Origin of the sequence: Pseudomonas sp. NFACC10-1 (assembly GCF_900119195.1) — a bacterium.
Lineage (GTDB): Bacteria > Pseudomonadota > Gammaproteobacteria > Pseudomonadales > Pseudomonadaceae > Aquipseudomonas > Aquipseudomonas cerasi.
In genome coordinates this window covers 396,297-453,967 of record NZ_FPJB01000004.1, presented here as the reverse complement: position 1 = coordinate 453,967, position 57,671 = coordinate 396,297, and the positions used below count along the sequence as shown (strand labels likewise).

At 56.8% G+C, this 57,671-nt stretch carries 39 protein-coding genes and 2 pseudogenes (2 of these 41 cut by a window edge); 31 read left to right on the top strand and 10 right to left on the bottom strand.

What is annotated here, in order from left to right; genetic code table 11:
* From BT119_RS14330 to BT119_RS27220, 8 genes and pseudogenes are all read left to right on the top strand, one after another.
* A protein-coding gene (locus BT119_RS14330; RefSeq protein ID WP_256573020.1) for a two-partner secretion domain-containing protein crosses the window boundary here: on the top strand, positions 1-15,142 show its 3' portion. The gene continues 2,018 nt to the left of window position 1, outside the view; the window shows 15,142 of its 17,160 coding nt (coding positions 2,019-17,160); its start codon lies beyond the left edge, outside the window; the stop codon is at positions 15,140-15,142.
* Positions 15,139-15,747 (top strand): hypothetical protein, encoded by a 609-nt coding sequence (locus BT119_RS14325; protein WP_072366139.1) that lies wholly within the window; start codon positions 15,139-15,141, stop codon positions 15,745-15,747. Before BT119_RS14330 ends, BT119_RS14325 begins: the two co-directional genes overlap by 4 nt.
* Positions 15,748-16,906: 1,159 nt before the next feature.
* Entirely contained in the window at positions 16,907-17,209 is a 303-nt protein-coding gene (locus tag BT119_RS14310) for an immunity protein YezG family protein (RefSeq protein ID WP_072366135.1), read from the top strand.
* Between the two features lie 98 nt (positions 17,210-17,307).
* Positions 17,308-17,943 (top strand): annotated as a pseudogene (locus BT119_RS14305) (filamentous hemagglutinin); the annotation flags it as partial.
* 2,147 nt (positions 17,944-20,090) lie between these two features.
* Positions 20,091-20,378, top strand: a complete 288-nt coding sequence (locus BT119_RS14290; RefSeq protein ID WP_065349632.1) for a hypothetical protein — start codon at positions 20,091-20,093, stop codon at positions 20,376-20,378.
* A gap of 54 nt (positions 20,379-20,432) precedes the next feature.
* On the top strand, positions 20,433-23,714 hold the full coding sequence (locus BT119_RS26820; RefSeq protein ID WP_371857173.1) for a DUF637 domain-containing protein: 3,282 nt from the start codon (positions 20,433-20,435) through the stop codon (positions 23,712-23,714).
* 9 nt (positions 23,715-23,723) lie between these two features.
* Positions 23,724-24,365 (top strand): hypothetical protein, encoded by a 642-nt coding sequence (locus BT119_RS14275; RefSeq protein ID WP_058396293.1) that lies wholly within the window; start codon positions 23,724-23,726, stop codon positions 24,363-24,365.
* Between the two features lie 174 nt (positions 24,366-24,539).
* Positions 24,540-24,788 carry a hypothetical protein gene (locus tag BT119_RS27220; protein WP_154219791.1) on the top strand — a complete coding sequence of 83 codons (249 nt, stop codon included), beginning with the start codon at positions 24,540-24,542 and terminating at the stop codon, positions 24,786-24,788.
* 116 nt (positions 24,789-24,904) lie between these two features.
* Here BT119_RS27220 and BT119_RS14265 read toward each other — a convergent pair whose 3' ends face one another.
* Positions 24,905-25,888: an IS5 family transposase gene (locus tag BT119_RS14265; protein ID WP_072366129.1), complete on the bottom strand. Its 984-nt coding sequence runs from the start codon at positions 25,886-25,888 to the stop codon at positions 24,905-24,907.
* Between the two features lie 90 nt (positions 25,889-25,978).
* Between BT119_RS14265 and BT119_RS27215 the strand changes: the two genes are divergently transcribed.
* The 12 genes from BT119_RS27215 to BT119_RS14200 all read left to right on the top strand — a co-directional run bounded on the left by BT119_RS27215 (position 25,979) and on the right by BT119_RS14200 (position 36,046).
* Positions 25,979-26,509 carry a hypothetical protein gene (locus BT119_RS27215; RefSeq protein ID WP_175550579.1) on the top strand — a complete coding sequence of 177 codons (531 nt, stop codon included), beginning with the start codon at positions 25,979-25,981 and terminating at the stop codon, positions 26,507-26,509.
* A 274-nt stretch (positions 26,510-26,783) separates the two neighbouring features.
* A complete protein-coding gene (locus BT119_RS14255; protein WP_229636585.1) occupies positions 26,784-27,083 on the top strand; it encodes a hypothetical protein in 300 nt (99 codons plus the stop codon).
* Positions 27,084-27,111: 28 nt separating this feature from the next.
* Positions 27,112-27,522: a hypothetical protein gene (locus BT119_RS27210; RefSeq protein ID WP_162492605.1), complete on the top strand. Its 411-nt coding sequence runs from the start codon at positions 27,112-27,114 to the stop codon at positions 27,520-27,522.
* Between the two features lie 73 nt (positions 27,523-27,595).
* Entirely contained in the window at positions 27,596-28,228 is a 633-nt protein-coding gene (locus BT119_RS14240; RefSeq protein ID WP_072366125.1) for a hypothetical protein, read from the top strand.
* 563 nt (positions 28,229-28,791) lie between these two features.
* The gene (locus BT119_RS14235) at positions 28,792-29,703 is read left to right on the top strand and encodes a LysR family transcriptional regulator (RefSeq protein ID WP_072366123.1); all 912 of its coding nucleotides are present in this window, start codon (positions 28,792-28,794) and stop codon (positions 29,701-29,703) included.
* Positions 29,704-29,981: 278 nt separating this feature from the next.
* On the top strand, positions 29,982-31,010 hold the full coding sequence (locus BT119_RS14230; RefSeq protein ID WP_004413872.1) for an aldolase catalytic domain-containing protein: 1,029 nt from the start codon (positions 29,982-29,984) through the stop codon (positions 31,008-31,010).
* Positions 31,007-32,197, top strand: coding sequence for an isocitrate/isopropylmalate dehydrogenase family protein (locus BT119_RS14225; protein ID WP_072366121.1), 1,191 nt, complete (start codon positions 31,007-31,009; stop codon positions 32,195-32,197). The genes BT119_RS14230 and BT119_RS14225 overlap by 4 nt, the downstream gene beginning before the upstream one ends.
* The gene (locus BT119_RS14220) at positions 32,181-32,900 is read left to right on the top strand and encodes an RraA family protein (protein WP_003364642.1); all 720 of its coding nucleotides are present in this window, start codon (positions 32,181-32,183) and stop codon (positions 32,898-32,900) included. The genes BT119_RS14225 and BT119_RS14220 overlap by 17 nt, the downstream gene beginning before the upstream one ends.
* 34 nt (positions 32,901-32,934) lie before the next feature.
* Positions 32,935-33,297 (top strand): antibiotic biosynthesis monooxygenase, encoded by a 363-nt coding sequence (locus BT119_RS14215; protein ID WP_175550578.1) that lies wholly within the window; start codon positions 32,935-32,937, stop codon positions 33,295-33,297.
* A 77-nt stretch (positions 33,298-33,374) separates the two neighbouring features.
* A complete protein-coding gene (locus BT119_RS14210) occupies positions 33,375-34,346 on the top strand; it encodes an NAD(P)H-dependent flavin oxidoreductase (RefSeq protein ID WP_046719278.1) in 972 nt (323 codons plus the stop codon).
* A gap of 72 nt (positions 34,347-34,418) precedes the next feature.
* A complete protein-coding gene (locus tag BT119_RS14205) occupies positions 34,419-35,192 on the top strand; it encodes a hypothetical protein (RefSeq protein WP_003364638.1) in 774 nt (257 codons plus the stop codon).
* Positions 35,189-36,046, top strand: coding sequence for a DUF6282 family protein (locus BT119_RS14200; RefSeq protein WP_003364636.1), 858 nt, complete (start codon positions 35,189-35,191; stop codon positions 36,044-36,046). Before BT119_RS14205 ends, BT119_RS14200 begins: the two co-directional genes overlap by 4 nt.
* Positions 36,047-36,096: 50 nt before the next feature.
* On the opposite strand, the gene BT119_RS14195 is transcribed toward BT119_RS14200, so the two are convergent.
* The 3 genes from BT119_RS14195 to BT119_RS14185 all read right to left on the bottom strand — a co-directional run bounded on the left by BT119_RS14195 (position 36,097) and on the right by BT119_RS14185 (position 39,897).
* Positions 36,097-37,275: an LLM class flavin-dependent oxidoreductase gene (locus tag BT119_RS14195; RefSeq protein WP_024662331.1), complete on the bottom strand. Its 1,179-nt coding sequence runs from the start codon at positions 37,273-37,275 to the stop codon at positions 36,097-36,099.
* Between the two features lie 82 nt (positions 37,276-37,357).
* The gene (locus tag BT119_RS14190; protein ID WP_003364632.1) at positions 37,358-38,335 is read right to left on the bottom strand and encodes an LLM class oxidoreductase; all 978 of its coding nucleotides are present in this window, start codon (positions 38,333-38,335) and stop codon (positions 37,358-37,360) included.
* The gene (locus BT119_RS14185) at positions 38,332-39,897 is read right to left on the bottom strand and encodes an MFS transporter (RefSeq protein ID WP_072366116.1); all 1,566 of its coding nucleotides are present in this window, start codon (positions 39,895-39,897) and stop codon (positions 38,332-38,334) included. Before BT119_RS14185 ends, BT119_RS14190 begins: the two co-directional genes overlap by 4 nt.
* Positions 39,898-40,055: 158 nt before the next feature.
* Here BT119_RS14185 and BT119_RS14180 point away from each other — a divergent pair, with 158 nt between their 5' ends.
* Entirely contained in the window at positions 40,056-40,952 is an 897-nt protein-coding gene (locus tag BT119_RS14180) for a LysR family transcriptional regulator (RefSeq protein WP_058396283.1), read from the top strand.
* A gap of 42 nt (positions 40,953-40,994) precedes the next feature.
* Positions 40,995-41,621, top strand: a complete 627-nt coding sequence (locus tag BT119_RS14175) for a glutathione S-transferase N-terminal domain-containing protein (protein ID WP_072366113.1) — start codon at positions 40,995-40,997, stop codon at positions 41,619-41,621.
* A 120-nt stretch (positions 41,622-41,741) separates the two neighbouring features.
* Here the strand turns inward: BT119_RS14175 and BT119_RS14170 are convergent, their stop codons facing one another.
* Positions 41,742-43,070 (bottom strand): sensor histidine kinase, encoded by a 1,329-nt coding sequence (locus BT119_RS14170; protein ID WP_058417390.1) that lies wholly within the window; start codon positions 43,068-43,070, stop codon positions 41,742-41,744.
* Positions 43,071-43,534: 464 nt separating this feature from the next.
* Between BT119_RS14170 and BT119_RS14165 the strand changes: the two genes are divergently transcribed.
* The 8 genes from BT119_RS14165 (at position 43,535) to BT119_RS14130 (ending at position 52,782) form a co-directional block, all read left to right on the top strand.
* Positions 43,535-45,142, top strand: a complete 1,608-nt coding sequence (locus BT119_RS14165) for a M10 family metallopeptidase (protein WP_058396282.1) — start codon at positions 43,535-43,537, stop codon at positions 45,140-45,142.
* A gap of 310 nt (positions 45,143-45,452) precedes the next feature.
* Positions 45,453-46,856 (top strand): amidase, encoded by a 1,404-nt coding sequence (locus tag BT119_RS14160; protein ID WP_072366111.1) that lies wholly within the window; start codon positions 45,453-45,455, stop codon positions 46,854-46,856.
* Between the two features lie 80 nt (positions 46,857-46,936).
* Positions 46,937-47,695 (top strand): DeoR/GlpR family DNA-binding transcription regulator, encoded by a 759-nt coding sequence (locus tag BT119_RS14155; protein ID WP_003364616.1) that lies wholly within the window; start codon positions 46,937-46,939, stop codon positions 47,693-47,695.
* The gene (locus BT119_RS14150; RefSeq protein WP_072366109.1) at positions 47,673-48,953 is read left to right on the top strand and encodes a Zn-dependent hydrolase; all 1,281 of its coding nucleotides are present in this window, start codon (positions 47,673-47,675) and stop codon (positions 48,951-48,953) included. The genes BT119_RS14155 and BT119_RS14150 overlap by 23 nt, the downstream gene beginning before the upstream one ends.
* A 10-nt stretch (positions 48,954-48,963) precedes the next feature.
* On the top strand, positions 48,964-49,917 hold the full coding sequence (locus BT119_RS14145; protein ID WP_004413853.1) for a phosphotransferase family protein: 954 nt from the start codon (positions 48,964-48,966) through the stop codon (positions 49,915-49,917).
* Positions 49,914-50,849 (top strand): choline kinase family protein, encoded by a 936-nt coding sequence (locus tag BT119_RS14140; RefSeq protein WP_003364609.1) that lies wholly within the window; start codon positions 49,914-49,916, stop codon positions 50,847-50,849. The genes BT119_RS14145 and BT119_RS14140 overlap by 4 nt, the downstream gene beginning before the upstream one ends.
* A gap of 146 nt (positions 50,850-50,995) precedes the next feature.
* Positions 50,996-51,256, top strand: coding sequence for a hypothetical protein (locus tag BT119_RS14135; RefSeq protein ID WP_003364607.1), 261 nt, complete (start codon positions 50,996-50,998; stop codon positions 51,254-51,256).
* Positions 51,253-52,782 (top strand): sodium:solute symporter family protein, encoded by a 1,530-nt coding sequence (locus BT119_RS14130; protein WP_072366107.1) that lies wholly within the window; start codon positions 51,253-51,255, stop codon positions 52,780-52,782. The genes BT119_RS14135 and BT119_RS14130 overlap by 4 nt, the downstream gene beginning before the upstream one ends.
* Positions 52,783-52,795: 13 nt before the next feature.
* Here BT119_RS14130 and BT119_RS14125 read toward each other — a convergent pair.
* Both BT119_RS14125 and BT119_RS14120 read right to left on the bottom strand, forming a co-directional pair.
* A pseudogene (locus BT119_RS14125) lies at positions 52,796-52,906 on the bottom strand (LysR family transcriptional regulator); the annotation flags it as partial.
* 12 nt (positions 52,907-52,918) lie between these two features.
* Positions 52,919-53,755 carry a pirin family protein gene (locus tag BT119_RS14120; RefSeq protein ID WP_003364601.1) on the bottom strand — a complete coding sequence of 279 codons (837 nt, stop codon included), beginning with the start codon at positions 53,753-53,755 and terminating at the stop codon, positions 52,919-52,921.
* Positions 53,756-53,867: 112 nt separating this feature from the next.
* Between BT119_RS14120 and BT119_RS14115 the strand changes: the two genes are divergently transcribed.
* Entirely contained in the window at positions 53,868-54,779 is a 912-nt protein-coding gene (locus BT119_RS14115; protein ID WP_004413849.1) for a LysR family transcriptional regulator, read from the top strand.
* 30 nt (positions 54,780-54,809) lie between these two features.
* Here BT119_RS14115 and BT119_RS14110 read toward each other — a convergent pair whose 3' ends face one another.
* The 3 genes from BT119_RS14110 to BT119_RS14100 form a co-directional block, all read right to left on the bottom strand.
* Positions 54,810-55,259, bottom strand: a complete 450-nt coding sequence (locus BT119_RS14110) for a helix-turn-helix domain-containing protein (RefSeq protein ID WP_054081032.1) — start codon at positions 55,257-55,259, stop codon at positions 54,810-54,812.
* A 284-nt stretch (positions 55,260-55,543) separates the two neighbouring features.
* Positions 55,544-56,167, bottom strand: a complete 624-nt coding sequence (locus BT119_RS14105; RefSeq protein ID WP_044309353.1) for a PqiC family protein — start codon at positions 56,165-56,167, stop codon at positions 55,544-55,546.
* Positions 56,164-57,671, bottom strand: partial view of a PqiB family protein gene (locus BT119_RS14100; RefSeq protein ID WP_072366105.1) — the 3' portion only. The gene runs 172 nt beyond the window's last position; only the last 1,508 of its 1,680 coding nucleotides appear in the window; the start codon falls outside the window, past its right edge; its stop codon occupies positions 56,164-56,166. The genes BT119_RS14105 and BT119_RS14100 overlap by 4 nt, the downstream gene beginning before the upstream one ends.

Here is a 57,671-nt window from a genome sequence, read left to right as displayed (position 1 = left end):
CAATGGCGTGGTGCTCACCACTGGCGCTTTTGACAACCATCAGGACGGCCGCCTGACCAGTACCGGCGCGCTTCAACTGAACGCCGGGCTGGTCAACAACAGCGACGCCGGTCGCATCGCCAGCGCCATGGCGCTGACTGCCGTGGTTACCGGCCTTGATCAGACCAACGATGGCCGACTGTACAGCAACAGCGATGTCAGCCTGGACCTGAGCAATGGCCTGTTGACCAACCAGGGCGGCCAGATCACTGCGCCTGGTCAGTTGCTGCTGAAAAACCTCACGGCGGTCAATAATCAGAGCGGCAAGATTTCCAGCGCCAACAGCTTCACGCTGGCAGCCACTTCGCTGGACAACACCGACGGTTCGATACTCAGCGATAAAGCGCTCGTTGTGCGCATCGATCAGTTGCTGACCAACCTTCGCGGTCTGGTTTCTGCGACCGGTCTTGATCTGACAGCGGGCTCACTGAACAACCGCAATGGCGAAATATCCAGCCTTGGCAGTCTGACGGCCAACGTTGGCCAGTTCGATAACCGTGAAAAAGGCCGCCTGCTGGCCAGTGGCGCGCTGCTGTTGACTGCGGACGGCTTGAACAACCTGAACGGGATCGTTTCCGGTCAGCAGGGCGTGCAACTGAACCTGGGGCAATTGAACAATACCGGTGGGGGCAGCGTTTACGCTAAGGATGCGCTGAACCTGACGCTGGGCGGTGTGTTGCAAAACGATCAGGGCGTATTGCGCAGTGATGGCGCAATGGACCTCAAGGCAGCCGGTCTGGCCAACACCAACGGCAGTGTGACCAGTGCCGGCACAGGTGTGCTCAATTTCAATGGCACGATGGTCAATCAGGGTGGGCAGATAGTCAGCGATGCACAACTGACACTCACCAGTGGCAGCCTTGATAACAGCCGGAGCGGTCGTATTTCCGGTAAAGGTCTGGTGCTCGGTACTGGAGTCTTCGACAACCATCAGGACGGCCGCCTGACCAGTACCGGCGCACTCCAGCTCAATGCCGGGCTGGTCGACAACAGTGACGCCGGTCGTATTGCCAGCGCCATGGCTCTGACTGCCGTGGTTACGGGCCTGAATCAGACCAATGACGGGCGCTTGTACAGCAACAGCGATGTCAGCCTGGACATGAGCAATGGCCTGCTGAACAACCAGAGCGGGCAAATAACCGCTCCTGGTCAGCTGCTGCTGAGAAATCTGAACGTCGTCAATAACCAGAGCGGCAAGATCTCCAGCGCCAACGATTTCACGCTGGCAGCGACTTCGTTGGACAACACTGACGGCTCGCTGGTCAGCGACAAAGCGTTGATCGTGCGTATCGCTCAGCTGCTGACCAACCTGCGCGGGCAGATCTCCGCCAACGGCGTCACCCTGAGCGCCGCAGCGTTGGATAACCGCAACGCCGAACTGTCCAGTCTGGGCAGCCTGACGGCAACCATAGGCCAGTTCGATAATCGCGAAAAAGGTCGCCTGCTGGCCAATGGCGCGCTGCTATTGACCGCGGGCGGCTTGAATAACCTGAACGGGATCGTTTCCGGGCAGCAGGGCGTGCAACTGAACCTGGGCCAACTGAACAATACCGGTGGGGGCAGCGTTTTTGCCAAAAGCAGTCTTGGCCTGACCGTCAGCGGGGCACTGAAGAATGATCAGGGTGTGCTGCGCAGCGACGGTTCACTGACCGGGAGTGCAGCCTCGCTGGCCAACAGCGCGGGCAGCGTCAGCAGCGCCGGTGTTGCGTCGATCATTATCAATGACGGCGTTGTCAACCGGGGCGGGCAGATACTCAGCGACGCGCAACTGACACTCACCAGCGCCAGCCTCGATAACAGCCAGAGCGGGCGCATTGCCGGTAAAGGTCTGGTTCTCAGTACCGGAGCCTTCGACAACCATCAGGACGGCCGCCTGACCAGTACCGGTGCACTTCAGTTGAATGCCGGGCTGGTCAACAACAGCGACGCCGGGCGCATCGCCAGCGCCATGGCCCTGACTGCCGTGGTCACCGGCCTTGATCAGACCAACGACGGCCGGCTGTACAGCAACAGCGATGTCAGCCTGGACCTGAGCAATGGCCTGTTGACCAACCAAGGTGGCCTGATCAATGCGCCTGGCCAGTTGCTGCTGAAAAACCTGAACGTGGTCAACAACCAAGGCGGTGAAATCTCCAGTGCCAACGGTTTCACGCTGGCGGCCACTTCGTTGGACAACACCGAGGGTTCGCTGCTCAGCGACAAAGCGCTGATCGTGCGTGTCGATCAGTTGCTGACCAACCTGCGCGGCAAGATTTCCGCCAATGGCCTCAATCTGAGTGCTGCAACGCTGGACAACCGCAGCGCGGAAATTTCTAGTCTGAGCACCCTGACTGCCAACATCGGCCAGTTCGACAACAGCGCGAAAGGGCGCCTGCTGGCCAACGGCACAATGCTGCTGACAGCCGATAACCTGAATAACCAGAACGGCGTGGTTTCCGGACAGCAGGGCGTCCAGTTGAATCTGGGGCAACTGACCAACTCCGGCGGCAGCGTTTATGCAAAAAACACGCTCGGTCTGACGCTCACCGGTGCATCGAATAACGATCAGGGCGTACTGCGCAGTGACGGCACGCTGGACCTGAAAGCAGCTTCTCTGGCCAACACCGGCGGTCGAGTCACCAGCGCCGGTGCTGCCACATTGAAAGTCGATGCTGCCGTCGTCAACCAGGGCGGGCAGATCATCAGTGATGCAGGTCTGACGCTTTCCAGCGGCAGCCTGGATAACAGCCAGAGTGGTCGCATTGCGGGCAATGGCGTGGTGCTTACCACTGGCGCTTTCGACAACCATCAGGACGGCCGCCTGACCAGTACCGGCGCACTCCAGCTGAATGCCGGGCTGGTCAACAACAGTGACGCCGGTCGTATTGCCAGCGCCATGGCCCTGACCGCAGTGGTCACCGGCCTGAACCAGACCAACGATGGCCGGTTGTACGGCAACGGTGATGTCAGCCTGGACCTGAGCAACGGCCTGCTGACTAACCAAGGCGGCCTGATCAACGCGCCGGGCCAGTTACTGCTGAAAAACCTGAGCGTGGTCAACAACCAGAGCGGTGAAATCTCCAGTGCCAATGGCTTCACGCTGGCCGCGACCACGCTGGATAACACCGAAGGTTCGGTGATCAGCGACAAAGCCTTGATCGTGCGTGTCGCCCAGTTGCTGACCAACCTGCGCGGCCTGATTTCCGCCACCGGTGTCGAGCTGAGTGCCGCGACGCTGGACAACCGCAACGCGGAGCTCTCCAGCCTTGGAGAGCTGACCGCAACCGTCGGCCAGTTCGATAACAGTGGCAAGGGCCGTTTACTGGCCAATGGTGCGTTGCTGCTCAATGCCGACAGCCTGAACAACCAGAGCGCTGGTGCCGTTTCCGGCCAGCAGAGCGTGCAGTTGAACGTCGGGCAACTGATCAACACGGGCGGTGGCAGCGTCTACGCCAAAAACAGTCTGGGTCTGAAAGACACGGGCGTCCTCAGCAACGATCAAGGGACATTGCGCAGCGATGGCACGCTGGTGTTGAGCGCCACTTCTCTGGGCAATACTGCCGGTAGTATCACCAGCTCCGGCAACTCGTCCCTGACGGTCGATGGTGCCGTGGTGAACCGTGGCGGGCAGATTCTAAGTGATGCAACCCTGACGCTGACCAGCGCCAGCCTGGACAACAGCCAGAACGGTCGTATCGCCGGCAAGGGCGTGAAGCTCGTCACCGGTGCTTTTGACAACCAGCAAGGCGGCCGCCTGACCAGTACCGGAATCCTTCAGCTCGATGCCGGGTTGGTCAATAACAGTGACGCCGGTCGTATCGCCAGCGCCATGGCCCTGACTGCCGTGATCACCGGCCTGAACCAGACCAACGATGGCCGTCTGTACAGCAACAGCGATGTCAGCCTCGATTTAAGCAAAGGCATGCTGAACAACGACGGCGGTCTGATTACCGCACCGGGCCAGTTGCTGCTGAAAAATCTCAATGCAGTCAGCAACCGCAGCGGTGAAATTTCCAGCGCCAACGGCTTCACCCTGGCTGCGACGTCGCTGGACAACACCGCTGGCTCGGTGCTCAGCGACAAAGCGCTGATCGTGCGTGTTGACCAACTGCTGACCAACCTACGCGGTCTGGTATCTGGCAACGGCATCGATCTGACGGCCAATGAGCTGAATAACAACAGTGGCAGCCTGAGCAGCGATGCCGACCTGCTGGTAAACGTCACTGGCCAGCTGTCGAGCCGCAGCGGCGAGCTGACCAGCGCCGGTAACACGACCCTGAATGCGCTGAGCCTCGATAACGCCGCTGGCCAGGTCATGGCTGACCGGTTCCTGAAACTGGTGATCACTGAAACCATCGACAATCAGGCCGGAACGCTGGGCGCAGGGCAGGGTATCGACATCGGTGCCGCGAGTCTGGACAACCGCCAGTCCGGTGTACTGGTCACAGATGGCCAACTGACTCTGAAACTGAGCGGAGCGCTGGACAATCGCGCGGGTGGCAGCCTGCAAGCCAAAGGCTTGATGGACCTGTCGAGCAAGACGCTGGACAACCGCGGCGGCCGTATTGCCGCGCAGAACCTGTTGATCGTGCATAGCGACAGCGTCGATAACCGTGGCGGTGCGATTCGTGCCGAGAAAGGCCTGCAGCTGTTCGTCGATGCCCTCGACAATAGCCAGACGGGTCTGAGCTCCACGCAAAAAGGCCTGATCAACAGCAATGCCGGTCTTGAACTGGTCGGCACGCGTCTGGACAACCAGAACGGTCTGCTCAACGCCGCTGGCCTGATGCAGTTGCAGGTCGACAGCGTTGTCAACGGCAACGGTCGTATCGCCAGTCAGGCAGATATGGTCGCCAATATCGGCAGTCTGACCCAGCAGGGCGGCGAGCTGGTTGCGCAGGGCAATCTGACCCTGACCGGCAAAACCCTCGACAACCGGTCGGGCGGCCTGGTGGGCTCTACAAAAGCGCTGAAAATCGATGTTGCCGACATCGACAACAAGGCCGGTGAACTGTCCAGCCAGATCGGTGTGGACATCATTGGTCAGACGCTCGACAACAGCAACGGCGGCAAGGTCCTCGCCGGTACGGCGCTGGGGCTGAAAGTGGCGCGTGTGATCAACCTCAACAAAGGCCTATTGTTCGGTAACACCCTGCGTCTCGACGGTGCACGGCTGGATAACGCAGGCGGTACGCTGGCCAGCCAGAAGGACATGAACATTGATGTGTCCGGTGCGCTGGACAACAGCGCTGGTCTGCTCAGCAGTGAAGCGGCGTTGACGATCAATGCCGCCTCGCTGCAAAACGCAGCAGGCAGCCTGTCCAGTGCCGATGCCTTGAGCGTCACCACCACCGGCGCTCTGGAGAACCAGGCGGGCTCCGTTACTACCGACGCCACGCTGACACTGACCAGCGCCAGCCTGGACAACAGTCAGGCGGGCAAACTGGCTGGCAAGGGCGCCACGCAGGTCACCACCGGCACGTTCGACAACAGCCAGGGCGGTCGCCTGACCAGCAGCGATACCCTGCGATTGACGGCAGGCAAGGTCATCAACCAGAGCGCCGGACGTATTGCCAGTGCGCTGGCGTTGACGGCCAGCGTGACCAGCCTCGACCAGCAGGGTGGTGAGCTGTTCAGCAACACCTCGCTGAGCCTCGACCTGAACAACGGCCAGTTGAACAATCAGGGCGGTCTGATCAACGCCCCGGGCATGTTGCTGCTGAAGAATCTCAACGGCGTGGCCAACCAGAACGGCGAAATTTCCAGTACACAGGCCTTCACCCTGAACGTCGACAGCCTCGATAACAGTGGCGGCAAACTGCTCAGCAGTCAGGCCCTGACGCTGATCGTCAACAAGGCGCTGAGCAACGTCAAAGGTACGATTTCCGCTGCGGCCCTTAATACTCGCAGCGACAGCCTGGACAACACCGAAGGCTTGATAAGCAGCCGCGCAGCTCTGGACTTGATGGTCAATACCGCCCTGACCAACGTCAAGGGCACGCTGGTCGGCGACGCTGACATGACGCTGAACGCCGCGACCGTGGACAACCGCCTCGGCCAGATCGCCGGCAAACAGAACCTCAACGCACGGATCGGCAGCCTTCTACAGCAGAACGGCCAGATGCTTGCCCAAGGCACATTGACCTTGCGTGGCGACGCGCTGGACAACCGTCAGAACGGTTTCATCGGCGCAACCCAAGCCCTCGGTATCAATTTCACCAGCATCGATAACCGTGGCGGTGAACTGTCCAGTCAGGATGAGATAACCCTGACCGGCCAGCAACTGAACAACAGCGACAGCGGTCAGGTGCTGGCGCAGAAAGCCTTGAATCTGAACGTTGCGCAGATCACCAACCGAACCAACGGTCTGCTCTCCAGCCAAGGCGGCTTGACGCTGGTCGGTAGCACCCTGGACAACACCGGTGGTGCGCTCAGTGCCCTCAAAGCCTTGGGTATCGACCTGTCTGCAGCACTCGATAACACTCAAGGCCTGATCAGCAACGAAGATGCTTTGACGGTAAGGACCAGCAGTCTGACCAATACCGCAGGCAGCATTTCCAGCGCTGGAAAACTGACCCTCGACAGCACCGGGGCAATCAGCAACCAGGGCGGCAAGCTTTTGACCGACGGCGCACTGGACCTGAAAAGTGCCAGTCTTGATAACAGCCAGAAAGGCAACATCAGCGGCAAAGGCCTGCTGACCCTGAAGACCGGGGATTTCGACAACAGCCATAACGGTCGCGTCAGCAGTAGCAATCGCCTGGACTTGACGACCGCACGACTGACCAACAGCGATGGCGGCAGCATCGGCAGCAGCCAGGCACTGACCGCCAGTGTCAGCCGCCTGAGTCAGCAGGGCGGTAGCCTGTTCAGCAACACCTCCTTGAGCCTGGACCTGAACAACGGCCAGCTCGACAACCAGGGCGGTTTGATCAACGCGCCGGGCGCACTGCTGCTGAAAAACGTCAACGAGGTTCTGAACCAGAACGGCGAAATATCCAGCGCTCAGGCGTTCACCGTCAACGCGCAACAACTGGATAACAGCGGCGGCAAACTGCTCAGCAACCAATTGCTGACCCTGCGCATCGCCCGTGCGCTGACCAACGTCAAAGGCATGATCGCCGCAGCCGGTGTCGATGCCACCGCCAATACCCTCGATAACACAGGCGGTACACTGACCAGCCGCAACAACCTGGACCTGACGGTTACCGGCCTGCTCACCAACCGTGACAAAGGCCTGATCAACGCTGCTCAGGCGCTCAAGGTGGGCGCGGCCAGCCTCGATAACCAGAATGGCCAAGTGCTGGGCGGCACCAGCCTGATCCTCAACGCAACATCGATCAACAACACCGCCAAAGGCCTGATCAACAGTACCGGCACCCTGAACCTGACGGCGGGCAGCCTGGATGCCGGCAACAGCGGCGAAGTGTCGGCCACGCGTGACATGACTCTGGTCCTCAATGCACTGTCGCTCAATGGCGGACGCGTGATGGGCGACGCCGGGTTGTCCATCGACATGCAAGGCAACGACCTCAACAACCTCGGCGGCCTGATTACCGCTGATGGGACTTTGACCCTTAACCGCATTCGCGACCTGAATAACCAGTCTGGCGAGGTCTCCAGCGCACAGAGTTTCAGGTTCGATGGCCGCACCCTCAACAACAGTAGCGGCAAGCTGATCAGCAGCAACGTGCTGACAGTCAACGCGACCAACCTGCTCAACCAGAACGGCCTGATATCCGGCTGGCAGGGCCTGAACGTTTCCGGCAACCGCCTCGATAACCGTACCAACGGCACTTTGTCCAGCCGCAACGGCAACCTTGTTACAACCCTGACCGGTGAATTGCTCAACGGCAGCAACGGTGCGTTGGTCAGCCAGAACACACTGAGCGTAACCGCTGACAGCCTCGACAACAGCGGCGGCATCCTCTCCAGCGGAACCGGCCAGACCCTGACCGTCGCGGGCCTGCTGAACAACAGCCAGAACGGCCTGATCGACAGTGGTGCAGGGCTGACCATCAAAGCCAATGCCCTGAACAACGCGGCCGGTAACCTGACGGCGCAGCAGGGTTTCAGCTTCGAAGGCAGCAGCCTCGACAACAGCGCCGGTAACCTGAGCAGCAAGGCCGATATGACACTCGACCTGCTGGGCAGCCTGACCAACACCAGCGGCAAGCTGGCCAGCGGCGGTAACCTGCTGTTGCGGCGCAGCGCGGCGATCAATAACCAGGCCGGGCAACTGATCAGCCAAAGCCTGATGACCCTCAACACATCCGGGCAACTGGATAACCGCAACCGCGGCACTGTTGCTGCCAACAACACACTGACAGTCGTCGCGGGTGGCAGTGTCCTCAACGATGCTGATGGCTTGATCTATAGCCAGAACGCCGATGCGCATTTGAATGCAGCGAGCCTCTCCAACGTTCGTGGCGCGGTCCAGAGCGTCGGCGCACTGGTTGTCGATGTCGCTGATACCGTCGACAACCAGAACGGCCGGATCATCGCGCAGAACGGCGACCTGAACCTGACCGGTGCCAACCTCTACAGTCAGGGCGGAGTGCTGTCCAGCCTGCAAGGTCTGTTCACCGCGAAACTGGCCGGCGTGCTGAAAAATGGCTATGACGCCAATCGCCAGGGCGGTGTCATTCAGGCGCAACGCCTCAACCTGACCGCGCTGGGCGGCTTCGACAACTACGGCGGGCGAGTCTCCGCACGCACCGGCGAAGCGCTGATCACCACCCCGGGTTTCGACAACCGCAACGGCGGCCTGTACGCCAAAGGCCTGGTGCGGGTCAACGGTGGCAACTTCGACAACAGCGGCGACAACGACGGCCAGATCGCCGGTGGCCAGGTCGAGCTGAACCTGAGCGGCGCACTGAACAACCGCCTTGGCATCATCGAAAGCGACAGCACCCTGGCCGTGACCGCTGCCAGTCTGGACAACCAGACCGGACAACTGCGTGCGCTGGGCGGTGGCGGCGCCACAAACTTCCAGATCGGCAACCTGTTCGACAACCGCAACGGCACCCTGGAAAGCGCCAACAGCGACCTGACTCTCAACGCTGGCAACTTCCTCAATGGTGGCGGTTCGCTGCTGCATACGGGTAATGGCACGTTTGATATTTCTACGGCCAACGTCACCAATGCTGGCGGCAGCGTCGTTACCCGTGGTGGTTTGACACTGAGTGCCGATAGCTGGACCAACAGCAACGTCATCCAGGCCGGGCGTCTGAACGTCAACGTCAATAACTTCAGCCAGACCGCCAGCGGCCAACTTCTGGCTTCCACCAGCTTCGTCGGTAGCGGCGGTAACTGGAACAATGACGGACTGATTGCCAGTGACGGCTCGCTAAGCCTCAATATCGGCGGTACATACGGCGGCAATGGCCGTCTCAGCAGCCTCGGGACGCTCGGACTGAGTGCCGCGCAAGTGAACCTCAACGCCGCTTCGACCATCGCTGGCGGCGGGGACACCACGGTTTCGGTTGGGGGGCAATTGAGCAATGTCGGCCGCCTGACCTCGGCGAGTAACCTGACCGTCAATGCAGGGAGCATCAACAACCAGGGCACGCTAGGCAGTGGTCAAGCACTGACCGTGACCACCGGCTCGCTGGTCAATGACCGCGGGCTGATCTTCAGTGGCAACAACATGAGCCTGCGGGTCAGTTCGCTGAACAACAGCTACGCCAACATCTACAGCCTGGGTAATCTCACGATTGACCGTAACGGGCAAGGCGCCCTTGCCGACAGCATCGTCAACAGTTCGGCGTCGATGCAAAGCGACGGCAGCATGAGTCTGGCGGCGAGCACGATACAAAATATCCGTGCGTTGTTGACCACCAGCAATGGCGGTATCTACACCGCCAGGATTGATGAGGGGGCATGTAACCGGGAGTTTTATAACAATGACTGCGGCGGCGGCAAGGCAACTCATACCTGGGAAATCACCCAGCGTGAAAAGCTGGAAGTAACCGCAGCCAGTGCTGCGTCCGGCATCACCGCTGGCGGTAATCTGAACATCAACGGCGGTGATCTGTACAACCAGAGCAGCACCATCGTCACTAGCGGCAACTTCACCGCTACGCTGAACAACCTGACCAACACCGGCATAGAAGCCAGCGATACCGAAACAGTGCGTGTTTACCGCAGTGCTCGCACCACCAACGCCGGTTCCTGGACCAATGCCGCCAGCGACTTTACTGAAAAGTACTGGCTTACCAGCAGCGGTTATAACGCCAACAACCTCAGCGGCCTGGAACCGGCAATGGCCGACTTTATCGCCACCACTGAAACCGAGATGCCCGAGTTCCGCAAGGTTACTCAGTTATCGAACGGCGATCAGAGCTATGCCGCCATTATTCAGGCCGGCGGTGCGGTCAACGTCAACGCCAGTAAAAACATCGGCAACAACGTCGTACGCGCTGGCTACAGCTACGTGAGCGGCGGTTCGCGCACTGATACCAATGCGCCAGGCAGCCAATTCTCCACGCGCATTACCGTCAACCAGCAACTGCCGCCAGACCTGGCCCAGCAACAAGTCAACCCGTTAAGTCTGCCAGGCTTTAGCCTGCCCACCGGCCAGAACGGTCTGTTCCGCCTGAGCGGCCAGACGGGCACCGCAGCCACTGTCGCTCAACCTGTAGGCCTGCCGCAAAGCTGGACGATGGGCAGCGCAGCGGTCTCCGTCGCGCAACGCCAGCAAACCGTTTCTGATGCCCAGGCAAGCACCATCCAGATCGGCTCGGTAGGCCAGATAGCCAGCGCCACTCGCCAGCTTGCTTCGGTTACACGGCAAAGCGCAGGCGTGAGCGCCAATGCATCTGCTTTCGACACCAGCGCCCCAGGTGCCGCACCTGTCGGCGGGCTTGTACTCCCTGGGCATACCTCTGATTCCGCAGGTGTCACCAGCGTCGACGGCGTGACCGGCGTTGCGACGGGCAATCAGGGCAGCGGCGTATTGTTGCCTGTCCAGAATGCAGGATCGACGGCAGGTGTTGCGGCTATCACCGCCATTTCTTCCGGTAACTCGGCCGCGGAAAACGCTGGAATGGTGCAGGGCACCCAGGTCAACAAGGCCGGTCAGATTGTAAATGGTACGCAAGGTAGCTTGGTCAGCTTTGTCAATCAGGCTACGACCGGTGCCCAGTCAGGCGCGACTGCTGCAGTCACCCAGGTGGTTGTAAGTGCTCAAGGCGGAACGGTCATTGCACCGGTTCGCAGCGCTGTGGCTGCTCCGGTCAGTCCTGTCACTGCTGCTGTTCTAAACCCTGTCACGACCACGCCTGCTTCAACCGCTATCACTCAGCCCGCCACAGTGGCACAGGCCAGCGCTATTACGCCGCTCGTTTCGGCGGCAGCGCAAACGGTGACCCGAGTAGAAGGCTTGCCAAGCAGCAATTTCGTCTCTAAACCGCAAAAATACCTGATCGAAACCAACCCGGTCCTCACTGAACTCAAGCAGTTCATGAGTTCGGATTACCTGCTCGCAGGCCTAGGCTACGACCCCGAAGTCAGTGCCAAGCGCCTGGGCGATGGCTTGTATGAGCAACGCCTCGTCCAGCAAGCAGTCGTGGCCCGCACCGGTCAGGCGTTCATCGATGGACAAACCTCCAACGAGGCCCAGTTCAAGTACCTGATGAACAACGCAATCGCCAGCAAGCAGCAGCTGAATCTGGCGGTCGGCGTATCGCTGAACTCACAACAAGTCGCAGCGCTGACCCATGACATCGTCTGGCTCGAAGAGCATGAAGTGAATGGCGAAAAAGTGCTGGTGCCGGTGCTGTATATGGCTCAGGCCGACAATCGCCTTGGCCCGACCGGTGCATTGATTGCCGGTAACGACGTCTCTCTGATCGCGGGGCAAAACCTCGACAACGTCGGCACCTTGCGAGCGGCCAATAACCTGTCGGCTGCTGCTGGAAATGATCTGGTCAACAGCGGCCTGATAGAAGCTGGCAACCGTCTGGACCTGCTGGCGGGTAACGACCTGGTCAACAAGTCCGGGGGCATTATCGCCGGACGTGATGTGACACTGACCGCCCTGCGCGGCGATGTCATCAACGAACGCACGGTGACCAGCCATCAGAGCGCTGCGGATGATGCGACCTGGCGTCAGGACTTTGCTGACAGCGCGGCACGCATCGAAGCGGCCAACGACATGTCCTTGCAAGCGGGTCGTGATGTGAAAAACACCGGCAGCGTATTGCAGGCTGGTCGTGATTTGAGCATCTCTGCGGGCCGTGACGTCGCTATCGATTCGGCCCAGACCGAAAACGGCCAGACACGCGGCGCGAACTCCAGTAATTCCAGCATTACGCAACTGGGCTCCACAGTCAGCGCCGGACGCGACCTGACGGCCCAGGCCGGCCGCGACATCAACGTGATCGCCAGCAGCATCGACGCCAAACGCGACATCGCGATGGCCGCAACGGAAAACCTGACCCTGTCCTCGGCGGCTGATGAACAGCATTCCTACGGCAAGAGCAAGAAGGTGACCGAGCAGGAAGATCATGTCAGCCAGGTGTCTGCGGACCTGAAAGCGGGCGGCAGTGTGGCTTTGCAGGCTGGGCAGAATCTGGCCGTGATCTCCAGCCGTATTACCGCTGGGAAAGAGGCGTATCTGGTTGCGGGTGAGAATCTGGACATTCTTGCTGCGCAGGACAGTGATTATTCGCTGTACGACATGAAGAAAAAAGGCAGCTTCGGCGCGAAGAAAACCCAGCGTGACGAAGTGACCGATGTGAAAAACGTCGGTAGCGAAATTACTACCGGTGGCGACCTGTTGCTGTCAAGCGGCGGCGATCAGAAGTATCAGGCTGCGAAGCTGAAGAGTGGCAAGGACCTGACGATTGAAAGTGGTGGTGCGGTTACGTTTGAGGGCGTGAAGGATCTGCATCAGGAGAGTCATGAGAAGAGTGACAACAACGCCTTTTGGGTTTCCTCCAAAGGTAAAGGTAATACCGACGAGACCTTACGCCAGAGCGAACTGGTTGCCGCCGGTGAAGTAACCATTAAAGCCGTCAATGGATTGCAGATCGATATCAGGCAGGTTGATCAGCAAACGGTCACCCAGAGCATCGATGCAATGGTCAAAGCCGATCCACAACTGGCCTGGCTCAAGGATGCTGAAAAACGCGGTGACGTGGACTGGCGGCAAGTGAAGGAGATTCACGACTCCTTCAAGTACAGCAACTCGGGCCTTGGTCCAGCCTCGCAAATTATCATCGCGATTATCATGGCTGCTGTTGTGGGGCCTATGGCAATGGGCGCGGTAGGTGCATCCACAGGGGCAGCAGTCACGGCAGGTACGATGAGCGCCAACACGGCAGCGTTCCTCTCAGCGGGCGCAGGTGCTGTTGCAGCGGGTGCCGCTACCAACGCAACGGTCAGCGTTATTAATAACCGTGGAAACCTTGGGGCGGTATTTAAAGATGTAACTTCTTCCGATGCCATAAAAGGGTATGTCATCTCGGGAGTGACGGCGGGTCTGACGGCTGCGTACTTTGATGGTTGGACGGGTACGCATAGTGATCCGAACACCGGCAAGATTGTTGGAGCCAAACTCTCCACTTGGGAAGGCGTGGGTCAGTTTGCCGGTAATCAGGTTCTGCAGAACGGGACGTCAGCGCTGCTGAGTAATGCTCTTGGCAAGGGCGGCAGCGGCAGTGATGCACTCAAGACTGCGTTGTTCAATACCTTGGCAGCGGCGAGTTTCAATGCAGTGGGTGACTATACCTACGGCAAATTTGCGGAGGGTATGCCTCCCAAGGTCATCATTCACGCAATGGTGGGAGGACTGCTGTCAAAGGCCACTGGCGGAGATTTCAGAACGGGAGCGTTGGCCGCAGGAGCTAACGAAGCTTTGGTTGGACACCTGAATAGTCTGGTCAACGGTAATAAAAACCTTCTGACCATGAGTTCTCAGATAGTCGGCGCTCTGGCTGCGGCCACTCAGAAAGACGCTGATGCCAGCTCGATTGAGAAGGGTAGTTGGGTAGCCAGGAACGCTACGCAATACAACAAGGGGTTACATGAACCGGCTGCGATGGAGCTTGAAAAAGCGCGTAATGAAAATCCGGATCGTGCTGAAAGGTTAGATGCCGCCGCCTGCGCCTTGGTCCATTGCAGCACCTCTGTACCTACCTCGGATAAAAACTACGAAGGACTGAAAGCTCTTGAAGCCAAGGGAGCTGGCTATACCCGTGAATTGGCTGATCTCAAGGCAACAGGTCAGTTTGACTACAGCTACATTGACAGTGCTGACGACTTTATCAGTCGGCATGATGAAGCGGTTACGCGGGCCGGTGCTGTCATTGATACCAGCGTGAACACCTACATTGGAGGGACTTCGGCGGTTGGAGCCGTCATAACCCTGCCAGGATGTGCTTCTATCATAGGCTGCCTGGCTCCTGCGGCCCTTGGCGGACTTGCGACCTTGTCGTTTAACAACGCTGCAGAGTCTGCTGGTGCTATCACTCAGCCTTATGTGTCAACCGAGGGACAACGGGTACTCAGCTCGTTCAACCCGGCGAGCAAAACGCCAGATGAAAGTGCGCTGACGGCGATGGCCATCAACGCTGCTGCTTCGGTCGCAGAGGCGATTATTTTGCGAGGAGCTGGTAAGCTTCTGTTGGATGCTTTTGGGGCAGGTGCAAAAGCGACAGGAGAATTAGCTAGTTCTGGTGGGAAACCCGCCGTTGAATTATTTGGTGGGAAAAATGCTCAAACTCCTGGTGCTATAAACGTGGATATCCGAGCAGATATTCAGTCTGGTATTCGAGCGGACGCAACGAAACTTCCTTTCAAGGATAGTTCGGTGGGAGAGATTGTTGCTAGTAATCCATTCATTCCCAAGAGTGCAGGTGGTACTAACTCAATGATGGATTTTCTTCCTGAAGCTACTCGCGTGGTTGAACCTGGTGGAAAGATATTTGTCAACGCAAATGCTGCGAACCCTTACGGAAAAATACCAAGTACATCTGAATTAGAGTCTCTAGGGTTGCGAGTTATACAAAATGGCTCTCTTGACTCTCGATTCGCAGGGCAAACATTCCTTCGTACAGATGGAAGTGTAATTACGAATCTAGATAGCATGAAAACTATTGTTCTGGAGAAACTCAAGTGATAGTTTTTGTTGGCTTTGATGATATTGATACATTTAATTGCACATATGGGTTCTCAGAAGAGAAGCTTGGAGTGCTTAGGGTTTTTGTTGAGGGAGGGCTAGCACTTCCATATGGCTTTCTTTCAAAAGAAGCAAGTGGGGTTCATTTTGTCAAGTGCGATAAAGATAAAGGCAGTGGTATAGAAGATATATTTCCGAGGCACTATATTTACGATCCGTCAAGGCAGACTGAATATGTTGAATGGAAGTTAAGTGATGGGCTTTTAAGAGCCCGCACTGACGCTGGCGAGTGGGTTCAATATGGAAGCAAGGCTGATAGCCAATATGCCATGCATGAGTTTGTAGGTGGCTGCTGGTTTGTTTTTGAAGGTGTTTCCTTTTCAAAAAGGATAATTACTGAATACGCAGCGGATCGTAAAAGATCAACTGGCAATGAAACAGTCGAAGAGTTTGGCTGTCGTGCTTATATTGAGCAATCTTCTAGAGAGTATTTATTAGAGGGGGTTCTAAATGTTTCGCCAGGGCCAGGCTGGATGTCTTGGGAGATTCATTCAGAGTTATTTTATATTGAGGTCCCAGAAAAGTCGGGGGTAGGCCACGGTTAACTAGCTTTTCTGCTTTTATCGTTGTGATATATATCCTGTTGTGATTGCTTGGTGCAAAAGCGACAGGTGGTGCAGTAGAGCTAACGTTTGACAAGTCTACCCGGACCTGGACAACTCCAGCCGGTCTAGACTATGGACAAGGATCGGTTCAAGGAAAGAGAGTTTTGCATGTTTTAGAGCATGCGGAGCCGAATCCGGCCAAGACAACACGTAGCGTCTTTGATATGGACAGAAAAGAGATTTTAGGCGCTGTCGATGAAGCATGGCTCAAGAAAGGTAGTTCTGTAGTAGATGATCCGGGTGCATATGTTGTCCCGAGTGGGCGAGCGATTGGTACTTCGGGAGAAACGAGTATCAAAATTATTGTTCGGCCTAGGACCAATCAGGTCATTACCGCCTATCCTGTTAAATAAAGAGGTTTTATATGTTGTGTCCAAGATGTGGGTAGGGAGATATTGATAAGGCTAAAGTTATAGCTAGCGACACTTGTCTGTTCGTATGTCAAGAGTGCGAGGCGTCATGTTTTTTATACGAATACATTGGGTTAGGGCCTTTTTCGACTATGGGGATTATATGGAAAGTTTAGGACTGAAACCACTATTGAGTGAGTTAAAAATTATTCCTGAGTAGGTGCAAAAGCGACAGGCGTTGCGGATGAAACTGCAGGTTCAATTAGGAACGTCAACCCAGGTTATCCAGATGCTGGACGAACCCACAACTGCGTTAATTGTTCGATTGCTACTGATGCAACACTGGCAGGTAACCCAGCATCCCTACGCCCGGTATAGTAGGGCCAGGACCTCAGCGAATTGTGGTAGTTAAAGGCGGCGAAATATATTACACAGCCGACCACTACAAAACCTTCATGATGTTGGCGGACATGCTCAGGCGTGTAGTCAAGGTGGTACTTGTGATGGTTATAATCTTTTTCCACAAGATGCAAGTTTTAATAACTCTGTTTATAAAGTATTTTATGAAAATAAAATCAAAGCAGCTTTGAATGATCCTGCTCAAGTGGTTGGTAAAATAACTATAAAGTATGAAAGAAAAGGTCCGAGCTCTCCTGGGCCAGATTCTCTACAGTTACATATACAATTAATGGTAAAGTAAAGACTGTTGATTTTAAGAGTTAAGCAAAAGCACCGCCGTTGGAGTGATTATGATTGCCAAAGATTTTGAAGTGGTACAAGAGATTTTTTCGCTAATTAGGGATGGCATTGTTAACGGGTATGATTCATTTTCTTTTAAGGCGGAGGTTCACTCGAGCTACATAGAGTCAGAATTGTTAGTGTCTGTTGAAGGGAATGAAATTAGCGATGCTGAAACGGACTTCAATCGCGCAATATTATATGAGTTAATAGAAAAATTTAAAAAGGGCTTTGCTGATCGTGGTGAGAGTTGGGAGTCATTCACCATGACTTATACGCAAGGTGGTAAAGTTGAAACTCACTTCGATTATTAGGCTGAGGATAGTCTGGCGTAATCGGGAGACACACCCCAATTAACCGTCGCTAACGATCTGCCCGGAGCGCTGGTTTGGCTGCCAGACCATGCTAGGCTGGCTTTGGCGGCAGCGTCAGCGGCTCGGTCGGGTACGGCCAGACCAACGGCTCCAAGAACTGGATCGAGGAACAGACCCGCATCACGGCCAAAGACAAGGTCGACATCCGCACCGAGAACCACACCTAACTCGACGGCGCACTGATTGCCTCCGATAGCGGCAATCTCAAGCTGGATACCAACACGCTGGGTTACAGCGACATCGCGGGCAAGGACAAGGAACACGGTTACTACCTGAACGTTGGTGGCTCGTACGGTACCAGCGGCAGTACCACGCAGGACTCGACTCAGGTAGGCAAAGGCGATGACCAGAAAAACGGTTGGAGCGTCGAGGGCTGGAACTACAACAAGGATCGTGAACAGATCGTCCGGGGCACCGTGGGTGCAGGCGATGTGGTGGTGCGCAGTGATACGGCGGGTAAGGACTCAACAGCGGGCTTGAATCGTGATGTCGACAAGGCATACGAGATCACGCGTGATGATGAACATCGGACTGATTTGTATGTGACGAAGAGTTCGTTGGAGGCGGTCGCGGATCCTTCTGGGACTGTAAATGCCTGGAAAACTGCTATACAGAGTTATCCCGGCAAAACTGTGGACTTGTTAAATGCTGCGAGCACTCTCCTGGCTGGGACAGTGTCTTCCGCTGAGCAGGTTTGGAAAAATATCCAGGCGCAGAGTGTTTCTATAAACGACGTACCAGACTCCGTAAGGGAGCAGTTCGGAGACGAGTTGGCGCTTAACCTGACCAAAGCTTTTGTGCAAAACGGCAGGAACGTTGAGGATATTAACAAGCTGTCACAGGACGATATTGCAGTCATACAAAGTTTTAGCAGCCGTTTTTCTGAATTTAATGTTCAGCAGGCCGCTTGCAACGCTGCCGGCGGGTGCAGTGATGGCTTTAACGCTGATGCAGATCCTATTCATTACAAAGATAAGGATGGCGTTAATAAGATGGTATGGCTGCAAGATGCAAATTCTGATACTCCAGGAGGGAAATTGCTGGAGCAGGCCGAGCGTCTTCAGTGTTATCTAGATAAATTGCCTGTCGAGCAAGCCGAACTTCTTGGGTTGGGCGTTCAAACGGTAATGGGTCCTGCAAAAATGGCACTGGGAATGGCCGGCAGTATCGTTCTGAATAAACTGTTTGGTGACAAGATTGCTGCTGCCAAAGACGCGATGGCTAAAACAGTGGCAAGCGATTTGAGTGGGAAGGATCGAGACGATCTAGTAAGCAGTGATAATAAGCTCAAGGAACTTTATGACGTTGATGCGAATGCTCAGAAAGGAGATGTTTACGTACGCGGTGCGACCACGCTGATTAATATTGCATTGGGCACTGCTGTTGCGTCTACGGGTGTCGCAGGCGCCGCAATAATCAAAGGCGTGGGAACGGGATCAAGCGTTGCTGCAAGCAGGCCAATTGATCCTGTGAAAGTGACCATTGATGCAAACTGGAACAAGGCATCCAGGCCAATCAAAACTCCCGACGCAGCACCGCAGGCAGTGGCAGGGGCAACGAAGGCCTCAGATCAGACAGCACTTCCTTCGTACTACCGCGAGGACAGCTCGGCCGGTGCCTCTTTCAATAAAACGGGTGGATTACCAGAAGGCTACCGTCGCGTGGTTAACACCCGCACCGGGAACGTCGAGGTTGTTGGTCCTGATGGCTCGCTCTATTTTGAGGTGGCGGGGGGTGGACTCAAGCCCAAGGCAGGGGGTAATCTTGCTGCTTTGGTGAAGGCTGAGCGGGACATTGATGGTGCAAAAGGCGTTCCCTCTATTGCTGATTCCGGCGCAAGCAGCGCGGCTAATGCTGCTAGACTCAAAATGCAAATGGTTGCTGAGCAGGCCGCCGGAGCAAGGGCTCCTACACAGATCACTAGCTATTCAAATCACGCATTAGAACAATTTGCAGGAAGGGATGGTGGTATTGGTGTAAGCGAGTCTGCACTCAGTGGCGCTTGGTCTAGCCCTCTAAAAATTGAATATGTCCCTTCAAAGTACGGTCCAACTTTTAGGTATACGGAACGGATGCAGTCATCGTGGTCAATACTGAAGGTAAAATCGTGACAGGTTGGGGGAAATCGGCTTCGGGGACCGGGAAATGAGCTGCCTCCTAACAAGCGCCCAATTGCAGCTCTTATTTTCCTTATGCTTTATGGCGGGTCAGTACCAACTCGCACTGGCTGAGAAATTACCTAATGGTTCATTATCATTAAGTGAGGTAGACGATCTTTGCGAGTTGATTTCTAATGAGTTTTTGCTGAACGGTATAGAGGAGAGCTTCGAGCCGAATAGTTATGGCCTTGAGCTAGAACTGCTTCTAGATGCGGTCAATAGAGGTCGTGGTCAAGGCCGTTAGAGTTCTGTGATTTTTTTGGCTCCTCTGTTTGTACAAAAGAAACTGCTAATACCGCATTGAAGCTTGGCGAAACCCAAACTATTAATGATGTAAGCATGACTAGTGTCGGGAGATGGATGTCTCCTGATGAACTGGCACAGATGCAAAGTAGTAACAAAATTGTTCAGGGAGGCGGCGGGCAAACCTTTATCTGAACTAACGGTGCCGCTGATTTTAAGGGGGGTGCGTCTAAAGGTTTCGTCTATGTCGAGTTTGATATTCCAAGTAGTGGATTGTTGCAGGGTGGTAAGGAAGGTTGGTATAAAATGATTGGTCTGGACGCAAGTAAACCCCAGTAGTATTTTCTTAATAAACAGGGTGGGGAACATCTCCCTGAGGTAAAAAATATTACTGTGCTAGATAGTAAGTGAGAGGGGTTATGGATGCTTTTCAGTTTAATAAAGAAGTTAAGTCTCTATTGAAAGGCTACGCCGTAGAGTATTCAACATTCGCCAGTGGGGATTTTGGTAACCTTGAGCGGATAGGGCTGGAAGGCTTTAACAAGCTGGCGACCGTAGAATTTTGGTCTGAAGGCTGGATAGGTATTGATATATATGACCGTGCTTGTGATGAGCAGGTCATGAATATTTTGCTTTCTCCAGAGGAAAAAGATCTTGTCCCTAAAGGATTTGAAAAGCTTCTGGATATATTAAATCGAAATAGTTAATAAGTATCTTCGGAAACTCAGGGTGCTTATTTATCTGTAGATCCCAGCCTCGATTTGACACCGGCCCTGCGCCGGTGTTGTTTTATCTGCTTACTGCAAAACCTCCCTTCCTTTGCTGCGCGCTTTAGTCGTGGCCTGAGCGATCAGGGCATCAAGCATCTGCGCAACGAATTTCTGTATCTGGCACAGGCCGACAATCGCCTTGGTCCGACCGGGGCATTGATTGCGGGTAACGACGTCTCATTGATCGCCGGCCAGAACCTCAACAACGTCGGTACCTTGCACGCCGCCAACAACCTCTCGGCAGTCGCAGGCAACAACCTGATCATCACCGGCCTGATAGAAGCCGGCAACCGGCTCGATCTGCTCGCGGGTAATGATCTGATCAACACCGCTGGCGGCATCATCAAAGGCCGCGATGTTTCACTGACCGCGATCAACGGCGACGTGATCAACGAACGCAGCGTCACCTCGCTGGACAACAGTGCACGCGGTCAGCGCCACAACGAGTTCGCCGACAGCGCAGCGCGCATCGAAGCCGCTAACGACATGAGCATCTCGGCCGGTCGCGACGTCATCAACAAAGGCAGCGTGCTGGAAAGCGGTCGTGACATGACCATCCAGGCCGGACGCGACGTCACCATCGCCCCGACCGAAGTCACCAACAGCCTGTTCTCGGACAGCAAACACAACAGCAGCGACATCACCCAACTGGGTTCCACCGCCAGTTCCGGACGCGACCTGACCGTTCAGGCCGGACGCGACATCTCCGTCATCGCCAGCCAGATCGACGCCAAACGCGACATCGCCATGGCCGCGACCGAAAACCTCACCATCAGCTCTGCGGCGGACGAAGAACACTCCCTGTCCAAAAGCAAAAAACTGACCCGCCAGGAAGACCACGTCAGCCAGGTTTCTTCTGATCTTGACGCGGGAGGCAGCGTTGCCTTGCAGGCTGGCCAGAACCTCGCCGTGATCTCCAGCCGTATTACAGCGGGTAAAGAGGCGTACCTGGTTGCCGGTGAAAACCTGGACATCTTGGCTGCGCAGGACAGTGATTATTCGCTGTATGACAAAAAGAAGAAGGGGAGTTTTGGGGCGAAAAACTTCAAGCGCGATGAAGTGACCGACACGCGCAATATCAGCAGTGAAATCACTACAGGCGGTAACCTGACGCTGGCAAGTGGCGGCGACCAGCGTTATCAGGTTGCCAAACTGAACAGTGGCAACGACCTGTTGATCAACAGTGGCGGCGCAATCGATTTCGAGGGCGTGAAAGACCTGCACGACGAGAGTCACACCAAGAACAAAAGCAGTGCAGCGTGGTTCTCGACAAAAGGCAAAGGGACAACCGACGAGACCTTTCGCCAGAGCGAACTGGTTGCCAAAGGCGAAGTTGCCATTCAGGCCGTCAACGGTCTGCGCATTGATGTGAAACAGGTCGATCAGCAAAGCGTAAGCCAGAGCATCGATGCAATGGTCAAGGCCGATCCGGAACTGGCCTGGATCAAGGATGCCGAGAAACGAGGAGACATCGACTGGCGTCAGGTCAAGGAAATTCACGAAAGCTTCAAGTACGACAACTCGGGCCTTGGGCCTGCTGCGCAGATTGTTGTCGCCATCCTGATGGCGGCGGTGATGGGCCCAGCAGGCTTTGGTTTAAGCGCTGGTATTGGCGGCGCTGTAGCAACCAGCGTTGCGACGACGGCGGTGACGAGCACGATCAACAACAAGGGTGATCTTGGCGCCGTGTTCAAAGACGTGACGTCTTCCAACGCCATCAAGGGATACGCCATGGCGGGCGTCATGGCAGGTTTCGTACCGACCATCAATCCGAAAAATCTGGGCTTGGACCTTGCGAGTGTTCAGACCGTTGCGACTAAGGTGATCACCGAATCTGTGATCAAGACCGCGATCATGGGCGGGAGTTTCAAGGATAACCTTGGCTCTTCCATCGTCAGTACGGGAATCGCTACGGGTGGCGCCATTGCCGCAGGCAAGATCGGTGATTTCACTCTGTTCGATGAGGGCAAACTCACCAAAGTCGGCATGCATGCCGTGCTTGGCGGGTTGATGTCCGAGGCCATGGGCGGCGATTTCCGAACGGGTGCCTTGGCCGCTGGCGCGAATGAAATGGTTGTCGATTATCTGGCGGAGAGGATGCTGCCAAGTGATTTAGACAAAAACTCCCAAGCGTATCAAGCAGGTGTCAGCAAGCTGATGACTGCCTCGGAGTTGATCGGTGCTCTGACTGCTGCCGCAACGGGCGGGGACGCATCGGCAGCAGCGGCGGTGACGGCTAACAGTACGCAGTACAACTACCTTGCCCATAACCAGTTGAAAGAGGCAGCCGAAAAGTTAAGGAAATGTGCCCCTGCCGAGTGCGATTCGATTGTGGCCGCTTACAAAAAAGTAAGCGAGGATCAAACGATTGAAGCGATCATCAATTGCAGGTTCGACGTTTCCCTGTGTAAACCGTCCTCAAGGGATGTTGCTAACACGGTAGCCGATCTTTCGAGTGTCTACGATGCTTTGGGTGATGGTTCTAAGTACGCCAAGGACTCGCTGCAGATCCTGATCAATGAGAACCTGGAATTTCAGGAGACCTTGGCAGTTGCGACGACCGGTGCTAGCGCGCAGGCCGTGGCAGAAACACTCCAGGCCAAGCTCAAGCTCACGCCCGAAGAAACTGTTGAGTTGGCGGAGGCCATTGGGGGAGGATTAGCAGCCGCTGCTGGGGGGGTGGTTGCATTCCGCAAGGTGCTTGCGAAAGCGTCAAAGCGGCTTGAAAAAAGCGGTGAAGCACTGGTAGATAGACAGATTGATGCAGGTTCAAAAGCTTTAGATGATAATGTCGTAGTGCGCAGCGATGATGATTTCTCTTCGCAGATCGGAAGTAACGGTAAACCGAAGGCGCACATAAATGAAAATGGCGAATTGGTGCCTCCAAATCAAGATGGTACTGGTAGTATTCAAACACATGTACGTGGCGGAGGGTCTGAAAATTCCCCCTATATTTCTGTGACCGATCCGCGGGTTGCTTCCGATCCTAAGGGCTATGGTTCGAATAAAATCGAAATCGATGTCGATCGTCTGCAAAAAGACATCGATTCCGGTCTATTGCCTGACACGAGGTTTTTGACAAATCGTGAAGTTGTAGCTGAGCTGCAAGCGAGAGTAAATGCGGCGCGTGAAAAATATATCATTAACCCTTCGCCAAAAAATCAAACTTCTTTATCTAGGGCAGAGTCTGATCTGGGTAATACTGTTCGCGATGGTGAGTGTCTGATCAAAGGTTGCGTTCCGGCCACTTATATAAAACATATCGATAAGTAGGTGTTTATTATGGACCATAAAACAAATTTTTTGCTTAGCAATATTCCGGAAGGCGCAGATTATGCTGCTGATGCAGGTGACTTGGATTTAGAAGATATTCCACAAGAAAGAATGGAAGCAGTAATTGATCTACTTCGTAACACAGATGATGAAGTAGTAAAATTTTTGGCTGCGAAGTTGCTGGCCAGTTGGGGAGTTTTTGAGGGGTTTAGTGTATTAAAGGAATTTGTCGAGAAAAAGTCTGCTATTATAAATAATATATATCCTCATAGATTGCATGGGTACGATGATACTTTTCGCCAGGTTCTTATGGCTGTGGTTATGTTTTATGCCAATATGGCTGGCGCGGGGAAGAAAGACGTAGCGAGAGCGGAGGTTTATCCCGTGCTGTCCAAAATAATAGAGTTGGCAGCTAGCAATCCTTTCGAGATCACTGATGTGTTATCATTTATAAAGCGTGAGCAGTATTTTGAATATCTCCCTCTTATTAAGGGTTATCTCATGTCGATAATTGATAACCCAGAAGTTCATCGATGGAAGATATATGACGCGATCGAATTTCTTGTGGAGTTTGATTCCCAGTTTGTTGTGTCTCTTTTGGAGGAGAAGAGAAAAAGTATTGAAGACTTTAAGCCTTCCATACCGGGTTGAGCGTCTTGAGAATTTGTAGTGGTCTAATGAATTCGGACACTCATTTAGGCGAGAATATCGCCAGACAGGGGGCGGGATGACCAAACAACGCTGTACCTCTCCGCTAATGCTACCCAGTACAACTGGTTATCACACGCTGAGATTCGGGATGCTGATAAGGCTCGGGCTGCCTGTGTGACGGCTGGTGGTGACGTTGGTGCTTGCCAAGCGAATGTCACTCGTGCAACGGATGAACTGGACAAGGCACGAGACTATGAACTGAAAGAGCGTAAACGTGCAATTCAGCTCCAGTCCTTTAAAGATGGTGGCTGGACCCTGGGCGAATACAACAACGCTCTGTTCGACGACTATTTTGCCAGTAAAGGTGTAGATCGGAGCCAGGTGACATTTGACGGATATGCTCCTGCGAAAACGTTGGGTTAGGGAAACTCCGAACAAGTTGCCCATCAGCCGGAAATGGACGGTTTGAGGATGCCGAAAAGCCCGAATTTCAGCCGCTGACTATTCGATAACCAAGGCATAGCCTTGGTTTTCTGATCTCACGGGCGCACCTCTCCCGTAGCAGGCAATAATTGCCGGCGCACCATCCACAGATTCGACAGGGCAAACAGCGTGGTCAGTTGCGCCGTATTCTTGGCCAAGCCACGGAATCGGGTTTTCACATAGCCGAATTGGCGCTTGATCACACGGAATGGATGTTCGACCTTCGCTCGCGCCTGAGCTTTGACCTTCTCGATCTTGCGTCTGGCCTTGTAGAGCAAGCTTCGTTTGCTCAAGTGTTTATAGGTGCTCCGACGAGCCGCAATCTGCCAGATCACCGGCCTTCCTTCATGCTCCGGCCGCTTCTCCACGCCGGTATAACCCGCGTCGGCACAGATAACATTTTCATCGCCATGCAACAGGTGAGCGACCTCCGTTACATCGGCCACATTCGCCGCTGTACCGTGGACGTGGTGCACCAGGCCCGACTCAGCATCGGCACCGATATGCGCCTTCATGCCGAAGAAATACTGATTACCTTTCTTCGTCTGATGCATTTCAGGATCGCGCTTGCCGTCCTTGTTCTTGGTCGAACTGGGTGCGTGGATGATGGTGGCGTCGACAATGGTGCCCTTGCGCAACGACAGGCCCTTGTCTAGCAGGTAATTGTTGATGGTTTCCAGAATGCCCGCCGCCAACTGATGCTTCTCCAGCAGGTGCCTGAAATTCATGATCGTCGTGTCTTCGGGGATCGGAGCGCTCAGCGTCAGACGAGCAAACTGGCGCATCGAAGTAATCTCGTACAGCGCCTCTTCCATGGCTGGGTCGCTCAACGAGAACCAGTTCTGCAGTAGGTGAATACGCAGCATGGTTTGCAGTGGATACGGCTTGCGGCCACCGCCAGCCTTTGGGTAGTGAGGCTCGATCAACGCCACCAACCCGCTCCACGGAACCACCTGCTCCATCTCGGCTAGGAAACGCTCGCGACGGGTTTGCTTGCGCTTACCGGCGTACTCGAAATCGGAAAAGCTCATCTGGCTCATGGGATGGCGGGCTTGTAGAGGGCAGTTGGACGGAAGGCTATTTCAGCACAGGTCAGATGGCCTGTGCTGACTTGATCGGAGAATCCTTAGTTGGGTTATTTGCTTTCCGAGCGTGGCCTTGGCAGTGTCAATCAGGCCTTGGAATGGCCTACTAAGGCTGCTGCCAACGCCGTAAATTTTGCCAGCCACCCTTACGACACGGTGGTAGGAATTGGCCAAAATATCTGGTCCGCAGCAGGCTCTGGGGTAGATTGGGCGACCAGCCCTATACCGGCTCAAGGACTTGAGCGTGCAGTGAATAAATTACTGGCGCAATCCGACCAGCAGGCGGGTGGGTTGATATTTGACGTCGCCAGTGGTTTGATCACCGCAGAGATTGGTGGGTTTGCGGTCAAGTGGGTTGGAGGGAAATGGGTTAGTGCTGGAAATGGTGCGAAAGGTGGCGGTTCTAGTGGTTTCAGTGGCGGTAAACCAACTATCGTTGATGATCCATACAGTCCGAACGCTGTTACTGAAAGGTCTAGCGTAAATAGAGATTATTATGGTCGGGAAAATGCTGCCGATGAGTTTTCTGCTGGTCTTCCAGACTATGCAACGCATTCAACAGCAAAGAGCTATTAGTCAACGGCGCCAAGAGATCTGAACGAGCAGACTTTGTGGAACAGAGTGACAGAAAATCCCTTTGCGGGTCGTGATACAAAACTAGCGGGCGATAAAGACTTCCCGCGGAGTGAGGGATGGAGAAAAATGGAAGTAAGTCACCGTCTACCTAGCGGAGAAAATATAACCATCCACTACCAGTACAACTCCGTAACCGATAAAGCATACGATATGAAAATTACTACGCCGCAACAGCTGCCCCCTGTGCTGCAGCCCGGTAGAACTATTGAGTGATGTGGATATGATTATTCGAGAAATTGGGCGAGAAGAGCCTGTGCAGGTGTTTGGGATTTACTGGATAGAGAACGAGCGTTTTTACTGGGTCATTCCTTATGATGGCTACGGTGGCCTGATGGCACTCAGCGATAGAGAAGTCAATGTTGTTGACTCTTCTTTGTCAAGTGATCTCATCCTCTGCAAAGATGGGGGGGGAGGGGACATGATTCTGCATTGGGCAGCGGAAGATTTGATTGAAGAACTTGTGGAGCGTGATCCACTAGCAATGGTCGAGTTCTTAGAGCGCATAAAAGGCTGATGGTGCAGAAGGGCCTGATCAGGTCGTTGTGCGCGGCGATAACGATTTTAGCGCAACAGTCAACGGAAACGGCAAGCCCAAAGCGTATATCAATGAAAGCGGTGATTTGGCTCCACCCAATGTCAACGGAGCTGGCAGCGTCCAAACTCACGTGCGTGGTGGCAATTCTGAAAATTCGCTCTATATATCTGTTACTGATCCAAATGCAACATCGAACCCGAAAAACTATGGTACTGATAAAATTGAGATCGACGTTAAGCGTTTGCAGAAAGACATTGATTCCGGCGCACTCCCAGATACCAAATTCTTGACGAATCAACGGGTGACAGCAGAATTACAATCGAAAGTGGATGCAGCCCGTGAAAGGTATGCAAGAAACCCAACTGAGAATAATAGCGATTCGCTGATTAGCGCGGGAGAGAGATTTGGGGGATGCTAAGCACGATGGTGAATTTTTGATTATAGGTTGTGTGCCAGCGGACTATATTAAAAGAGTAAAAGAGTAGGTATTTATGGAGCCGGAAATATACGAGCTGTTGAATGGCATACCAGAACATGCAGATTATGCCGTGACGGCAGGAGATTTGGATCCGGAGGATATTCCACAGGAAAGAATTGATGATGTTCTGGATTTGCTCCGTCATGCGACCACCAATGAGGAGCAATTCTTGGCTGCGAAACTACTGACTAGTTGGGGCGTTTATGAGGGCTTGATCGCTTTGGAAGGGAGTATGGAGGAACCTGAAGGCATCGAAGGAACCTATTCTCATCGACTATATGGGTACGACGACACGTATCGTCAAATACTCTTGGCTGTTACTCGGTATTTTGCCAATATGGCTGATCGCGGGGACGTTGAGGCGGCTAGAGTCCAAATCTACTCTCCGCTATCGAAAATTATTGCTTTAGCGAGTAGTAAGCCGTTCGAAATAGCCAAAATTTTTGATTTCGTTAGTAGGAAGAAATACCCAGAGCACGTGCCTCTTATTGAAGAACATCTTGCCGCCATAATTGATCATTCTGAAGTGCATCGCTGGAAAATCTATGATGCTATTGACTTTTTGATGGTTTGTAATCCCGATTTCATTGCGTCTTTATTGAAAGAGAAAAACAAGTCCATTGATGACTTTAGGCCTGTGACGTAAAGACGATAGCCTCGGTGTAAAAGGTTCAGGTAAGGCGAATGCTGCGAAGTGCGGTGAGCAACTTGCATGGCAAGAGATATCTGGTGGCCATGCATTTGAAAAGTATGTAGTTCAGCACGGCTAATATAAGGCTTTGAGTATAGCTGCTCGCGAGAGATTTGCCTTACATATTGAAAGCTTCGTTAATAACCCAAGCTCTTTTCGTGCACTAATTAGTGGGCGAAGTGCTTGCTGGAATAATGCCAGTGGTGCAGTTGTTATCAGGAGTTTTAAAGCAGTTGATGGTGGCGCTGCAGCTCGTCCCGTGGAGCCTTACCTCTGTTTAAGAGATGTCACCCTAGCAACCCCCCCCCCCACTCCGGACACCCCCGTCCCAAATCATCCGACCCCCACTCCGCAATACCCACCCGCTAATAATCTAAACTACCCAGCGGCACCCGCTCGCTGTCCGGGCCTGAGGAAGTTGTCAGCCTTATCCTTATCGTTCTAAGCATCTGCCAATACCCGGTTTAAAACATAACAAAACTACCTGTTCGCACGAACCGCATAAGGATAAGGCTTGGATGACAATGACTCCAGTGGATGGATCAGTTTCCCTTGACGTTAACAACCTGTTCAGAAAACCCAGGATCTGTTTTGACTGGGAGGACCTGCGTTACTTCGTGATGTTTTCCACGGTCAGTTCCCTGAGTGGCGCTGCAAGGATGCTGGGTGTGGAGCACGCCACTGTGTCGCGTCGTATCGCTTCGCTGGAAAGGTCTCTGAATGTAAAGCTTGTCGACCGTCGCAAGCGTTTGTATGAACTGACTGATGAGGGACGGCGCGTGGCGGCGATCGGGCGGCAGATCGAGGCGCAGACTCAGGCTGTTGGCCGTCTCGCGGTTGCGGCTCAGGTGGTGCAGGGTGTGGAGGTGACCATCAGTGCGCCGCCGTCGGTGGCGGTCGAGAAGCTGGTACCGCGGTTGGGGGCGTTTCGGGCGATGCATCCCGGAATTGTGTTGCGCTTGTTGGGCGATCACCAGTATTCATCGTTATCCAGTTGCCAGTCTGACCTGTGTATACGGTTTTCCAAACCTGTTGAAAGCGGCATCGTCGCGCGCCGCATTGGCACAGCTTCCTTTTCATTTTATTGCGCACGTTTTTATCTGGAGCAACGCCCTCTGGAGCATTATGAGTTTATTGCTTATGACCATGAACTGATGAGTGACAATCAGAATGGTTGGCTGAGGGATATCGTCGGTGATCGACCCTTTGTGCTGGAGGCCAAAACGGTGGAGTTGCAAATTCGTGCTGCCGAAACCGGTGTGGGTATCGCGTTACTGCCCAGTTTTGCCGTAGAGGGTAATGATCGTCTGTGCCGGGTGGAATTGTCGGCTCCGCTGGAAGTCGATGTCTGGCTCGGTGTGCATGAAGACTTGCGCACGGTGGCTTCCATCCAGGCTGCCATGAATTATGTGGAAAGCTGTTATCGCTAGCCAGGGCTGAGTCCACGCTGATTGTGTTGGCGGCAAAACGATCTTGTTGTGAAAAAATTCCCATCCCCTCATCAAATATCGACAGTTTACAAGTTCGGCTGTTTTGACGAGGATCAATACCGAGTGGAGCAGTTCATGACTCGAAACTCCGAGACGTTAAGGTGTCGGCTCGGCAAGGTTTGTTAGATGGCGCGCTGTTGGATAATTATAAAAACTCAAGCAGTGTCAAGATCATCTCAAGCACCCTGATGACACCCTAAGGACAGCCGGAGATTCTCATGGCCGACGTAAAAATTCTCGACGTTACATTGCGTGATGGTGGTTATCGGAATAACTTCAACTTCACAGAAGATCAGGCGCAGATAGTGGTCGCTGGCTTGGCCAGTGCGGGTGTCGACCTCTGCGAAATTGGTTATTGCAAAGGATCCTTCGCCCCGAAAGGCGAGCACGGTCTGACCAGTGATGTAGGCGCAGGCTTCATTGAAAAGATTGCGCAGGCGGCCAACGGCCGTATCGAACTGGCCGTCATGGTTCACCCCAGAAACATCACCACGGATGACTTCGCCATGCTCAGGGAGCAGGGCGTTTCGATGATCCGCGTCTGTTTGAGGCCCGATCAATTGGATGAGGGGCTTGTGACCTTGTCGCTGGCTCGCGATCACGGCTTCAGTGTCAGCGCCAATGTGACGCATGTGACTTCGCAGACGCCAGGCAGTGTGCTTGATACGGCGGTACGCGCGGAGGGGGCTGGCGCGGATATCGTTTGCTGTGCGGATTCCAATGGCCATATGTTGCCAGCCGATGTAGATCGACTGTTCAGTCGTCTCTCAAGCCGACTATTGGTGCCGCTGGGCTTTCACGCCCATAACAATATGTCGTTGGCGCTGGCGAATGCAGTGGCGGCTATAGAAGCCGGCGCTGAATACATCGACACGTCCATATGTGGCATGGGCAAGGGAGCCGGCAATCTTCACCTGAGTATGCTGGTTGCCTACCTGGAGCGTACCGGCGTCAGTCATGGCTATGACCTGGTGAAGGTGATGGAACTGTCGGAAGCCACGGCCCGCGCGGTACCGCACAACAATATGCCCAGCCCGCTGATGGATATCATTCTGGGCACTTACAACTTTCCCTACGATGTCAGTCAGCGGGTGCGAGACACGCTTGAACGGTTTCAGTTGACCTCCGAGTACCGAGCGATCGAGGTCATGCATCAGCAGGACAAGGTGGCGCGTCTTGCGCCCCGAGCGGTGTTATCGACTATTGCCACCGGCTTGCCGAACAGCGTAAAGGGAGTCGCACTATGACCACTCAACCGCTCCGAAAGCGCATCTGTGTATTGCCCGGTGACGGGATCGGCATTGAAGTCATGGCGGCGGCACTGCCGGTGATTGCGGCGTTGAACCTGCCATTCGATCTGATTGCGGCGGACATCGGTTGGGAATGCTGGAGGGCCGAGGGGGAAACTGTTCCGGCCCGTACCTGGGAGATCATGGCCAGTTGCGACGCGACATTGCTTGGCGCAATCACCAGCAAGCCTCTGGCAGAGGCCGAAGCAGAGTTGCCACTGGCGCTTCAGGGCCAGAACCGCCGCTATGTCAGTCCGGTCATTCAGCTCAGGCAGAATCTTGACCTGTACGCCAATGTCCGCCCGGTCACTGACATGACTGGCGAACACAGATTTCGCTTTGTGGTGATCAGGGAAAACACCGAAGGGCTTTATGCGGGGCTGGACTTCGGTTGTATCCCGGATGCACTGGTGCCGCTGCTCGAAGAGCGAGAAGCCCTCGGCGCGGCGTGGCAGCGAGAAGGGCAGGATGATGCGACGGTGACGTTGCGCCTGCAGACGCGAAGTGGCCTGACGCGTATTTTCGAATACGCCTTCGAGTACGCCCGCAAGAATCATTTCACGCGGGTTACGTTTGTCGACAAACCCATGGTCCTGCGGCACAGCAGCGCCTTTGCACGGGGCATCTTCGAAGCAACAGCTCAGCGGTATCCGGACGTGACCGGGGTCATCGAAAACGTCGACGCGGTTGCCCTGTGGATGGTGCAACGTCCCGAGCGCTTCGGGGTGATCGTTGCCGAGAACATGTTCGGCGATATTCTTTCCGATCTCGGCGCTGGAGTCATGGGAGGCCTGGGGTTTGCGCCCAGTGGCAACTTCGGCAATTCAGGTGCCTATTTCGAACCGGTACACGGCAGCGCGCCTGCTCACGCGGGTTTGAACAAGGCCAACCCCGGCGCGATGTTCATGGCCATCGCGCTGATGCTGGAGCATTTGGGGTTCCCGGCCGAGTCGGCGTGTATCAGCCAGGCCGTCAGCCTGGTTTCTCGCACATCCACACGCACGTATGACCTTGGCGGTTCCCATACCACGGCTCAAGTGGGCGAAGCGATCGTTCAGCAGTGCATCGAGTTGCAGTCCCGCACGTTCGGGTATGGCAACGAACAGGTTGCAGCACAGGGAGAACGTCATGTCAGCGCACTTTGAAGCTGTACCCATTGCGCAAGCCGTGCTGGAGGCATGTGAACATCTCGACACGGCGTCCTTGTCCGACGCGCTGGACAGCCTGGGGATCGATGGCGGGCTTTCGGGGATTGCCTCGCAAGTCCCTGGCACTCGTTGCGTGGGCATCGCGTTTACCGTGCAGTACGAGCCGGTCGATGCATCTGCGGTCTTCAAGGGTGCTGCCAACTATATCGATCATGTACCGGCCGGTGCGGTGATTGTTTCCTCAAACAACGGACGCCAGGACTGCACGGTATGGGGCGACATCATGACCCACTTCGCGCTGGCAAACGGTATCAAGGGCACCGTGATCGATGGCGTGGCACGCGATATCGATACGGTCATCGAGTGCCGTTACCCATTGTTCAGTCGCGGGCGTTTCATGCAGTCGGCTAAGAACCGCGCTCAACTCCAGGCTATACAAGTGCCTCTGCTTATCGATGGCGTAACAGTCCGGCCCGGCGACCTTCTGGTGTGTGATGGCAGCGGCTGTGTTGTGATTCCCCAGCAACTGGCTGTCGAGGTCGTACGCCGTGCCCAGGCGGTCGAGCAGACAGAGCGCAGCATCATCGAAGCCATATCAGCCGGCTGGACGCTGGAAAAAGCTCGCAGCACCTATCGCTACGACCAGCCTTGGCTGACTGACGCTGAAAAAATCAGCGTCGCGATGCCTTCGCAGGCGTGAACCGAGCTGCCTTCCCACTTGAATGGAAATGATGATGAAAATGGAATTGTTCGACGCTCAATCCGTCACCGATGACAACGCGGTTTATCTGATCAATGTCGTACAGGTAAACGAGGGGGCTCAGGATCTGGCCATTCAGATTCTTGAAGAGACGGTCAGTTACGTGGCACGCACTTACAGTGCCTTCAAATGGAGCCGGCTGATGAAAAGCATCGACGGCAAGACTGTCATCAATCAGGCGCAATGGAGTGATCGCAGTCAGTTCGAGTCGCTGTTTACCGACAAAGAGTTTCTGTCGCGATACTCGCGGTTAAAGGAAACCGGTACCTGGGAATATCACCTCTATAACGTGGCCGAGTACATCACCCCTGAAATTGCATTACAAAAAGCGGGTTGATCCATTAGCTGCAGACGAAGGCTGCTTAGACGTCGCCTTCGTCTGACATTCACTCGGATTTTCACAGGTATCAGGCGATGGCCACGATCAATACAGCACTGACTTCTCTTCTTGGAATTGAACATCCTCTGATTCTGGCACCGATGGGTGGGGCGTCCGGAGGGCGTCTGGCGGCTGCAGTTTCCCGGGCCGGTGGTCTGGGTTTGGTGGGTGCCAGTTACGGCGATCCGCAATGGATGGCGCGTGAACTGGAGATGATGCACGACGTGCAGCAACCATGGGGTGTGGGCCTGGTCATGTTTACCGTGGCGAAGCAGTTCGAATTGCTTCAGCTGGCTCTCGAGTACCGCCCGGCAGTGGTTGCGTTGTCGTTTGGTGATGTACGTCCTTTCGTCCGGCCCATTCAACAGGCCAACGCCAAAGTCATCGTTCAGGTGCATGACGTCGACCAGGCGCTAGAAGCGCTGGACGCCGGTGCCGATGCGCTGATCGTGCAAGGCGCCGAGGCGGGTGGTCACAGTTTGCGCCGAGCTTCATTGCCGCTGTTTCCGGCAGTTCGCGACGCGGTGGGTGACGATGTTGTGCTTATCGGTGCCGGCGGGATTGCCGATGGCCGTGGCATGGCTGCTGCGCTTGCGCTCGGCATGGATGGCGTGATGATGGGGACGCGCTTTCTGGCTTCGAAGGAAGCACTGCCTTCCGAACGGGTAAAACAGCGCCTGGTGCAGGCTGTCGCGAGCGATACGGTGCGAACCCGGATCTTCGATGAGGTGCGCGGCATCGACTGGCCGCAGGGCTACAGCGGACGAGTGATCGCCAATAAATTTTCCGACAGTTGGGTAGGTGAGGAGCAGGCGTTTGCTGCATCAGCCGATCAATTGCGTCTTGAGTATGAAGCAGCACTGGCGGCCGATGATGTGAGTATCAGGGCGATCTGGGCCGGCGAGGTGGCGGACCTGATCAAGGAGGTGCTGCCCGCACAGCTCATTATCGAGTCAACCCTGCGCGGCTATGCCACCAGTGTTGAACGTCTGCGCACGACCCGCTGACCCGTCAGGATGGATCAACGACCGGACCCGCTCGAAACAGCGGGTCTTGTCATTTTTGCAGGAGCAAAAGCCATGAGTCATTGCATCACCTGCCAGACCTTCGGTGTCGGGCAATCAAGCGTATTCATTCTTTCACCGGTGATGCCGGTCTGGGACGCGGGTGGCTTCGCCAAACCGCTGATCGAGCATTTCACTGCGGCGGGTTATCAGGTCAGGGTTTTTGATTCCCTGTCCCTGCCGGTCAAGGCGGGCGAAGACTTTGACGGGTTTTCCCAGCGCTGGGTCAGCGCGCTAGAGCCTTGGGGTGTGCCGGATGTACTCGTCGGCGTGGCCTTGGGAGGTGCGTTGGTACAGGCGTTGGCAGGCACTTCATTACTGCGTTCGACGCCTGCGTTATTGCTGCTTTCTTCTCCCGCCAAAGCCGATGCGTTGCTGGATTCCAGGCTGGGACGTATGGCGGATCTGGCAGAACAAGGGCATGTCGAGCAAGCCAAACGCCTGCTGGACGATCTGGTGTTGCCTGAAGGCCAGAAACACGAGCACCCGTCCGTCAGCGAGAATGACGCAACGCTACCAACCCAGGGACAGCGTCTGACCCTGGGATTCCGGCTACTGAGCGGTCTGGATATCAGTGAGTGCCTGCTCGATTTCAAAGGGCGTGTGCTGAGCGTGTTTGGCGGGAAGTCGCAACTGGTTGGGGCGCGTCATGTGCTGCATACCAAAGGCCACAGACAACGCTCACTGTGTGTGCCTGATGGCGGGATGCGCCCGCTGGCAGATGATCTGGACCGGGTGCTGGAGAGCATCGATACATTTCTGATCGCCAGAGCGGAGTGTGTGCAATGAGTCAGATCGAGGAGCCAGGCTTCATTGATGTGCATTACCACGCCAATCCTGACGCGTTCATTCGCCGTCATGGAGCGATAGAGGCGGGCAGACGCTACGCTGCGGTGCAGGGCCGGGTCGTATTGAAAAATCACCTGGGGTGTACGGCAGCCCAGGCGTGGGAAGCACGCAATCAGGGTTTTCCGGTCAGTGGCTCGGTGGTGCTGAACGAGATTGCCGGCGGCATCGACTACCGTGTGGTCGAGCGCAGCCTCTGTTTGCGTGGCGATGAGCCGGGGCGTTTTCTGGTTCACTTGCCAACCGTCACAGGCAGAACGCATACCAGCACGCTGGCCCGTAACCTGAGCCATCCGCTGTTGCGCGAAAAGCCCATCAAGCCTGCCAGAGTGACAGCGCAGAACGGACGCCTTACGCCGCAGACGCTGGATATTCTGAAAATGGCACGTGACTATCCGCTGGTGATCTCGACAGGGCATGCCGATGCCAATGAAGTCAGGACGTTGATCGACGAAGCGCTGCGGATCGGTGTGCCGAGGTTGATGCTCAACCAGCCTGCCAATCCGTTGACCGGTCTAGACGCGGCCGAGCTTGCGCTGATCGGCAGAGAGCCATCGGTCTACATCGAACAGACCGCACTGACGTACCTGCTGGGCTATCAGGACTGGCAGGATTTCAGCGATGTGTTGAGTCATGTCGGCAATGTGGTCTACAGCTCGGACCTGGGGCAGACCAGTCAGATCGATGTCCACGAGTGGCTGTCGTTGAGCGGGCAGTGGTTCGATGCGTTCGGCTTGAGCGGCGAGCGCCGCACCGAGGTGACGCTGTTGAATCCGCAACGCATGTTGGCCCTTTAAACTGTCCGGATAAGGCCGCCCTGACCAGCACTGCCAGGGCGGCCTGGCCATCAGGCTACTGCTGCGGACACCTTCGAAGTAATAGCCTCCACAACTCTGGATTCACGCAGGCCCGCGTCTTCCATCAGCGGCAGTGTTTCTCTCACGAAGTCCTTTATACCCTCGTGGTAATCGAGCCACGTCAGGGCAATGCCGTCGATCCCCCAGTCAGAATACTTCCTGAACAGCTCCACGATCTTCTCGGGTGTGCCCACCAGTGGCACCCCGGCGAATCCGGCCTTGAAGTGGAAACGGAAACGCACGGCGTCTTCGGGGGTGAAAATGCCGGTCTGGATACCCAGCTCGCCGGTGATGATGTCGCAGCCCTCATCGTCACCCAACTGGTTGGCGTAATAGTCCAGGTAAGCGTCTGCTTGCTCCTGCGTGTCTTTCTGCACCACGTAGCCATAACACCATATCTTTATGTCACGACCGAACTTCTGTTTCGCCAGGTCCTTGTAGGATGCAATCTGCTCTCGCACCGCTTGTTCACCGTCCAGATGTTTGACGATCAGGAATGCGGCATCGCAATGTTCTGCGCAGAACAGTTTGCCGCGCGGCGAGCCTCCTGCGTTGATCAGGTAGGGCTTATTCAGGGGTTGTGGCTGCGAGATTGCGCCGCAGATGTTGAAATACTCGCCTTTGAAGTCGAACGGGGTCTGCTGTTCCCAGGCATTTTTTGCAATGTGCAGCCACTCTTCTGCGTAGTCGTAGCGTTTGTCGTGCTCCATCATGTGACCGCTGAACATGCGCATTTCCGCGCCATACCAGCCGCAAAGGATATTCAGCCCGAAGCGCCCGCCGCTGATGTGGTCGATGGTCACCGCCTGTTTGGCCGCGAACAGCGGGTGTACGGTGGGCAGGTGCGAGGTGGTGAAGACCGCGATCTGACTGGTCAGGGCTGCAATCCCGGCAGCCCAGGTATAGGTCTCGAAACAGACACCGCCCGTATTGTTGGTACCGCCGAAACCTTTCCAGCGGCCTACCGGTATGAAGGCTTCAAACCCCGCATCGTCGGCAATCCGTGCGATTTCCAGGTTGCCAGCCCAATCGTCTCCGCGCAGGCGTTCAGGCGCATTGGTGACGGTGCAGCCACCCTCGGTATTGGTGGAGAAAACACCCAGCTGTATCTTGTTCGGGCTGCTGCGCATCGGGTTGGTTTTTATCGGATAGGATTTTTCAGCGCGCATCGTGACCTCCCAGGTCGGTAGTTGAATCGTTCGTCCTTGCTACATCCTGAACCTGCGGTGGCCGTGCCGATGAAGTATTCGGTCAGGCATGATCACCCCGGCGGGTCGGGAAGTACGGCAGCACACACTCTTCCAGCTCTTGCAACACTTCTGTGGCCGGACGCCTCAGGGGCTTGAGGTTCAGCGCCACATGCGAAACCCCCTGTTCCCGCTGACGCTGCCACAGGGCGATGAGGGCGTTGCGCCCGGTACTGATTCCGCGTCCGACTTTCATCGGCGCGTCCTTGTTCTCGTCGAGGTCGAAGAACGTCGCATAGCCGTAGGGCTTGAAGTGTTTTTGCTCATTGGCACTGCGCCAATGATTGATCACTTCAGGCAAGGTGTCGAAGCCGCTCTGATGCCATATCCAGCCATCCATGTGATTGGCCAGCCATTTGATGTCCTGCTGACAGCGGCCGATGGCAAGCATAGGCAGCCGCCCGAAAACCGGTTTCGGCAGTAGATCCAGCGTGCCATTGAGTTGCCCGTAATGGCGCGATCTGAACACTGGAAAAGACTGCTCGGTCACCGCGTGCAGCAGTTCGACGCCGTCTCTGAAGCGTTCCGCGCGGGTGTCGAAATGCTCGCCGAACGCAGGATATTCGCCGGGCCTGTCCCCCGTCGACACACCCAGCAGGAAGCGTCCCTCGAGCAACACGTCCACGCTGCACGCCTGTTTGGCGACCATCAGCGGATTACGCAGCGTCAATATGATGCCTGCCGTGCCGATGCAGATTTGCCGGGTGACGGCAGACAGCAGCGCGGCGTAGACAAAAGGATCGAACACCTGACCGGCGTCGCCGAACCCCGGGTCGAGAAGCGGTACGTCGCGCAGCCACAGCGCGGCGAAACCGGCCTTGTCGGCCTGAATGGCCAAGGCCAGATGGTCTTTCATGGTCGGTGCTGCGGAGTCGGGGTAGCCCTCCAGAGGCGCGATCAGCCCGAACGTGAGATGACCTGGCGCGAACACCTTTGCAAAGGCGGGATGCCGCTTTGCGCCTGATATTTCATAGGGACTCACTTGATTTCGCCCGCCAGTTCAAGGGTGTCGGAGGCCTCTATGGGCGGTTCTTCATGAGCGCGGACGCGACCAAGCAGCGCAAAGACCGCCACGGCCGTCAGCACGGTGGCGGCGCTGAGAATGAACAGCAGATTGCGGAATGCGATGGCGTACTGTTGGTGCAGCAGTGCTGCCTGGCCGGGCAGAAGACCGATCGCATTCTGCAGGTCGCCCAATGCGGCGCGGTTGGCAGCGTTTGTCACCACATCAGGCGCGACACCCGTCAGGGCATCGAACAGGCCCCACTGAATGAACGTGGCGAGCAGTGCGCCTGCGATCGCAATGGCTATGCCGTCGGCAGAAACGCGTACGGCATTGAAGATGCCGGTAGCCATACCGGCGCGTTCCTTTTCAACCACACTGATCGCCATGCCATCCATCAGCCCCCAGGGCAGACCGATGCCGATGCCGATCAAGGCCATCGGCAGCAAGGCGGTTTTGATTGCTCCGCTGTCCAGCGCCAGCGCGAGCCACAGCAGACCGACAGCCACCAGCAGCAAACCGATACCGGACAGTAGCCCGGAGGTGAAACGACGTGCCAGTTGTGCGGCAAGCATCGGTACGATCAGCAGGGGCGCGGCCAGTGCGGTCATCATCTGTCCGGTTTCCAGCGCGCTGAGACCGTCGATACCAATGAAGCGCGCTGGCAACATGATGATCAGCACGACAAAGAAAAATGCCGGACTGGCTGCAAGAATCTGCACGCCGAGAAAGCGCGCGCTATTGAACAGTGACAGGTCCAGCATGGGACGGGCAACGCGCCGCTCCACGGCGATGAATATCCAGAACAGCAGCAGTGAGCCAATGATGCCACCCATCACCAGTGGATCGCTCCAGCCCTCTTCAGGGGCGAGCAGGATTGCGTAAGTGAACAGGGCCAATGCTGCGGTAAAACTGATTGCGCCCGGCCAGTCCATACCCGTGGCGTCGGGATCCTTTGATTCGGTGGCGCTGAACAGCACTAGCAGGAACCCCGCGACGCCGATGAGTGCAGTCGCATGAAATGACCATTTCCAGCCTGCCGAATCCACCAGCGAACCGGCTGCGAGTGGGCCGAAGGCCAGACCTATGCCGAAGGTGGTGCCCAGCAGGCTGAAGACTCGGGTGCGCTCGGCGCCATGAAAGGTCTGGGCAAGCGACGACATCGCCCCGGCGAACGCTGCCGCGCCGCCCAGGCCTTGAACCAGTCTGAGCAGGTCGATCTGGACCACGGAGGAAGCTGCCGGAATGGCGAAGGTGGAGAGCACGAATATCGCCAGCCCGATCAGCCAGACGCGTTTTCTGCCGTAGATATCCGTCAGGCTCCCGGCGGCCATCATGGCGCTGCCATAGGTCAGGATGTAGGCGTTGATGACCCAGGTCAGCTCGACCGCTGATCCGCCCAGCGCCTGGTTTATCGAAGGCAGAACCACGGCAGGGCCGGTGAAGCATAACGGGATCAGAATGCCGGTCAGGCAAGCCGCGAGCAGTTGCCCCCATCGTCCCGCAGTGGGTTGTGTTTGGACCCGATGTGCTGTGGTCATGTGCAATGTCCCTGTGAAGCGTGCCCGGGTTTTGCTGTGATGCACGCGTTTATCCAAGAGCGATTGCCCTGCCGGGAGATTAGGGGTTGCGCCCGCAAACAAAAACAGGCTTATGTTCCGAACGTATAGGACAGGGTTGTCCTGAATAGGAGTGGGTATTGGAATCGCTCGGAAGCATTGCCGTGTTCGTTCTGGTTGCCGAAACACGGAGTTTCACCCAGGCCGGAAAACGCCTGGGCATCTCTTCGTCGGGTATCGGCAAGAGCATTGGCCGTATGGAGGAGAGCCTCGGCGTTCGGCTTTTTCATCGCAGTACGCGCAGTATCGCCCTGACGCTGGAAGGCTCGATATTCCTGGAGCGTTGCCGACGCATTCTGTCGGAGCTGGAAGCGGCGGAAATGGAGTTGATCAATGCCAGGGATCTGCCCAGGGGCAGGTTGCGGATCAGTCTGCCGTTGGTCAGCGGACTGGTCATGCCGGTGATCATCGACTTCATGCGCACCTACCCCGATATCGAACTGGATATCGATTTCTCGGACCGGATGGTCGATATCATCGAGGAGGGCTTCGATGTCGTGTTACGCACCGGAGATCCCGTCGACTCGGGCCTGATGTCGAAGCGGATGGGCAGCTTCCAATTGCGCATTGTCGGCGCTCCGGACTATTTTGCCCGGCATGGTATACCCCGGCATCCTGGCGACCTGAGTCAGCACGCCTGCCTGTTGCACAAGTTTCCCTCCTCGGGAAAGTTCGAACACTGGCCGCTGCGTCGTGAGCCAGGCGTCGATGATCTTGAGTTACCTCAGGCCATGGTGTGTAACACCACCGAGATTCTGGTGGACGTTGCGCGGGCCGGGTTGGGCATTGCCTGTCTGCCGGACTTCATGATTTCATCGGCCGTCCGCGACGGCGAGCTGATACCTGTCCTGGCTGATTACACGGTGCACACCGGAACGTTCAGATTGCTCTGGCCGTCCAGCAAGCATCTTTCGCTGCGCCTGCGAGTCTTCATTGATTTCATGCACGCCCATTTGTTTGCTCCTCCATCAGTATGACTGTACGGAGCGAGCCTGCAGCACCTGGCAAGGAGCACTGGCATGTACACGCTTTTCGGCACGGAACGTTCGGGTTCAGCGGCTATCGAGATAGCGCTTCAGCGCTGCTCGGTACCTTTTACAGTGTGCAACGCCTGTGGATGGGAGGAGGGGCCAGGCAAGGAGGCGTTGAGGCGGGTCAACCCGCTGATGCAAGTTCCCACGTTGGTGCTCGCCGATGGCTCGGTACTCACTGAAAGTGCTGCGATCCTGATCCATCTGGGCCTGGAGTACCCAGGTTCCGGGCTTCTGCCTGGCGATTCCGCGCAGCGTGCTCAAGCGCTTCGCGCGCTGGTTTACATGGCAGCCAACTGCTATGCCGCCATCGGGATCATTGATTACCCGCAGCGCTGGCTGACGAGTGCCGACGATGGGCTGGAGAGGCTGCTCGAAGCGGGCGCCCGGAGGCGGTTGCATCAAAACTGGGAGACGTTTGCCGACCTGTTTGCTGATGCCGGGGTTTGGCGTTGCGATTCACCCGGCGCAGTGGAGATTCTGGCCTCTGTCGTGACGCGATGGAGTGGCGCCCGGGAGCACCTGCATAACGCCCGACCGGATTTTCATGCGCTGTTGTTACGGGTTGACGCTGAGCCGTTGGTCAACGCGGTCATAAGAAGCCATTGGCCATGAAACACCCGACGTTAATGATGAAGCAGGTTATAAAATTAAAAGGGCCGAACATTGAATGTTCGGCCCTTTTAATTCAAAGCGTGCCTGAAGTAACCACGCCTCGCTGGCGATGAGCTGTTGTTAATGTTCGGTTATATGGGCTGGCGCGTTGGTTGCACTGATCGGCCCCAGTATTCTCAAATAGAGATGCACCGTAGTACCGCTTCCCGGTGCTGTTTCGACGCGTGCGCCTCCGCCGGCATTTACCGCGAACTCCTGCACCTGAACAAGGCCGAGCCCGGCACCCGGGTCGGCACTTCTGGTTGTGAAGAACGGTTCGAAGATCTGCTCCTTGAGCTCGGCTGTCATGCCAGGCCCGTTATCGTTCACGCTGAGTACCAGATAATCGCCTTCCGGGAATTGCGGGTCTTCCTTGATGGACTCCAGCCGGGTCGAGATATGCACCTTGCCAGGGCCTGAAATTGCATCACGCGCATTGCTCAGCAGATTCAATAAGGTGGTATGCAATTGCGCTTCTGCGCACAACACGCCCCAGCCTCGGGCGGACAGGTCGAATGAAAGGTCCAGCGTGTCGCCTGCCGAACGCAACAGAAGGTCACGCGCGGCATCGATCCGTTCGCTGACATCGATGCAGATCAGTTCGGGACCGTCATGGCGAACGCTGTTGAGCAGGCGAGTCACCAGGTGGCGACCGTGATCCACTGCTCGCAGTCCGGTATCGCTGAGCGTCTCGACGTCGGTAGGGCGGCGTGAGCGCATGCGGATCAGTTGCAGGCTGGCACTCAGTGCCTGGAGCAGGTTGTTGAAGTCATGAGCGATGCTTGCCGTGAGCATGCCCAGCGAAGACACCCGTTGCGACTGGCGCAAATTGCGCTCCAGAGCCAGGCTTTGGCTCTGTGCGCTTTCGAGCCCCAGCGCCAGTTCGGCGGCGTGCTGGTCACGTTGCTCCGAGACCAGGCGGTATTGCATCAGGGCTGCGGTTTGCCGCGCCAGTGCCAGCAGGGCACGACGTTGCTGTTCGCTCAGTACGCGCGGCCAGATGTCGATCACGCAGACGGTGCCCAGCGCATGACCGGCCTCGGTACGAATCGGCGCACCTGCATAAAAACGGATGTAGGGAGGCCCGAGCACCAGCGGACTCTCTCTGAAGCGAGGGTCAGTGGTTGCGTCTTCCACCACCAGCACATCGGAAGGCTGCAGGATGGCGTGGGCGCAGAATGCCAGGTCGCGATGCGTCTCCTGCACGTCCAGGCCGATGCAGGCCTTGAACCACTGGCGCTCTCGGTCAACCAGCGAAACCAGCGCGATGGGCGCGTCGCACAATGTGGTGGCGAGCAGCACAATGTCGTCGAAGTCTTGCTCGGGAGCACTGTCCAGTATCTTGAGATGCTCAAGAGACAGGACTCGTTCTTCCTCGCTGGCGGGGAGTGGCGCAGGGTGGTGGGTCATGGGGCGCACCGCGATCGGATGAAATTGGGTCTTATGATGCCTATGATCCATAGAGTGCAGCAAGGTATACGCCGCATAAATCAGCTCGGCGTGCGCAGGTTTGAACGATGTCCCCTTTATTCAGCCTCCCCCCTCGACACGCAGTGAAGCAATCCTGCGCAATCGAAGGGCGTTCCGATCGTGTTCGAATACCCTCGAAGCAGTCACTTCTTACTGTCTTGGCTGGTGCTAAGAAACCTATATGGCGACGCGCCATTAAATGGCACTTGTAATAGAAGTTAAAGTTCACTCGTCATAAGAAGTTGGCAGGTATTGAGAGTAATGAACCGGCCGTTCTGAACGCTATTTTTGTAACTTATTATGTCCATATTATGTGTGCTGTGTAATAAACTGCTGTTCGGTTTTTGCGCTGGCAAAGATCGTTGGCCTATCACTAACGTCTGTATTCTTCAGGAGCAACGCCGATGCCCGGCCCAAATGAATCAAGTCCTGCCGAACTCTTGCCCGAGGGGGCTGCCGACGACCGAGTTACCAGTCTGCTATGGGGGCCATTCTGGCTCGGGGATTCTTCCGGTACCCATCTGACTTACAGTTTTCATCGGGCCGACTCTGTCTATGCCACTGACTACAGTCGCTCTCAGGAACCCGGCGATGCCTATTCGCTGACCGACGCCCAGGCGGCAGCCGCAAAAAGCGCACTGGATGCCTGGAGCGCTGTGGCTGATATCAAGTTCACCGAGGTTCAGGACACCCCCGATAATGTCGGAGACATTCGCTTCGGCGGCTTCAAGGGCCTGCAAGGCACCGAGTTTGGCCAGGCTTACGCGCCGGGCACGCTGGGCCGCTCCGGCGATGTCTGGATCGGACCGAACGTCAACGCGGCCGATCCAGCCAAGGGCACGGACGATTACCTCACGTTCATGCATGAAACCGGTCATGCACTGGGCTTGAAGCATTCGTTCGAAGGCTCGCAGTACAACGATGTCCTGCTCGATGCCAAGTTCGAAGATGCGCGTTACACCATCATGAGCTACACCAACAATTACAGCTTCAAGCCCACCACGCCGATGCTGCTCGATGTCGCGGCCATGCAGTTTATATACGGTGCCAACACCCACTATCACACTGGCGACGACGTCTATAAGTGGGCGCCCGGGCAATCGGTATTCGAGACCATCTGGGACGCTGGCGGCAAAGACACCATCGATGCCAGCAATCAGGAAGCTTCGGTGAAAATCAACCTCAACGAGGGTGAGTTCAGCACTATCGGCAAGGCGTTTCTCGATTACAACGCGAACCCTGACGCACCCACGCTGATGAATTCCGGATTGGCGATTGCCTACGGTGCGCACATCGAAAACGCCATAGGTTCTGCCTTCAATGACACGTTGATCGGCAACGATCTGGATAACGTGCTCAATGGCCGCGGTGGTCTGGATACCATGATCGGCGGACTGGGCAACGATACCTACGTCATCGATCAGGTCGGCGAACTGGACCTTGTTCAGGAAAAGGCCGATCAAGGCGTCGATACGCTGAAGATCACTTACGACAATACCTCGCCCATTGCACAGGTGATCAACCTCAATGCCGGGACGCTGGCGAACTTCGAGAATGTGCATCTCAAAGGCGAGGGTGCATTCACCGTGCTGGGCAATGACCGCAACAACACCCTGACCGGTAATGATGCGGACAACGTTCTGTTCGGCGGTGCCGGCAATGACAAACTGGTGGGCGGTCAGGGCGCCGATATCATGACTGGTGGTAGCGGTGCTGACCGTTTCGTGTTCAACGATCTGTCGGAAATGGGCAAAGGCCACAACAGCGACGTGATCACCGACTTCAATAGCCAGCAAGGCGACAAACTGAGCTTCCTGAAAATGGATGCCAACGTGGACACCAAGGCCCTCGATGCTTTCAGCTTCATCGGCAGCGGCGAGTTCACTGGCGCTGGCCAGCTGCGTTTCGCTGATCATGTGCTGTCCGGCAACGTCAACGCTGACCTGCATGCGGACTTTGAAATCCAGCTGGTTGGCGTCACCGAGTTCCATGCCCACGATCTGGCGGTCTGATCGCTGATCTGAAAGACCGACCTCAATGACAGGACTGCGTCGCTGACAGGCGCAGTCCTTTCCCGCCGACTTTCCCCTTCTTTTCTGGTTTTAATCGCGCACCGCAATTGGGCGAGGCAGCGCTTTGCGCGTTTTTTGGCACCGTGACGGTGCTGTTACAAAATTTAAAACCACAAATTCAATATATCCAACAAAACCCACTTGACTCATCAGAGCCTGCTGAATGTAATGCCCCGACAGCCGTTGGTGCCGTGCGTTGCGCATAAGTGTCTGAGAGGTATCTGCTTTGATTGAGTCCAAGCCATCTTCCATGCCTACCGTAATCGAGGCTGCCACGCTTGTTCGCGAAGGGGGCCTGACGCCGATACGCTTGACCGAGTTGTGCCTTTCAGCGATTGAAACCCACAATTCCACACTGAATGCATTTGGTGATGTGTATGCCGAGGCGGCGCTTGAACAGGCCGCAGGCATGACAGCCGAACTGCAGCGCGGTGATGTGCGCGGGCCGCTGCACGGCGTACCCTTTGGCATCAAGGATCTCTTTTCCACCGCAGGGCTGCGCACCACCCGGGGGTCGTTGACCGCTCTGGACTCGGTGCCGACCCAGGACGCGCCGATCATTCGTCGCCTGAAGAACGCTGGCGCGATCATTCTCGGCAAGACAGCGACCACCGAGTTCGGCTGGACGGGCGCCAGTACGTCGCGGGTGTTCGGCAACGGGCGCAACCCGTGGGACCCGAACCTCACCAGCGGCGGCTCCAGCTCCGGTTCGGCCATTGCCGTGGCGGCGCGAATGGTGCCAGCCGCACTGGGCTCCGACGGCGGCGGCTCGGTACGTATTCCGGGCTCGTTCTGTGGCGCATTTGCCCTCAAGGGCACGCTGGGCCGTATTCCCACCTGGCCCTGGTCGGCCACCGAGATGCTCAGTCATGCCGGACCGATCACCCGCACCGTGCGCGACAGCGCATTGCTGTTCGACATTCTGTCGGGCCCCGATCCACTGGATCATCAGGCGCTGCCAGCCCCCGACGAGTCCTTTCTGGCCCGTTGCGACCAGCCGCTGAAACCCTTGCGCATCGGGTTCTGCCCGACGCTGTTCGACACACCGGTCGATGCGCAAGTCGCAGCAGCGGTTGATGCCGCCGTGGGCAATATCGCCAGGTCGCTGCCCATCACAGTCAGCATACTCAAACCGGATTGGCATGACCCGCTGGCGACCTTCGAAACCCTGTGGGTCGCCGGGCGCGGTATTGCCTATGGCAAGGCGCTTGCGCAGAAACTGGACCAGCTCGATCCCGGCTTTGCCGATCTGATCAAGCGGTCTGCCCAGTACAGCCTGAGTGATTATTTGCAGGCTCTTCAACAGCGTGCGGCGTTCGCCAATCAGGTGCACGCGCTGTTTGAAGATTACGATCTGCTGCTCATGCCCACGCTGCCTATCCTGCCGTTTGCCGCAGACGATGTCGCCCCCGTGGGCTATGCCGGGCAGGACGGCGCTGTGCCGTGGGCGCGCTGGACGCCGTTCACTTACCCTTTCAACATCACCGGCAACCCGGCCGCCAACCTGCCTTGTGGCTGGAGTTCCGAGGGGTTGCCGATCGGCCTGCAAGTCGTAGGTCCACGCTTTGCCGATGCCCAGGTGCTGCAGTTCTGTGCCGCTGTAGAAGCCATTGCGCCCTGGGATCAGCACCTGCCACCGGTTTCGGGGCAATAGACATGTCGCTCTCGCACACGGATCAGGGGGCCAACGGCCCGGACACTGGAGTCATCACTTTGCAACGGAATGTCACCCCCATGCTCAATCAGCCGCGTCTGGACGAAATCATGCGCCTGCTCGCTCAACAGCAGCGGGTCAAGGCGTCGGACCTTGCACAATTGCTGTTTGTCTCCGAAGAGACCATCCGCCGCGACTTCAAGCATCTGGAGGAAGAGGGCAGGTTAAGGCGCATTCACGGTGGCGCGATTCTGCCCAGGTCCAGCGAAGAATTGCCGTTGCAGGAGCGCAGCAGGCTCAAGCCTCGCGCCAAGGCGGGCATCGCCGTGCGTGCTGCGCAGCTGGTCAGCGAAGGCATGGCCATCTTCCTCGACACCGGCACCTCGACGCTGGCGCTGGCCCAGCAACTGACCCGGTTCAGTCAGTTGAAGATCATCACCAATTCGCTGGACATCGCCCAGCTGATATCGCACCAGAGCGACAATCAGGTTCTGGTTGCGCCCGGTGATGTACGGCGCACCGACAACGCCTTGATCGGTCCCCATACGCTGGAATTCGCCCGGCAGTTTCACTACGACATTGCCTTCATGGGCATCGGCGGCATTGACCTGGACTTCGGCCTGATGGATTACCAGGAGCCAGAAGCCATGTTGCGCAGAACGCTGGTCAGGCATTGCACGCGCAGCGTTGTACTGGCTGACGATGGCAAGTTCGGTCATCGCACCTTTATCAACACCCTGCCATTTGCCGCGATCACGACCCTGGTCACCAATCGCGCGCTATCCGACGAGTTTGCGACACGCCTGGAGAAAGATCATGTCGACACCCTCTATTCCTGAACTGATCGAGCCGGGCGCAGCTGATCTGGCAGCGTTCGAAGCATTGTTTCGGCAAAGCTCGGCGATCGGTGCCACACCCGCCGGTGGTTTGCATCGGCTGGCGGCTTCGGTCGAAGACGGTCAGGTACGCGACCTGTTTCGGGACTGGCTCGACGCGCACGGCTTCGAAGTCCGTATCGATGCGGTGGGCAACCTGTTTGGCCTCATGACCTTTGATCCCGACGCGCCTTATCTGCTCTGCGGTTCGCACCTGGACAGCCAGCCGAGTGCCGGGCGTTTCGATGGCGTATACGGCGTGCTTGCCGGCGCCGTGGCGGTGTCCAGTCTGACGCGGCAATTGCTTGAGCGTGGCGAAGTCCCACGCTGTAATCTGGCGGTCGTCAACTGGACCAACGAGGAGGGCGCGCGCTTTCAGCCGAGCCTGATCGGCAGTGGCGTGTTCACCGGTGCCTTGAAGCTGAACGACGCCTGGGAAAGCCGCGATGGTGACGGCATCCGTCTCAAGGACGCCCTGCAGGCCATCGGGTATCTGGGCAACGATCAGGTTGATGTGAACATTGCCGGGTATGTCGAGATTCATGTCGAGCAGGGTGCTGGCCTGGAAAGCAGCCAGACGGCCATCGGCGTAGTGCGCGAGACCTGGGCCGCGCTGAAACGGCGAGTGCGTTTCGATGGCGAGCAGAATCACACCGGCCCCACGCCCATGGCCGCGCGCCGGGATGCGTTGCTGGCTGCTGCACACACCATCACTGCGGTGCATGACGAAGCCTTGCAGCACGGCGTGCAGATGCACAGTTCGGTAGGACGTATCGAGGTCTACCCCAATTCGCCCAACGTCGTGCCTTCGCGGGTGTCGCTGCTCATCGAGTACCGCTCCCGCGACGTCGATCTGCTGAGTGCTGCCTCGGAACGCCTGGATGCAACGCTGCACGCGATCGCCGACAAGACCATGACCGCGTTTGAAGTGGAAGGCAGCGTCTTGCGCTCGCCTGCCAGGCTGCATGACGGGTTCGCTGCACTGGCGCATGGCGTAGGCGCTGAGCTGGGTTTGTCGACCACCGACAGCATGACCGTCGCCGGTCACGATGCGATCAGTCTGAACCGGCGCTATCCCGTGTGCCTGCTGTTCATCCCCAGCAGCAATGGCGTTTCTCATAATGAGGCCGAGTACACCAGCGATCAGGACATGCACAACGGTTTGCGCATGCTGACCGGTCTGTTGCATCGGGCTTGCACCTCATCCGCGTCATTTAATTGAGGGGCTGAGCATGTCATATGCCGACGACCTGACCACACGCCTGCGCAGCGCACTGGCACCTTGCGGGTTCGCTGAGGACGCCGAGATCGAGAACGTGACGCAGGGCGTGGCCTCGCCTTCGAGATTGTCGACCGAGTGGGCAGGCTTTCGGGTCAGTAGCGCGCAGGGCGGTTGCTACGCCAAGGTTCTGCATGCCGACATGGCGCAACTGATCGATTTCGACACGGTAGCCCAAGCCAGCGAATGTGCCGGCCGCAGCACGGCGGCACCGCGTCTGCTTGGCGCAGACCAGGCCAATGGCGTGCTGATCTTCGAGGACCTGGGTTCGAACTGGCGAGCTGCGCGGCTCGACGATCTGCTCGCACCCGGTCGGCTTGCAGCGCTATGGGCACTCAAGCGGCAGGTGCATGCCGGACCTGTGCCTGATGCCGTGCGCTCGCCGATGGCGGATATCGAGCGTCTTCGCACCTTGTGCGAGCGCGATAACGTTGCGCTGCCTGCCGAGCATCAATGGATCGACCGTTGCGTCGATATGGCCTGGCAGGCGCTGCAGAGCCGCGCCTGCCAGGCTGTTCCGCTGCACGGCGACGGTGTGTCCAGCAACGTCATGGTGTCCAGCGAAGGCCTGTTGCGTCTGGTGGATTTTGACTACGGCGGCTGCATGGACCCGTGGTACGACGTGGCGATTACCCTCAATGAGCTTTATTCGTTCGAGCGTCAGTGGCGCGAGGGGATCAGCGCGTGGGCCGGACAATGCCTGGAAATCGACTACGCCGTGTGCCGTCTGTATGCGCTGATCAACGACTGGTACTGGACATTGTGGGGGCTTTGGGCCGGTACCACGTCCTCGCGGCCACTGGAGTTTTCCAAGGTCGGGCAATGGACGCTGTTGCGCTGCCGACAGTGCGTTCAGGACCCGCGGCTGGAAGGCTGGATGCGTCAGGTTCAGGAGGGTAGAGCATGAAAACGTTAGGGCAGTCGGTCAGTACCCAGGAACGACAACTGGAAGCCGCCGTGCGCAGCATCGACAGCTGGCAAGGCCGCCGCGTTGACTACGAGCCGGTCAGTGGCGGCATTTCCAATACCAACTGGCGGGTCGAGGTCGAGGGTGCGGACACGGCTTATTTCTTCAAGGTGCCAGGCGTCGGTACAGAGATGTTCATCGACCGTCACACCGCCCACGAGGCCAGTGTGAAGGCTGCGCAAACCGGGTATGGCGCGCCGGTTTTCGCTTTCCTCGAAGCCTTCGGTGTCGAGGTGTTCGAGTTCATGGAGGGCTGGCGGGCGTCGTCCAACCATGACTTCCTGCAACGCGACATACGCCACAGTGCCTTGCGCGGGCTCAAGGCGTTCAACGATCAGCCGCTGCTGCAACAGACCAAGACCGTGTTCGACATGATCACCGAGCACCAGAGCCAGGTGGCCGAGCTCAAGGGTATCAAGCCTCAGGATGACGACTGGCTGTGTCTGCAATATCAGCGCGCAAAGGCTGCGCTGCAGGCTTCCGGGATCGACTTGGCGCCGTGCATGAACGACACGCTGGCAGGCAACTTCATGCTTAATGCGGATCGCCAGATTCGCCTGGTGGATTTCGAGTACGCCTCCAACAACGACCGCCATTACGAATTGGCGCTGTGGTTCGGCGAGATGTTTTTCAGCGACGACATGGAGCTGGCGCTGATTGAGGACTACTTCGGCCAGGTCAGCGCGCAGACCGTCGCGCGGATCAAGCTCAACAAGGCCTTGGCCGACATCAAATGGTCGACCTGGGCGATGGTGCAGCACGCGGTGTCGCAACTGGACTTCGACTTTTACAAGTACGGCACCTGGAAGCACATGCGGGCGCGCAGCATCATCAATGATTCGCAATGGGAAACCTGGCTGCGGCAGGTCTGAGTCGATCTCGTCCTGTGAGCCTTCGAATACGTAAAACAAGTACTTCAATAATAAAAAAGTAGCGGGTAACCGCGTGTTTCTTTCACTGCTTGAGTTTTATCCGATCACTTATCCATAGCCAGATCCTGAAATTCAAGGAGCACTCCATGAGTAACGTTCCGTCTCTTTCTACCCCCGGCCGCCTGAAGAATCTGGTGTTTGGCCTGTACTTCTTCGCGCTGTTGATGATGGCGCTGTTTCCGCCGTTTTACCTCAAAGTCAGCGGCAGCAGCGTGCTGGTGCTCGGCATTCCGCTGCCGATCTTCTACTGGATTCTGATCGCGGTGCTCATGGGGCTGGGCCTGTGGATGCTCTACGTGGTCGAGTCGCTGCTGGGTGAAATTCCACAAGAGGGGGACGGGCAATGATCAGTACGACTACGGTTTCGGATCTTTACATCACCTTCGGCCTCATCGGTGTATTTCTGGCGGGCATGATTGCGGTGCTGTACGCGACGAACCGCAAGAGCGAGAGCTTTTCCGATTACGCCGTGGGTGGCCGCTCTTACGGGCCGTGGTTCATCGCCATGTGCTACACCAACTCCTGGTGGCCGGGCGCAACGTTCACAGCGTTTTTCGCCTTGTCGGTCGGTGGCGCGCTGGGCTTTTACGGCATGGTCTACGCCACGCTGGGCGTGACTGCGATGTACCTGATGGCCAACCGTGCCTGGACCTGGGGCAAGCGCTTCAACCTGACCACCCAACCGGATTTGCTGGGGATGCGCTTCAACAGTCCCGTGGTCAAACGCATTGCGTCGATCATCGGCATCATCTCGGTATTCCCCTGGGTGGTGATGGGGATTCAGGCCCTGGCGACGCTTTTTCAGTTCGCCAGCTTCGGCCGCTGGGGCGTGACCACCTGCCTGTTGGTCGGGGTGGTGGTGATCCTGATTCGTCAGTACTGGACGGTGAGCATGGGCATGCGCGGCCTGATCATGACCGACATGTATCAAGGTTTGATCGCCTACGTACTGTGCGCTGCGCTGTGCATCTTCCTGCTGTTCGGTGCGCAGGCGTCGTTCAGCAACCTGTCGCAGTTGCCCGCCAGCATGCTGGTGATTCCTGGCGGAGCAGGCAGTACCTATGGGCCGATGTACATGTTCAGCCTGATCTTTACCGGCGTGATCGGCTCGATGTGCTGGCCGATGAGTTTTCAGCGTATCTACACCGCCAGCGGCGTGCGCTCGGTGAAGAAGGGCACGCTGCTGACCATCCTGCTGGTAGGCGGCTTCTACGGGATTCTGATGCTCTTCGCCGCGGCGATCAGCCAGGACCCGAGCGTTGCGGCTCATCCGCAACATGGCTGGTTCCTGTCCCTGTTCGACATCGGCGGGCCATGGCTGCTCGGCGTGGCAATCATGATCGTACTGGCAGCCAGTATCGGTCATGTCGACGGCTGCGTGCAGGTGTGTGGTACGCAGTTTGCCAATGACCTGGCGACCTGGAGCAAGCCGCGCAGTGATCGCGAGAAGACCATTCTCGCCAAGGTCGGCATGGTGGTGTTCATTGCGGCGGCCTCATTGCTGGCCTACCTGACCTTCGACTATGCCCGCCTGCAATTGCTGGCGCAGATTTCCTATCAGGGCATCATCCAGTTGGCCGTGCCGCTGTTTTTCGGCGTGTTCAGTCGTCATGGCAACAAGCAGGGCGCGATTGCCGGCATGCTGGTGGGGATCGTGATCGCCATCGTGCTGACCACGATCTACCCGGATGACATTCCGGCACTGGGCTCGTTGACCAGTGGCATCGTCGGTCTGATTTTCAATGCGGGCATCTTCGTTGCCTGTGCCGTTGCCATCAAACCGAGTGCGGATGAAGTCAGACGCGTCGATGAGTTGTTCGCCATGGCGGCGCCAGCTCGGCGTGGCGTGGGTCCGGTTGTGGCGATGAGCTGACGCTGCCTGTGGCTCAGCGCGCATTGATAAAGTCGATGAAAGCCCTCAGCGGCGAGGGCAGGTAGCGGCGCCCCGGGTCGTACAGATACGGCCTGGTAAAGCGCTGCCACCAAGGCTCGAACAGGAGGCTGCTTAATCAGAGCCTGCCTTCCTCGCGCAACAGTGCGCCAATGCGTTCTATCTCCAGCTCGCCCTGAATCAGCGCGGCTTTGCTGGTGTGTACCGAGTAGTAGCCTGTGACCAGGTCGTGCGGGTGCTTGACTGCCGATCCCAGCACGAAGTGGGCATCACCCTTGGCGACGATGTCGATGGGGCGATCCGATTCCTCGAAAATCACCAGCTCACCCGCGCCGATCGGGCCGCCTGCGTCCAGCTGTCCGGTGTGGACTGCCAGCCAGCCCACGCTATGGCCAGCGGGTGGTGTATAGCGCCAGTGCTCGCCATCCTTGAGCTGTACTGCCAGATAATTCATGCCTTCCGGTGCCGGCAGGCTGCTTTTTGCGCTGCCATAGCGTCCCAGAAGCACGTTTGCCGGGCCTTGTTGCGCAACCTGCGCTGCCGACAGGTATGCGCTTTGTGCCGGGCCATTTTCCTGCGCGGCGGGCAGTGCGACCCATAGCTGAAAGCCCCTGACTGCCGAACCGCTGATTGGCTGAGCGTCATGCCAGACGCCATTGCCGGCGCTCATCCATTCCACACCGCCGCTGGGCAGTACTCCGGATTTGCCGGTGGTGTCTTCATAGGTGAGCTCGCCTTCGATCATGTAGGTCAGCGTCGCGATACCCGAATGCGGGTGCATGCCGAATCCTGTTTTCCCCGGCTCGGACGTGAAGCCGATTCGATCCAGAAACACGAAAGGCTTCAACAATTGACCCAGATCGCCCGGGCTCACCAGTCGGGTGATCGGCCCGCGGGTTTTGCCGGTAGTGCGATGGGTAATGGCGCGTGGCCGAATACTGGCGATGCTGTTCATGGCGTTCTCCTCTGGGTCTTGATGCCTGAGCGCCAAGAATAAGCGTCAATGGATTGCTTGATTAGCCGGTATAGTTGGCTTGGACTGATCCATAAATTGAAGGAATCCGTGCGTGGTGTTCGATCTCAATGACGTTGCCCTGTTTGTGCAGGTGGTGCGCAGCGGCAGTTTTGCCCAGGCAGCAAGGCACTTGGGCATGCCTTCCAATACGATCAGCCGCAGGGTTCAGCAACTGGAAATGCAGCTGGACACTCGCCTGTTGCAGCGATCGACGCGTAAGCTGGTGCTCACTCAGGCTGGAGAGGATTTCTACGGCCGCTGCGTCGGTGCGGTCGACGGAGTGATGGAGGCCGCAGAACAGCTTGCTTCAGGGCGTGATGAGCCGGGTGGTCTGGTACGCATCGCAGCGATGGCTGATTTCTTCGACTTTTTCTCGATGGACTGGGTGGCCGGTTTTCTTGCCCGCTACCCGCGCGTTCAACTGGAGTTCGTGCTCAGTGATGATCACGCCGACCTGATCGCTGACCGGCTGGACATCGCCTTTCGGGGCGGCCCCTTGCAGGACTCGGGATACGTTGGGCGGCAATTGATCGATGAAAGCCATGACACGATGGTCGCCAGTCCGACTTATATTGCCGCTTACGGCATGCCTGATTCCCTGCAGAGCCTGCACAGCCATTATTGTGTCAGCGCAGCGCATCGCGGTGGCGTCACAGCCTGGCGGTTGCTCGGGCCGGACGCGAAGATGCATGAGGTGCACATTGCCAGCCGGTTCAATGCCAACACCGCGCAGGCGTTGCGCAAGGCGACCCTTGCCGGGCTCGGTATCGCGTTGTTGCCAGCGACGCTGATCCGCTCGGATCTGCGGGATGGCCGACTGGTGCCGGTACTGGCGCAGTACCAGCGCACCAGCCATGGTTTGCATGTGCTTTACCCCAGTCGGCAACATCTGCCGCCAGCGGTGTCGGCATTTATTGCGTTGGTGATGGAGAAACTAAGGGACAAGGCGTTTGCGGCGCAATGAGCAGCCTTGGCGGCACGCGATACTTGCGCGTTACTTGATTCGTGACGTCATATAGATCAGCCGAACGGTGGCGACGGTGATCGCTTCGGCGTCGTTCTTGATGTTTTCCAGCTGATTGCTGTCCACATTGCCAACGCCTGGATTCGATTCGATCAGGCGGGTGAACAGGTAAAGGTTCTGGGTCACGTCGTGCAGGTTGCCGTGCAAGCGTTCGACGACGCGGTTGAGCGGGGCGCAGCTGGGGCTGTCCGACGTTATGACAGTGGGGACGTTATGCGTAGCGCTGAGGCCGGTGACCACATAGGCCACATCAACGCCGGCATTCGAAATGCTGGACAGATAATCCGCACGGGGAGAGCGGACGCCGTTCTCGTAATTGCCCTGAGCGTTGGTTTCCACGCCACCTATCGCGCCCAGTGCGCTTTGCGAAAGCTTGAGGCGCAAACGTTCCTTTTTCAGCCGTGGTCCGATCCCTGTCATCCGTTTGTCCTCGATAAACTGTGCACCGCTACAGCCAGGGTTAACAAGCGTTTCCGGCATCGACTGATCAGACATCCCGGCAAAGGCGAGAGGTTGCGTGTTCGGTCCGATCAGGTACTAACGTGCCAGACAGGCGGCAGAGTGTACGTAGGAATCAGTCAGGGTGATACATTTTTGTACGGAATTGAACGCTTCTGAGCTGCGACGTCCAGGCGGCTGGCAGAAGGGTTTCAGGCCGAATGCAGCGAAATCGGGAGGCCTTGTGCGCAGGCCTCCCGAGAGGTTTACAGGCAGCGAGAACCAGGCTGTGCGGTCCAGCGCGCTGCCGTGGTGGCGATCTTGTCCGCCAGTTGGGCAACCGCTTTCTGGTGAGCAATGATGAGATTTTCCATGCCTTCACCGGCCTGCTCGCGGATCACGCTGCTGCAGGTCAGGCTCTGCCGTTTGCTGCCCGCCGTGGCACCGGCGTCGCGAAGGCCGAGTGTCCACACCACATCAATGAGTGCGTAGTTGCCGGGCATCGACTCGAAGCGCCTGACGTCCGTACGGATCGACAGCGTTGGCTGATCGCTGTTCTTTGGCAAACCGGCCATGTCGCGGCTGCCGAAACGGCGCTCCAGCTGCGGGGTCAGCGCGTCATGAAACTCGTCGCCCAGCGGTGATCCCCAGCGTTCAGTGTCCAGAATGGCCAGGCTGCCGTTACCCTGACGAACCACCAGAGGCGGCTGGTCGACCTGCACCGGCATGATGACCGGCAGCATCTCGAACTGGAACGGCATGGGTTTGCTGGTGGCAGCGCTCGTCGCGCCCATTGGCGCGATCAGCGTGTAGTAGTGGGTCTGTGTCGATGTGCAGGCACCCAGGCCCAGTGCTGCGGCAAGTACCACCAGTTTCAGGCGCAAGGTCATTGTTTTGGCTCCGGATCAATGGCTCGGGACGAGGACGGGGCGTTGAACGAGCGTGGGGCAGCATCGCCCGTGCGGCCGCGAATCAACGACTCAGGATGGCGGCTGAGGAAGTCGGTCAGGACCCGCACCGAACGCGCGGTACGTTGCACTTCATCCATGGCCTGGCCCAGTTGCTGACGCGCCGGTGAATCTTCGGCGAACGAGTCGTTGGCAGTGCCTAGGGTTTTCTCGGCCTGCTGCAAGGTGCCACGCATCTGCGGCAACACGCTGCTGTTGACCTGCTTGAGGGTTTTCTGCAACTCGCTGAGGGTGCCGTTGAGGTTGCCGGCCAGTTGGTCGATCGGCAAGTTGCTGAGCTTCTCGACGAATGCCTGCAGTTGCTCCTGCAGCTTGTCGAAGCTGCCCGGCACGGTAGGGATCTCCAGCGGTCGGGCCTTGGCGTTGAACGCGACCTTCGGCGCCTTCGGATCGAACTCCATGGCGATGTACAACTGGCCGGTCAGCAGGTTGCCGTTACGGACCTGGGCACGAAGACCATTGGCCACGAAGGCGCCCAATACCCGGGCAGACTGTTCTTCTTCATCACCTGAGCCGCCGAGTTCCTTGAGCTTGGACTCGGCCGCCCCCAGGCGCTTGGGATAAATCACCGCGCCAACGATGCCGGGGAAGGTCTTGGTGGCCGGGTCATAATCCAGATCGACCGATACCACCTTGCCGATATTGACCCCGAGGAAGTCTACCGCGGCATTGACCGTAAGACCGCGCAGCGATTGATTGAAGCGCATGCGGATGTAGCGTGGCTCGCCATCGGGAGGTGCCATCGCCGTGGTCTGGTCATCGAATATCTTGAATTCTGCGTTCTCGTCCGCCGGCTTCGAGTCCGGGCTCCAGTTGGGCTCGCGAAAGGCGATGCCCCCGGAAATGATCGAGGTGAGGGACTGTGTATTGACCTTGACCCCTGATGCGCCGACGGTGATGTCCACACCGCTGGCGTTCCAGAAGCGTGTGTCAGTGGTGATGTACTGATCGTTCGGTGCGTTGATGAAAATCTGGATATCGACGCCGCGGCCGTCCTTGGACAGATCGTAAGCTACCACCTGACCGACCTGAATGCGTCGGAAGTAGATCGGTGAACCGATGTCCAGCGAGCCCAGATCGTCAGTGTGCAGGGTGAAGCGCTTGCCTTTTTCGCCAAAGGTCACTGGAGGCGGGGTTTCCAGGCCGGTGAAGCTGGTCTTGGTTTCCTCTGCGCTGCCGGCGTCGGCGCCGATGAAAGCACCCGAAAGCAGTGTGTCTACACCCGAAACACCGTGTGCGCCGATGCGTGGGCGCACCACCCAGAACTGGCTGTCGACCCGTGTGAACGGAGTAGCACTGGTGTTCAGTTCGATGTTGGCCAGCACATGCGTGCGGTCTTCACTGAGGCTGATATCCGTGACCATGCCGATGACCACGTTCTTGTATTTGACCTGGGTCTTGTTGGCTTCCAGGCCTTCGGCTGTCA

Coding starts and splice junctions, on each gene's coding strand:
- BT119_RS14135 (WP_003364607.1), top strand. CDS start 50,996: ATGAGTAACGTTCCGTCTCTTTCTACCCCCGGCCGCCTGAAGAATCTG.
- BT119_RS14175 (WP_072366113.1), top strand. CDS start 40,995: ATGTACACGCTTTTCGGCACGGAACGTTCGGGTTCAGCGGCTATCGAG.
- BT119_RS14155 (WP_003364616.1), top strand. CDS start 46,937: ATGCTCAATCAGCCGCGTCTGGACGAAATCATGCGCCTGCTCGCTCAA.
- BT119_RS14265 (WP_072366129.1), bottom strand. CDS start 25,888: ATGAGCCAGATGAGCTTTTCCGATTTCGAGTACGCCGGTAAGCGCAAG.
- BT119_RS14110 (WP_054081032.1), bottom strand. CDS start 55,259: ATGACAGGGATCGGACCACGGCTGAAAAAGGAACGTTTGCGCCTCAAG.
- BT119_RS14310 (WP_072366135.1), top strand. CDS start 16,907: ATGATTGCCAAAGATTTTGAAGTGGTACAAGAGATTTTTTCGCTAATT.
- BT119_RS14150 (WP_072366109.1), top strand. CDS start 47,673: ATGTCGACACCCTCTATTCCTGAACTGATCGAGCCGGGCGCAGCTGAT.
- BT119_RS14205 (WP_003364638.1), top strand. CDS start 34,419: ATGAGTCATTGCATCACCTGCCAGACCTTCGGTGTCGGGCAATCAAGC.
- BT119_RS14230 (WP_004413872.1), top strand. CDS start 29,982: ATGGCCGACGTAAAAATTCTCGACGTTACATTGCGTGATGGTGGTTAT.
- BT119_RS14105 (WP_044309353.1), bottom strand. CDS start 56,167: ATGACCTTGCGCCTGAAACTGGTGGTACTTGCCGCAGCACTGGGCCTG.
- BT119_RS14200 (WP_003364636.1), top strand. CDS start 35,189: ATGAGTCAGATCGAGGAGCCAGGCTTCATTGATGTGCATTACCACGCC.
- BT119_RS14220 (WP_003364642.1), top strand. CDS start 32,181: ATGTCAGCGCACTTTGAAGCTGTACCCATTGCGCAAGCCGTGCTGGAG.
- BT119_RS14225 (WP_072366121.1), top strand. CDS start 31,007: ATGACCACTCAACCGCTCCGAAAGCGCATCTGTGTATTGCCCGGTGAC.
- BT119_RS14130 (WP_072366107.1), top strand. CDS start 51,253: ATGATCAGTACGACTACGGTTTCGGATCTTTACATCACCTTCGGCCTC.
- BT119_RS14165 (WP_058396282.1), top strand. CDS start 43,535: ATGCCCGGCCCAAATGAATCAAGTCCTGCCGAACTCTTGCCCGAGGGG.
- BT119_RS14210 (WP_046719278.1), top strand. CDS start 33,375: ATGGCCACGATCAATACAGCACTGACTTCTCTTCTTGGAATTGAACAT.
- BT119_RS14120 (WP_003364601.1), bottom strand. CDS start 53,755: ATGAACAGCATCGCCAGTATTCGGCCACGCGCCATTACCCATCGCACT.
- BT119_RS14140 (WP_003364609.1), top strand. CDS start 49,914: ATGAAAACGTTAGGGCAGTCGGTCAGTACCCAGGAACGACAACTGGAA.
- BT119_RS14170 (WP_058417390.1), bottom strand. CDS start 43,070: ATGACCCACCACCCTGCGCCACTCCCCGCCAGCGAGGAAGAACGAGTC.
- BT119_RS14145 (WP_004413853.1), top strand. CDS start 48,964: ATGTCATATGCCGACGACCTGACCACACGCCTGCGCAGCGCACTGGCA.
- BT119_RS14290 (WP_065349632.1), top strand. CDS start 20,091: ATGGATGCTTTTCAGTTTAATAAAGAAGTTAAGTCTCTATTGAAAGGC.
- BT119_RS14275 (WP_058396293.1), top strand. CDS start 23,724: ATGGACCATAAAACAAATTTTTTGCTTAGCAATATTCCGGAAGGCGCA.
- BT119_RS14240 (WP_072366125.1), top strand. CDS start 27,596: ATGGAGCCGGAAATATACGAGCTGTTGAATGGCATACCAGAACATGCA.
- BT119_RS14215 (WP_175550578.1), top strand. CDS start 32,935: ATGAAAATGGAATTGTTCGACGCTCAATCCGTCACCGATGACAACGCG.
- BT119_RS14235 (WP_072366123.1), top strand. CDS start 28,792: ATGACAATGACTCCAGTGGATGGATCAGTTTCCCTTGACGTTAACAAC.
- BT119_RS14195 (WP_024662331.1), bottom strand. CDS start 37,275: ATGCGCGCTGAAAAATCCTATCCGATAAAAACCAACCCGATGCGCAGC.
- BT119_RS14185 (WP_072366116.1), bottom strand. CDS start 39,897: ATGACCACAGCACATCGGGTCCAAACACAACCCACTGCGGGACGATGG.
- BT119_RS14160 (WP_072366111.1), top strand. CDS start 45,453: ATGCCTACCGTAATCGAGGCTGCCACGCTTGTTCGCGAAGGGGGCCTG.